The following is a 57,671-nucleotide window of genomic DNA, read 5'->3' as shown; positions in this document are numbered from 1 at the left end:
CAAGACAACTCAGTCACGCTCCCCTGAAGATTTGTATACCGTTCGCTGGGATGAAATAGTTTGCTGCGCCAGTCGAGGTTCTCTGAGATGTCCACTTCAAACCAATGACATAAGCCATTATCCAAACGGTAAAAGCGGGTATCTAAACCAGCACCAACATTAATGATCCAAGCGTGAGGAAAACGGGCCAAGAATTGAGTGACCTGTAGGTCAACCATGCTAGTCAATGTCGCATGGAGAAGCTGCTTCTGAGAAACATTTCCAGCCAGACACTCCGGAGCCATAGCACAGGACTGGCATGCACGAGCGGCGATGGGATCATAAACCAAGCCGTCTTGAGACAGACTTTCTTGGGATCTGTACCAAAGCGGTTCAACTAAATGTGATGGTATCAAATAACGGGATGGATTTTTGTTTTCCATGCTAGCCACTATCATCTTCTTCCTAACGGATAAGAAGATGATAATGAATATCAGTTACAATAGCAACCTAATGAGAATAGTTCTCGATAAATCACATCCAATCAGTATTACGAATAATCCCTACAGCAAGACCTTCTATCGTGAGTTGTTGGAATGTCAGATCCACTTCTATGGGAGCAAATTCATCGTTTTCTGCATGAAGGTAGACCTTTGAGCCCTGACGTTCAATACGTTTTACGGTGACATCATCTTCAACTCTGGCGACCACAACCTGACCATCTCGAACATCTTGAGTTTTATGCACCGCAAGAAGATCACCATCCATAATACCGATATTCTTCATACTCTCACCATGAACTCGCAACAGAAAGTCGGCGCTTGGCTTGAACATAGAAGGATCTACCTGATAGTGAGCCTCAACATGCTCTTGAGCCAAAATAGGCTCACCAGCAGCGACCTGACCAATCAGCGGTAATCCACCGTCCTCATCATTCGCCGACTCAGTAGTCGTACCTAAAATACGAATACCACGTGACGCTCCAGGGACAATTTCTATCACCTGTTTTCGGGCAAGAGCTTTTAAATGCTCCTCTGCCGCATTAGCAGATCGGAACCCTAATTCTTTGGCAATTTCCGCACGTGTCGGCGGCATGCCTGTTTCATCTATCTTTGCTCGAATAAGATCGAACACTTGTTGCTGGCGAGGAGTTAACGGCTTCATGATTCACCTGTCTTTTTATACAGTTAACTGTGAGTATATCCAGTATTTTTAGAAATGAAAAGTAACTGTACTATTTTTTAATCAATTAGAACCAAATAATGCTCACCCAGACAAAAATCACTAATCCCATCGTAATAAAGACCGCAGCCGAACCCATATCTTTCGCCTGTCCTGCCAACGTATGATGCTCAGAACCAATGCGATCAACCACTGCTTCCACAGCGCTATTAAGCAACTCAACAATCAAGAGTAACAATAAAGATGACACCATCAGTATTCTTTCAATCGTCGACACATCTAAGAAAAAAGCCATCGGGATAAAAATAATGCAGAGCAGAACCTCTTCACGAAAGGCCGCTTCGTTCTTTAAGGCGGACGATAGCCCTTGGTAAGAGTATTTTGCAGCTTTGATTAGTCGACCAATTCCCTGTGGGTTCTTTTTTTGCACTTATTTTTTCCTTTTTAAACACATCACGTAAGCCAGAGTATGATTGAGGGATAAACAATGATTAACAGGTTAGACCAGTATCTGTTATCCTCATATAATATCGAATAACACCGCTAATTTAGGCGATTTATATAACGGGTTAATATCATATGTCTTATCGAAGAGTAATTACGAGCACTGCTTTGCAATTCCCTTTATCTCTTCTCGTAAAAAGTAAAATCATTCCTTATGACTATCAAATTGATATCAATAGACCAATCATCTATGCAATGCCCTTCTTTTCCGATTTTGATCTAACGACTTTAAAAAAGAAGGTCATTGAATTAGGTATGCCGGATCCTACACTCCCGTTATTCATCAATGGATCAGAGTATCCAAGAACAGTATTTATCAATTCGAGTCCATCTTTTTTGAATAGCGAAAAGTTGGAACATAATGATTCCATTCCCTATTTAACGGATCTGCTCGAATTACACAACACTGAAGCTGACTTAGATGTGCAAGTTATCCCTGTTGCGATTCTTTGGGGCAGAAAACCGGGGAAAGAGCATAAAACACGTTCGTTTTTACAGCCGATGAGTAGTATAGAGAAACTTAAAGCCATCATTAAATTTGGTCGAGACTGCGTGATACGCCTCAGTCCACCTGTATCGTTAAAGCTTATGGCTCAACAACATGGAAGTGATACAGAAATAGGTCACAAATTAGCAAGAGTCGCCCGTATTCATTTTGCTCGCCAAAAACTGGCAGCGTCTGGACCCGCCTTGCCTAAACGAGAAAAGCTGATTCAAAGACTGGTGCAATCAAACGTTGTGAGAGAAACCATTCGGGAAGAAGCCAAAGCACGAAATTTAAGCTATGAGAAAGTACAAAAGGAAGCGATTGATATTGTTGATGAAATAGCGGCAAACTTTTCTTATTCTCTGGTGAAAAAAGGCGATAAATTGCTGGGTTGGTTGTGGAACCGAATCTATCAGGGTATCAATGTCAACCACATACAAAGAGTAAGGCAACTGGCACAAGAAGGCCATGAGATAGTCTACGTCCCATGTCACCGAAGCCACATTGACTACTTGTTATTATCCTACGTTCTATTCCATGAAGGCTTAGTTCCACCGCATATAGCTGCGGGAATAAATCTGAATTTTTTCCCTGTCGGATCACTATTTCGTCGTGGCGGCGCCTTTTTTATTCGTCGCTCATTTAAAGGGGATAAGCTTTATTCCACTATCTTTAAGGAGTACCTAGCAGACCTTTTTGCTAAGGGCTACTCCGTTGAGTTTTTTAGTGAAGGAGGACGCTCGCGCACTGGACGCTTGCTCCCGGCAAAAACGGGAATGCTCGCGATGACAGTTCAGGCCATGTTAAAAGGGCTACACCGTCCCGTCACACTTGTTCCTGTTTATATCGGTTATGAACATGTGCTGGAAGTGTCGACTTATGCCAAGGAATTACGAGGCAAGCAGAAGGAAAAAGAAAGTGCCAGAATGGTACTCAAGACACTGAAAAAACTTAAAAACTTTGGCCAGGGATACGTAAACTTTGGCGAACCTATAACGCTAAATAATTTTCTTAATCAACGTGTACCAGATTGGACCAAAGATATCAGTAAATATACGCCGTCTAACCCCGATTGGTTGCCCGAAACGGTCAATCAGTTAGCCAGCGCGACAATGAAGAAAATAAATGATGCTGTCGCCGTTAATGGTATGAACTTATGTGCGATGGCATTACTGTCATCAAATCAAAGAGCAATCGCTAAAGAGAGCCTAATCGAACAAGTCGAACACTATCTTAGCCTACTGCGTCACGTAGAGTATTCATCCAGCTGTACCATTCCTGAAGACTCAGCCGAACAACTTGTTACAGAAGCATTGAACCTGGATAAATTTATTGTTGAGGAAGACTCAATTGGACAAATTATCGCGCTGGATCGAAAACAGTCTGTATTTATGACCTATTATCGCAATAATATTATTCACCTATTTATTGTACCTGCACTCATAGCCCAGTACTTGATTACTCACTCATCAGCTAAGAAACAAAGTCTGATTAATCATATTGAGTTGCTATTTCCCTTTATTGAAAACGAACTATTTATCGGCTTCGATAAAGCAGAGCTCCCCAATAAAGTGACTGCGTATATTACTGAGTTTTTGCATCAAGAATTGATAATCGAGGATGGCTCTGAATTCCATATCAATCAGGATAAAATTCACTCGCTACTTTTGTTCGCCAAGATAGCGGCTGATACGATGCAAAGATACGCGATCGTTATTCACCTCCTATGTCTCAATACAACACTGTCATTAGAAGAACTCAATAAACAAGGACAGAGTGTAGCGCAACGATTAGGTCGCTTATACGGCATAAACTCACCGGAGTTCTTCGATAAGAATGTGTTTGCAGCACTAGTAAAAACAATCGAAGAAGAAGGATACTTAGGCAATCAGGAAAAAGCGAACAAGCTGAGGGTTAAATTGTTGGAAAGTTTATCCCCAGAAGTACAGCTTGCCATTAAAGAGAATCGTTTGACCGACTAAAACAATGAAGCCCTCTAGATGAGGGCTTCATTGTCATTACAGATAAGAGCTAAAAATACCTAGAGTGATAATCATGCCGACATAATTGTTATTGAGGAAGGCCTGAAAGCATTGCTCACGCTTACGATCACGAATCAGATGCTGTTGATATACAAATAATGCGCTCGCTATCAGAATACTCCAATAATAGAGAGCTCCCTGATGATAAATAGCACCTATGCCGATTAGCAGAGCCAAGGTCGCTAATTGCAACAGACCAATAATAAGTTTGTCAAAACGACCAAACAAAATCGCAGTCGATTTAATTCCAACTTTTAAGTCATCGTCTCTGTCGACCATCGCATATTGAGTGTCATAGGCGATAGTCCAGATTGCATTGATAAGAAAAACAATCCAAACGCCTGTAGGTAACTGATCAGACTGAGCGGCCCAAGCCATCGGAATCGACCAGCTAAATGCCAGCGCTAAGAATAACTGAGGTAGATTAGTAAAGCGTTTCATAAACGGGTATATGAAAGCGAGCACAATACCAATAAATGACAGTTGAATTGTTAAAGAATTCATCGTTAATACTAAGACAAAAGAAACGATAGATAACAGTAGAAACAGTCCAATGGCCTCTTTCGAACTCACAATACCAGAGGGCAAAGGTCTATTCTGAGTTCGCTTAACGAAACCATCCACTTTTCGATCAGCGAAATCATTTATAACACAACCAGCAGAACGCATTAAAAATACACCACAGATAAAAACAATCAAAACATCAATATCTGGGGTACCTTGTGCGGCTAAAATTAACGCCCACAAGGTTGGCCAAAGTAATAGCAGTGAACCAATGGGCTTATTCATCCTCATCAACTGCCAGTATGCTTTGGCTTTGATTACAGTCATTCAATCACTTCCTTAAGAATAAATTGGAGCATCAGACAAAAACAGCTCAGTCACGAGCAGAGGATTGTCTTCCATCCAGAGTCTCGAGCGGCGGACTAATAATTTTTTATTTTCAGTATCGATAATCTCCGACACTTTTAACTCATCTCGACCCACCTTTTCCGCACGAAAAATGGCTTCACCCAGAGGCAACTGTCCAATACTAGACAAATCACGAGAGGCACTAACTGCGGTTGACTTAGGTATTATAGAATACCCATACACCCACGGCTTACCATCGGCATTTAAAATGACTTGACGAATGAGATACTGATCATGACTAGGCAAAAGATTTTGCTCGTCAGGCTGTAGAGTATCCTTTTCTACCCAACGACTTTCAAGTAAATCCACGCTAAATGTACCGCAACGAGATTTGATCAATTCAGAGAGAGACCCTTGCTCGGTTAGCCACTGCTGCGCTATATCTGAAGTGAACAAAAATAGTGAGGGGTCGAGCCAATGAGTCTGTTTTATAATAGATAAGTTGAGCGAAAAAGTTCGATTCATACTAGTATTCAATTATCACGTATATGCGTACAATAAGTAGCTTATACTTTTTTATTATCTCTACGATATCTGTTAAGTGTGCACAACAAGGCGTCTTGTCAGTTCAATATCCATTGTATCAAGACACACAATAATTAGAATGTCATAGCCCTAAACAAAGATGATTATGCTAAAGCTAAAACGTTATTTCTCATTTGTTTTCATCATTTCTGCTATCAGCTTAGCCATGATAAGCAACGCGTCAGCCGAAGAACAGGAAGCAGCTAAGCTTGCTTACTTTACTTTGGAACCCGATCTGACCACCAATTTTTACACCAAAGGAAAAAACTTAGGTTATATCCAGGTGCGTATCGATATTATGGTTGCAGATAGTAAAGATCTCCCCACTATTGAGCATAATCAACCACTGATTCGAGATGCTGTCGTTGAACTACTTGGCCGTCAAACTGAAGATACTATCAAGTCGTTAGCTGGGCGAGAAGACCTAAGAAAAACACTAGTTAAACAAATCAACGATTTATTACTCCCTGAAACAGGAAGAGCAATTGTCGCTGATTTACTGTTTACCAAATATATGTATCAATAAATTCAATATACGTCGTTATGCTTTATCGCTACGCATAGCGACGTACATCCACTAAGGCATAGAGAATTCCAACAACCAACCCTGCTAAATGAGCACTATTCGCGATTGCCATAAACGGTTGAACGAATCCTAAAACCAACCAAACAAGCATAAACACTAAAATCGGCTTTTGCATCCCTAGCCCCAGTTGTGGCTTTTTCCAACCAATAATCCACAGATATCCGACCAACGCATAAACAACCCCAGATAACCCGCCGAAGTTAGCGCCTTCCACCCAGTATTGAGCTAATCCTGAACAGGCAGACGATAATAGGAATAAACCGATTAATTTACTCGAGCCAAGTTTTTTCTCAATGTCACCGCCAAGTTGCCACCACCACAACATGTTAAAAACGATATGAATGACGGAAAAGTGCAACAGTGCATGGCTTATCCAACGCCACAATTGCCATTGCTGAACTGAGGAAGCTGGAAAATGCAGTGCATCGAATATAACACGACCAAACCCAACGATTTGTAATAGGTAAATCGCAACACCAATTACGATAATCCCTAAAGTAAACCACCCTGCTTTACTTTTAATCAATGACATTAAACTAGGTGATGAGTAATGGAAAGATGCTCGACTCTTTGTATTAAGGGACCAGGAGGCCTCACGATACTTAGGATGATTCGGCTGCTGTAGAAATTGCTTCAATTCTGCTTCTACTTCAATCAAATGCTCATCTTCTGGTAACCAGAGAACATAACTCCCCTGCTCATCAAGCGTCATTTGTAACGTCACTTGACGAGAAGACATATAATCAATAAAAGCCTGCCCCATACGAGGGTTGTTCAGAGAGATGAGTTTGATCATAACATTATTTTTCTACGGGTAGATTAGCCTTATGCCATGCTTCAAAGCCACCATCGATACTATAAACATCTTCGAAGCCCTGATTCATTAAATACTGAGCAGCTCCCTGGCTGCTAATACCGTGGTAGCACATCACTAACACAGTTTCATCAAACTCAACATCATTCATGAAGTTTACAATCGTGTCGTTTGTTAAATGGTAAGCTCCTTGCGCGTGGCTTAAAGTATAAGCCTGCGGATCGCGTATATCGACTATCTTCGCTTCTCCTGACTCAATCAGTTTTTGCGCTCCATGCACATCAATATGTTTAAATTGGTCCATATATTTTTCTCGCTTAATCCCGCACTAAAATCGAGCAGCCATTGTAACCTATCCAATTGAGCATAAGTACAGACAGAATATGAGGTTATCACAAATCGCTCAATATAGCGTCAGTTGTGGGTAAGTTTGTGGATTGTGTTGATAAGGTATTTTTCAGAATAAAGATCCACTATATATTGTGATGATCCTTATTTTTCTGTGTGTAAAAGTTTTAATATCCCCAATCAAAAGTCACGTATAAACGCTTTATTTACGCAGGTTGGTGACAAGACGTAAATAATTTAGACACAGAGTTATCCACAGGGCAACATGGTATTTTTTGCTACATTTTGGATCACAAATAAAAAAGGCTGAGATCATAACATCTCAGCCTTTAACAATTGGATCATTTTGTTATCAGAGATGCGTTACATCTCTCCAACGGCATCCTTCAGTTTCTTCATGGCATTTTTCTCTAGCTGGCGAATACGCTCAGCAGAAACGCCATACTCATCAGCAAGATCTTGAAGCGTTGTTTTATCATCATCTAACCAGCGCGAACGAACGATATGCTGACTACGATCATCAAGACAAGACAGTGCATAGGTCAAACGTTGATTTGTGTGTTCTTCCCAGTTTTCTGCTTCCAGATTATCCGCCAAATCTGATGCTTTATCTTCCAGATACAGTACCGGTGCAGAGCTTGGAGCAGAATCATCATCATCCGACGTCAATTCAAATGTCGCATCCTGAGCCGCTAGTCGGGACTCCATTTCTCGAACTTCTGAAGGCTCAACACCTAACTCACGGGCAACTGTCTCGACTTCGCTATTATTAAACCAGCCTAAACGCTTTTTCGACTTACGTAAGTTAAAGAACAGTTTCCGCTGTGCTTTGGTCGTCGCAATTTTAACGATACGCCAGTTACGAAGTACGTATTCGTGGATTTCCGCTTTAATCCAGTGCACAGCGAAAGACACCAGTCTTACGCCCACTTCAGGATTAAAACGTTTGACTGCTTTCATCAGCCCGATGTTACCTTCCTGGACCAAGTCAGCCATTGGTAGACCGTAACCAGAATAACCTCGTGCGATATGAACAACAAATCGCAGATGAGACAAAATCAGGCTTTTTGCAGCCTCAATCTCACCTTTAAAATGCAGTCTCTCTGCCAGCCCTTTTTCTTCTTCAGCAGTTAGCATCGGATAACTGTTTACTGAACGAATATAGCTATCAAGACTGTCTTGAGTCACTAGAGCCATAGGATATGTTTGGTTAGCCATTCAATTCCTCATCACTTAAGATATGGACTTTTATTCTTTTCATGCTTGTAAATATTACTCAACAAGCAAAAATCGTTACCAACAGATATGGATAAACGATCTTTCAATCGTTGTCAAGCCAAACTGTTGTTTATATCAACTTAGGGTATGACCAATGTTTTTTACACAGGTTCAATTTCTTTTAGATGCCTTTGAGCTGACAGCTTTGCAGCAATACAGCCAATAAGAGTGCCAATCATCAGCAAAATTAACGATTCATCCCAACTAAGTCCAATGAGTCGGTACTGACTATCGTATAACGTTGCTAACTGGTTTACGGCGCCATTCATAAGTACAGTAAGCACAGCTGTAAGGATCCAAGCAATAAGTGAGCCAAGACAGCCAAACCACATACCTGAATAAAGGTATGGACGTAAAATAAAGCGATCCGTTGCCCCTATCAGTTTCATTGTCTGAATTTCATCTTTATTGGCAAGGACATTAAAACGCAGCGTATTACCAACAATAAGGAAAACAGCGGCAAACATCAAACAGGTCAAACTAAGTACGACAACACTAGCAAGATTCTTCAGCGCGTCCAGACGCGTCAACCAATCCTCATCGAGTCGAACATCGGTAACATCCTCGTCAGTTCCTATCGAACGAGCTAAGGCATGGATTGCTGTCTTGTCGGGATTAGCCGGTGAAACGACCAAAACACTTGGCAGAGAAACATCATCTAGAAGGCTGATAGCCTGATCAAATCCTGATGCCTGACTTAATTCATCCAGACCTTGCTGAGACGAAATGTAGTTAACGCTCTTCACCCCGTTCATTCTCTCAATGTTATCTTTCACTATCATGACGCGCGCTTCTGGCGTCCCTTCTTTTAGATAAACACTGATTTGAGAAGAACTCGCCACATTGTTAGCTGCGATGGCCACATTCTTACTTAATAAGTATAAACACGCTGGCATCGCGAGTGCCATGGAAATGACAGCAATGGTTAAAATGTTTCCCATCGGACGCTTCCACAAATCAAAGAATGACTGCTTAGCTTGCCGATAATGCACCATAATAAAGCGATCTTTCTGTGCTCCCTTTTTATCGCGCGACTTAGCCAAACGCTGGTTCTTCGATTTAATGGCCATAGTCTTCGACCTCACTCATAAACCCTTGATTTAGCTCTAAATGGCGATATTGGGGACGCGAGTTCACTAAATTAATATCGTGAGTAGCGAGTAATATTGTAACACCTGCGCGATTGAATTCTTCAAAGAGACGTAAAATACGATTGGATAAATCTGGGTCAAGGTTTCCTGTGGGTTCATCAGCCAGTAGAAGTATTGGCCGATTCACAACCGCTCTCGCAATTCCAACTCGTTGTTGTTCACCACCCGACAATTGGGTTGGTAAACATCGAGCTTTATCTAATAACCCAGTCTTATCCAAGGCAGCAGAGACTCGGCGTTTGATTTCGGTTTCAGAAATCGACTCGATTCTCATCGGAAGCGCGACGTTTTCGTAAACCGTACGATCCATAAGTAAACGATGATCCTGAAAGACGATACCGATGTTACGTCGCAAAAACGGGATGTCATGATTAGGAATACGAGTAATATCGTGTCCATTAAAGTGAATTTTACCGTCGGAAGGTCGTTCAATCGCGCATATCAGTTTGAGCAACGTACTTTTCCCTGCTCCGGAATGCCCGCCAACGAATGCCATCTCACCGCGTTTTAAGTGAAAGTCCACCTTTTGCAGTGCCTGGCGTCCACCTCGATAAGCTTTACTCACATGATGAAACCTTATCACTCGTAATACCTCTTTCCCTTTCTACAAATAAGCGCGAGAGATCATCTCGCGCCTAGTAATCAGATTTAAATTAATCTTCTCGACTGAACAATGCATCAATAAACTGTTGAGTTTCAAACGGTCGAAGATCATCAATCCCTTCACCAACACCAATGTAGCGTATTGGGATACCAAACTTATCGGCGATAGAGAAAATAACACCACCTTTCGCTGTACCATCAAGTTTAGTGAGTGTAATCCCAGTCACTGGAGCAACATCGCTAAACAATTTAGCTTGGCTAATCGCGTTCTGACCCGTTCCGGCATCCAGTGTTAGCATGATTTCATGCGGCGCTGAATCATCCACTTTTTTCATCACACGAACAATTTTACGCAGTTCTTCCATAAGATTACTTTTGTTCTGCAATCGGCCTGCTGTATCGGCAATAACAACATCAATACCTTTCGCTTTTGCAGATTCAATGGCATCGTAGATAACCGACGCACTATCAGCCCCTGTATGCTGAGCCACAACGGGAACATTATTTCGTTGTCCCCACACTTGTAACTGCTCTACAGCGGCTGCTCGGAACGTATCGCCTGCAGCTAACATCACTTTCTTTCCATCAGCTTGGAACTGCTTGGCTAGCTTACCAATCGTTGTAGTCTTACCAACACCATTCACTCCGACCATTAAAATAACGTAAGGTTTCTTTTCCGTATCAATAATTAATGGTGCTTCAACAGTTTGCAGAATATCGGCCATTTCTTCTTTCAATAAACCGTATAACGCTTCACCGTCTTTCATCGCTTTGCGAGACGCTTTTTCTGTCAAACTATTGATAATTTTGACAGTCGTATCCATACCAACATCAGCAATCAGAAGTTGCTCTTCTAATTCTTCAAATAGCTCATCATCGATTTTTTTACCCTTGAATAAGCCAAAGAAGCCAGAGCCAATATTCGACTTAGTTCGACTCAAACTGCGCTTTAGACGAGCAAAAAAGCTCTCTGTCGGCTTTTCTTGCTCTTTGATAACGACTGTCTCAGATTCAGCACCCTCGGAATCGTCTACTTCGACTTCACTCTTAGTCGCATTGTCATCTTCTTGCTTGGAATCGACTGATAATTGCTCAGTAATGTCTTCGTCAGACTCATTTGTTTCTTCTTGAACGCTTGAACTCTCTTCAACAGAGCTCGACACCTCATCTTGAGACTCTTCTAACAGTTCAGAAGTGTCTGCTTCTTGGTTATTATCTTCTTGCTTGGCTTGTTCATCATCAGCAAAACCAAGCCATGAAAGCAGACCGCGTTTCTTTTTTTCTGTCATCTGGGGATATCCTAGATTTATAAATTCAATAACATACGATCTTTTCTTGGAGAATTATCCCTCTAAAGAAAAGAAAAAATGACAAAGCAGTGAAAAGTTTTCACTCAGATTGGTAAACTCTGCCATCACCATTAACCATTATTTGTTATATTCACCGCACATCGTTGTGAGTCCGATATAGTAACATTTTATTTGCAGGCAAAAAATCATGGTAAAACGACGCCCTCAAAACTCGTCAAAAAAACAATCCAGTTCAGGGTTCGTTAGAATCATCAGTGGATTATGGAGAGGAAGAAAACTCCCTGTCCATGACGTTGAAGGACTTCGCCCAACGACAGATCGGGTCAAGGAAACCGTGTTTAACTGGCTTGCTCAAGAAATTCCCCATTCAGCCTGCTTAGATCTATTTTCCGGTTCCGGTTCTCTCGGATTCGAAGCCGCATCGAGACAAGCAGACAACGTTGTCATGATCGAATTGGACAAGAATGTCGCCAATCAGCTCAAGAGTAATGCTAACTCTTTAAAAGCCCAAAATATTATTGTGCATAATATAGACGCACTCTCATTCCTAGAACAAGCCCCAACACCGTTTGACGTTGTGTTTATCGATCCTCCATTTCGCAAAGGTCTGATAGAAGAGATAATCCGTAAGCTAGAATCCCGGGGCTGGTTGACAGAAAATGCGTCAATCTATATTGAAAGCGAAAAAGAATGGCCTACTGACTGTATTCCCTCGCACTGGAACTTACATAGAGAAAAGTTTGCTGGCCAAGTCGCTTTTCGTCTGTACTACCGAGATGCAGAATAAATCCTATCACTATAGAAAATCAGACGGAGCAAACGACGCTCCCTCTGTTCTTTAACCCTGCTCAACGACCGAAGACATCCCAGATTCCTTATTTGGATCTTTTTCCAAAGTCGCCCTTGTTTTAGGTAACGATTGAGGATAATTCGCCTGAATATAGCGAATCATCTCTTCGCGGACATAACAGCGTAAATCCCATGCAACTGGAGAGTTTCGGGCTGTCATCAGTAACCTGATTGTCATCGAATGGTCGGTACAATCTGTCACCTGAAAGGCTTTTGCCTGCCCATCCCACATATCGGTCTTGTCCAAAATCGTGTCAAAATGCTTACGAAGCGGATCCAGAGGCATGGTGTAGTCTGTGTAGAGAAATACCGAGCCCAGAATCTGCGCCGTAGAACGAGTCCAGTTCTGGAATGCATTTTCAGTAAAGTAGGTAATGGGTAATATCAACCTTCTCATATCCCAGATTCGTACTACAACATACGTGAGGTTGATTTCCTCAATCCAGCCCCACTCGCCTTCAACCACCACAGCATCATCAATTTTTATCGGCTGAGTAAACGCTATTTGAATCCCTGCAAACAAATTCGCTAAGGTTTTCTGCAATGCAAAACCGATAATAATACCAGCGACCCCAGCACCAGTTAGAATCGTAGTTCCATATTGTCTAACACTGTCAAAGGTTAGTAACACGATACCTACTGAAATAACCACGATAACAACCGTCGCTATTTTGTTGATATACATGATTTGAGTACGAGCTTTTCTGGCTTTGAGGTTATCCGCCATCGAAACATCATAACGACGAAACAACACATCCTGTACGACACGCATTAAACGTATCGCGATAAAAGCGATGGACGCGACGATGACAATCTGTAGTAGTTGCCGAATAAGATCGATTTTATCTGCTGAAAGAGTTAACCACCCAGCGGCAGCATGCATAATCATACATGGTACGAACAAGAATAAGCTTCGTTTTAAATGTCGCTGCAACGATTCGAATAAAAAGCGATCGCCATTACGAGCGTTATAATGCAAGAAACCTAGAACGATAAACCGAAAGATGATACCAATGATAAATGCGCCTGCGATAACGCTTAATGGCGCAATCAATGGATAATGAGAAAAATAGTATTCTGGCTGCAGTTTCATTCACTTTACTCCCACAGATTTTATAATGCTAACCTGCTATATAGTTCTTAATTCCATCTAAGAACATCTGAGTGGAAATCATCACTAAAAGTAATCCCATCAAACGCTCCACGGCTTTCAACCCTCGCTCTCCTAATATCTTAAGGAAGAAGTCATAAAACATAAGAATGACGAAAGTCGCTGACCACGCCAGTAGTACCGACATAGACAGTTCAATCAGATAATTAGGGTATTGAGACGAAAGTAATAAGAGAGTTGCAATTAATGACGGTCCCGCAATCATAGGAATCGCCATCGGTACGATAAAAGGTTCTTCACCTGCGGCTAACCCAGTAATGGAACCCGCACTCGGAAATATCATTTTAATGGCAATAATAAAGAGAATAAGTCCACCAGAAATACTCAATGTTTCCGGCTGAACATGAAGGAAGTTCATGATGCTCTTACCTGCGAAAAGGAACAACATCAATATAATGAGGGCGAAAAGTAGCTCCCTCACAAGCACCTTGCGTCTTCGTTTAGGATCAAGGTGCTTTAAGATCGATAGTACAATCGGTAAGTTACCGAGCGGGTCCATGATAAGAAACATCAGTGTCGCTGAAGATAAGATATCCAATCGAGTCTCCCGAATCGGCATAAAATCTGATACGAATTCCAGTATATCAATCAGATAGCGACATTGCGACTTTCAAATCCAACCGTGCACATTTATGACAGTAAACTAACCACTCGATTAGTGATTACAAAGCTCTTGTCGATTAACCGTCCAATGACCATCGACTACAGCAACTTTGTTATTTTCTTCAAAGAATGTAAGTAGGCTATCCACGTCAAATCCATTGAGCTTACACGTATGAAATGTCGCGTCGGAGCCAAACTTATTTTCAATCAGCGTTTTAAACTCACTTTTAGGCATGCTTTGCTTATCTAAAAGGTGTAATACTTTATGTGCATGAATTTCTTTCGTCATTTTGCCACCTATCTAAGGTTGTCTCTGGTATAGCAATAAAGTACGCAAAACCTAGAAGCGTGTTATTGATTTAACTCAGAAATTAAACAACACCAGATAAAGTAGTAGATGTATGGTTGGAATTAACCAGATCGTCCTGATAGAAAACAAAGTATTAGTTTCAAAATACCGTTTACTCAAGGCATAGAGTACGATTCCACCACAAAGAAGTAATGCCGCGATGCATGCGGTCAGAGAGGAAGCTGTACGTTCCGCAAGCCAGTATTCTAATGTAGCCCAAACAAACTGTAGCAAACTGAGAGTAATGAGGGCGGAGGGGAACAACCTTGAATCTATGTGCGGTAAAATCAGCAGCCCTCCGACGATCGCTACAGCAAAAAGGGAAATCGGTATGTACCAATGAATCTGATGGTCACCCATTCCCCAAAATGTAATCCCAAACAAACAGAGATAAAGGCTAGTTGCAACCACGGACCAACTATCATGACTATGTTTAATTGCTCCGATCACACTCAATAAAGAAATAGGCAGGCCAACTAAAAGGCATAAAGACCAATAAGAAGAGATTGGTGCCAGAGAAAGAAAGCAGATCAATAGCGCGACTTCGACGGCGACAATAAAATATAAAACGCTCGTGATACGTTGCACGCCTGAAAAAAAATTTTCGCTGTGCTCTAGCCCGCCAAGTCCCTGCTTACCAGTCATATTCCCTCCTAATCCGCTAATCCAGTCTAAATATTCGAATTAATAAGTCTATGGCTTTGTTAGCAAAGTTAGACATTGATGATAAAAACAACACACTAAAAGAAAAAAGCACACCCCAGGCATCAGGTATCAATCCCATACCAAAATCAATACATAAAAAGCCTTTAGCAAACGGTTGCCTAGATGATTTCCTTTATAATAAAACCAAAAAAAACAAACTAACTATTTGTTTAATAAAACTTAATAAATAAACTATGAATATTAAAACCCAAAAACTCTTATAGACAACCAACTAGCATTAAATAGCAATAAATAATGATATTTATCAAAATTTGACTCACATCATTTTCATCCAGTGATAAAAACCATGAATAAAGAGCCATACTTTCTCCTTTTTACGAAGAAATTACAGTACTTGATGGATATAACAAAAAATTGACAGTTATTTTTTTGACACATTTAATTAACATAAATAAGTTAATGATTTTAATATATTTTTTAATAAATAATATTACTTATGCAATAAACGAACAAATAAAAACCATACCATTTTACTACTTAACATCCGCGATTTAACGGTATTTAAAGATAAGAAGTTTGCCTATTTTATACAAAAATCTATCTATCTATTGATCAAAGCTTAAAAGTGATGGTATTCTTATTTCATACCGTAAAACTTTTTAAGGAGCAGTGTTATGATCACTTCATCTCAGAGACAAGGTTTGGTAATGATCGCAGTTATCGTTGGTTTAATGACACTGCCGATGTTTTACTAAGCACATGATATAAAATAAAAAAGGACGCATTAGCGTCCTTTTTTATTTTATATTTCCTACCTAAAAAGATGAGGTTCAAGAAATTCCCAGTTAATGTAATAGAAAAGTAACGATGCAATTGTCATTACACACATTAACAAAACTGCGATTCTCCAGATAAAGCGTCCACTTCTTGGTGTCAGTTTAGCCATGCAGTCTTCACAAGCTTGAGTAAAGGTTCGCTGATCTTCCAGCTCGAACGCATCATCTTGCACCGCATTATTCCGCACTGTAGCAATGTATCTCAGTTGTTTTACTACTTCATGAGGTAGCCTTTCCTCACAGCTAGATATAAGTTGATGCATACCTTGTCCCTCGGCCCGATACTGACTTTTCAACAGCAGCTCCAATTTCTTCGATCGCATAACAACAGTTTCAATGTCTGACATGACACACCTCTCTAGATGTCATGAAGTACCCAAGAATACCTACGGTACTAACCATGCAGTTTTTCTGGATCTGGCGAGCAACCAACTCAGTCCTAACGCACCACTTAAACTAAGTATAAGCCATAATGGGATAATCCAAATTGGATGTGCATGATATAGTTCAAAATTTTGCATTGGCCATAGAAAAATAGGGTGAAGTAAGTAAATTCCCAAACTATAACGACTAATCACCCCCACCGCTTGGTGCTGTTTTGATGACAGAGCATTGCCATATTGCTTAGCAATTAAAAATATCGCACTCGCCAGCAATACAGTATTGATGGTTTTATACGATAACCAACGACCAATAGCATAATCTTGCGCTACATAACTATCAGCCAACACATTAAACGCAGTGATAAAGGCCGCCATAAAACCCACTAGAGCAACTAGCATTACCTCTATCCGATTTAGTGGCTCTTTTGACGCGAGCAGATAACCCAGTGGCATGTACCCTGAATATAGCCAAAGCATATTAGTCCATGGACCATCGATATGGAGTAAGAACGCAACCGTTGTTAGTCCCCACACTGCTACATAACCAACTAGCCATTTTTCATTATGCTTAGCGAGCCACTGGAATGCGGGCGCTAATAAATAGAGAGGAATAAAATAATAAAAGAAGCCTAAATGGTAGTAGGATTCATGAAATGGCAAGTTCACCAGATGTTCTTGTGTCTCATCCCATTGAAAACCATCACGGTTCAATCCAGATAGAAAAGCATAAAACACAGACCAAACTACAAAAGGAATAATGACCTTGCCTACTCGTCGGCGAAAATAATATTTAATATCAAATTCTCTGCGATCCCCAACAAGTAGCGCACCTGATATTAAGAGAAACACAGGCACAGCCCAACGGCTGACACTATTAAGACCGACAGCAACACCCCACTGATCAAACGAGATATTGCCAATTTCGGCACGGTATGGTCCCAGAGTATGAATCGCTACAACAGCAAAAGCGGCAATACATCGTAATAAATCAAAATAAAAAATTCGTTGCATAATATCTCCTCAGACTACTCATCATTACGTGCCAAGAGGTGAGTGTCATAAGAACAGCGTCATAATTATGTAAAAGAGATGTAGAGTAACTAGTTTTAACCTGTTTTCATCAGGATGTCATTTGAACCTCTGTTAGACTTGTGTTGGAATGTATATATCAAGATAAGATCAAAAAAGAATTTTAATTTCATTAAGTCAGAGGATATGTATGAAAGATACGGTCACACTAAACAACGGTCTCGTTATCCCAACCATCGGCTACGGTACGTTTAAAATTGATGATAAAGAATCAGAAAATTTAGTAAAAATGGCAGTCAAGACTGGCTATCGCCACATCGACACCGCATCTTATTACAATAATGAATTGGGGATTGGTAAAGGTATCGCAGGAGCCAGTGCACCACGAGAAGATATATTCCTTGCTACCAAAATTTGGATGGACGATCTGGGCTATGACAAAACAATGAAGTCCTTCGAAGATTCAATGAAAAAGTTGGATCTTGAGTATCTCGATCTACTCCTTCTTCACTGGCCAAGACCACTTGCTTTAGAAAGCTGGAAAGCGCTCGAAGAGTTATACAATGCGGGTAAAGTGAAAGCCATCGGGGTATGTAACTACAATATTCGTCTGCTGCAAGAACTCTTAGATAACTGTTCTGTTAAACCAGTGATTAACCAGGTCGAGTGTCACCCAAAACTTCAGCAAACCGATCTGATAGAGTTCTGCCATAAAAATGATATCGCGGTAGAAGCCTGGTCACCGATTATGAAAGGACAGGTTCTGGATGTACCATTACTACAGAAACTCGGCGAAAAATATGGCAAGTCACCAGTACAAATCACACTTCGTTGGCATATACAGCGTGGAGTCATCGTGATCCCTAAAGCATCCAGTGAACAAAGAATGCTCGACAACAGAGATGTCTTCGATTTCAATTTAACTGACGAAGAAATGGCCCAGATCGCGACTCTGGACGAAGAGAAAAGATTAGGGTTTGACCCAGAATACATTTACGAAAATGGTTTTGACCCAGCCCGTGATTTAAAGAATAAGAAGTAACAACCTCTCCTTTGGATAACGCCTTTTCTTGCTCTCATAAAGGCGTTATCCATTGATTTTACCTATCAAAACTATCGATTTAATCCAATTCTCTTCAGATTTGATTGGCGTAATATTATCCCCGTTAGTTCGAAACAAATAACGGAGCAATTATTATGACTAAGAATATTATTGGTTTAGATAAATCAGACAGTCAGACGTTATCTGATTCACTGAATAACCTGTTGGCAAACTATCAGGTTTTCTATACAAATGTCCGCGGGTACCACTGGAACATTAAAGGTCCTCAATTCTTCGAATTACATACCAAATTTGAAGAAATCTACAATGAACTGCAAACCAATATCGATGATATTGCAGAACGTATTCTGACTCTGGGGGCAATGCCCGAACACAGCTTTTCTCATTACCTTGAGATTGCCGATATTAAAGAGCATACAAAAGCAACGGAAGCGAGAGAAACTGTCGGCGGCTTAGTCGATGGATTTAGTCAACTAATCGCCAAACAAAGAGAAATACTAGATATCGCGGGAGATGCTAATGATGAAGGTACCGCCGCGCTGATGAGCGATTATATTCGAGCCCAGGAGAAACACATTTGGATGTTTAATGCCTGGCTACAACGTTAACCTAAAGGTTTTAATAAAGCCTGCTTCTGCAGGCTTTATTTCATTTATTAGGTAACTTCATGTAAACGCGGTAACTTTATTGAAATCAACATAGTGAGCACAAGAAAGAGTAGTGATGCCCACAAGCAAGCTGCAAAACCGTACTGTTGGAATATCCAACCAGATAAGATGGTGCCAATCAATCGCCCCATGGCATTAGCCATATAATAGAATCCAACATCTAGTGACGCGCCGTCTTCTTTCGCGTAGCTCACAATCAAGTAAGAATGCAAAGAAGAGTTCACCGCGAAAGCAGCACCAAAAACGAGTAGACCTGAGACAATCACAATCTGCGGATGCCACTGATATTCGACTGCCACAGCGATCATCGCCATAATAACGACTAAAACGGCTGCCCATGCTGTTGCCGCAGCGCCATGAGGTACGTGTCCACTTTTTTTACCTGTGATTCTTGGAGCGAACCCTTGGACAACACCATAACCCACAACCCAGCAAGCCATAAAGCCGCCGACCCAGTAATAATCCCAACCAAATACGGTCCCAAGATAGATAGGAAGAGCGACGACAAACCAAATATCTCGGGCACCAAATAAGAACAGTCGAGCTGCAGCCAGAATATTTACCGAGGATGATTTAGAAAAAATATCGTTAAATTTAGGCTTTGTTTTCGCTTTCCCCAGTTCCTGATCCAGCCAATACAGACTGCTAATAAAAACGAGCACCAGTACTGCAGCCATCAAAAACATGGCATTTTGAAAGCCTATTGTCGAAAGCAGCAATCCACCGAGAAAGAAGCCAATTCCTTTGAGGGCATTTTTAGAGCCGGTTAACGCCGCAATCCATTTGTAGAGCGTATTTTGTTGATCACCAGATACCAGACCCTTAATCGAACTTTTGGCACTCATTTTATTCAGATCTTTCGCAATACCAGAAAGCGCCTGTGCCACCATAACCCAAACGACGGTTAACCACGATGCCGGTACAGCCATCATTAGCAGTGCCAACACCTGTATCGCCAGACCGATATTCATCGTACGATTTAGACCGAGACGAGCGCCAAGCCATCCACCAATCAGGTTCGTTACTACGCCAAAGAACTCATAGAATAAGAACAGTGACGCAATCGCTAACGTCCCATATCCCAGTTGATGAAAATACAAGACGACCAACATGCGTAACGCACCATCAGTCAGAGTAAAGTTCCAGTAATTGAATGTGACAATCATGTACTGGCGAATTGATCTATCCATTTAAAAAACCATCAAGTAAAGATTCAACCGATCGTTGTCATTAGTCCAGGATCAGCATGATCCCAGACTAATGAATAGATCATGCCTGAGCAATTCGCTCGATATACGCTTTTTGTTCTGGTTTAGTAAAAGCACCTGGCCTAAGCGATTGAACCTGCTGAATAATTTGACCGAGATCCCATCCCTTATCCAGTAAGACTCTTGCTGCCAGTAATCCGGTTCGACCCGAGCCTCCCATACAGTGTAATGCCACTTTACCTGTTTCTAACTCAGCCAATATAGCGTTTGAATACCTTGTCCATGCCTGTTCAAATTCAGCATCAGGTACCGCATCATCCTCTATGGGTAAATGAAGCCATTTCATCCCATGAGACTTTACGTGATCGGAGAAATCTGGCAGATTTTTCTCGGCAAATTCTTGATGAGTAATCGCCGAAATAATCATTGTTACTTTAGCTTCAGCAAGCTCACTGAGTGCTTGGTCCAAACTTACCCCTTTTGTACCCGGGCAAGGCATTAGAACCAAGCTAGAGTGCTCAACGTCAAGTTCCCAGGTTGGATGGCATGTCGTCGTTGTCATGATTAATTCCTTACGCTAGACCCACTTTTCTAACCAATTCAGCAGTACGTGTTGAGTACCCCATTTCGTTGTCATACCAAGCATAAATTTTTATCATTCGCTCGTTGATGACCATAGTCGAGAGTGCATCAACAATCGTAGAACGTTGATCACCTTTATAATCAATGGATACTAATGGCTTCTCTTCATAGCCAAGAATCCCCTTTAACCCATTTTCGGAAGCCGCTTTAAGTGCAGCATTCACTTCCTCTATAGTGGTCGACTTAGCAACGTCAAACACGATATCCGTCATTGAAGCATTGGCGAGCGGAACCCTGACAGCATGCCCATTAATTTTTCCTTGTAGCTCAGGGAAGATATCAATAATGGCAGAGGCACTGCCCGTCGTGGTCGGGATAAGACTCGTACCACAAGCTCGGGCGCGACGTAAATCTTTATGCGGGGCGTCCAAAATCGTTTGAGTATTGGTTAAATCATGAATCGTTGTAAACATAGACTGCTCAATACCAAACGTTTCATGAATAACTTTCACGACCGGAGCAATACAGTTTGTTGTACAGGAAGCAGCGGTAACAATCTGGTGTTTCTGCGGATCGAAAATAGCGTCATTCACCCCCATCACGATATTCGCAACAGAGCTATCTTTTACCGGTGCCGAAACTACAACCCGTTTAACACCTTGATCAAGATACTGTTGCAGTAACTCAACTTTACGATGTACACCTGTTGACTCTAAAACGACATCACACTGAGACCAGTCAACGTCACTAATATTTCGAGCCTGAGTGACTTTGATACTTTGTCCATCAATGTTCATCTCGTCACGACTTGAACTGATGTTTTTATTCCAACGCCCATGAACAGAATCAAACTCAATCAAATGGGCTAACGTTCCGGCATCACCTGCTACGTCATTAATTTGAATAAATTCAATGTCAGGCCAATCAAATGCTGCGCGAAAAACCAAACGACCGATACGGCCAAAACCATTAATACCTACTTTAATTGCCATGATATTTCTCCATCATTAACAGCAAGGGCGATCAGCCATCTGTTCTAATCTCTGTTTATCTTTTTCATACTCCTTAGCCAAACATTGGGAATGCACTAATCCGTCGATAAGATGCAGTGTCCACTTAGGCAAATCTTTCGCTAATGAGTAATAAATCCACTTGCCTTTTCTCTCATCGACTAACAGGCCAGATTGTCGCAGCAACGCAAGATGACGTGAGATTTTAGGCTGACTTTCTTCCAAAGCATCAGTTAACTCACAGACGCATAGCTGCTGCTCTCTAGTGATAAGCAACAAACAACGAACTCGAGTTTCATCGGCTAACAGCTTGAAGAATTTGTGGGGTAACATCACCGCACCTTAAACATATATGGATATGCGTATATATTAGAGGTAAACAAGAAGGTATCAATATGGTTGGTATATGTTTAATAAAAAGTTCATAAACATAATTAATGAGTTTTTAAACCAGTGCCGAACTATTCTTACTCCAACACTGTGCATCGTAAAGAAAATGAGTCACTTCTTCGGTGGAAAGAGCTAACTCTTTACACAGTAATTCGATTTGCTTCCAGTCAGCATTTTCGAATCTTTCCTGAATTTCCAGAATCTTACCTAACTTACCAGCATGTGTTTCCAGAGCCTGCTTAATCTCCTCTTCGAGCGGTAACTGCTCTATTACCTGACTCATCGGAGAATCCAATAGAGCATCGAGAACGGAAAATAACCCAATCAAAAATGCCTTATCACGATAATCATTCATTTTTCGATGATTCTTAATCAACAACTGGCAAAACTTAGCTCGCTGAATAGCAACATAATACAGCTCTTTTGGCTTATTCACGCTGACGTAAGACGCCACGGTTAGAGCAACAAACATCTTCAGTCGATCTTCGCCAAGATAAATTAGAGCCTGCTTAAAAGAACTGATCGTCACATGTGGGCGATTAGACATGGAATTTACAAAATGAAGTAACTTATAAGAGAGCGTGACATCCTGAGCAATAATGCTTTCTATCTGCGCAAAATCAACTTCGTCTCTGCTCACTTCCTTAAACAGAGCCAGTGCTGTCATTTGCTCTGGACCTATATACTTACTTTTAATCACCTCAGGCTTTTTGAAAAAGTATCCTTGAAAAAAAGCAAAACCGGCCTTCTTTGCCAGTTGGAATTCTTCCTCACTTTCTACTTTTTCAGCCAAGAAACGACTTTTACACCCTTTTTCGAGCTGCTCCTCAACAAACTGACATGCGGCTTCGATTCCCCAATCCATTACATCAATCTTAATAATATGGGCATACGGGATAAAACGTTCCCAGCCTTCGTCGTAAACAAAATCATCTAACGCGATTAAGTAGCCATTACGATAAAGCTCTCTAATTGCATCAAGTAGCTCTGTTGTGGGAGGACAGGTTTCCAGAACTTCGACCACAATGGATTGTTTTGGTAGGGAGAAAGGCAGACGACGAATGAGACTATTGTATGGAAAGTTAATAAAACAACGCGAGTAATCAAGGTTAGGATTCTGTCCAATCGACATGAAATTTTCGACGATTAAACGATAGGTAGCCCGATCCGAACTAATATTTGCCGGGAAAGCGTTTTCCTCACCATCCCGAAATAGCAGTTCATAGCCAAGCGTTATACGTTTCTTATTCAGAATCGGTTGTCTTGCTACGTACGTGTATTCCATACTTAGTCCTTTATAGCAAACTGACTATTTGAAAACCTAAGCCTTTTCATCATTGTAAAAACAGTTTTCTAAATAAACCATTCGTTTTTTAATAAGTTTTACCTTCATCATCAATCTGCTGTCGACTAATGCAAATAATCCCTTAAGCCACTCGATTAGGATCATTGAAATTTCAAATAACTGCTTTAACCTATAACTGTTGTTTAAAATAAGATCGATATGTGTATGAGCACCTTTTCTGCATCAGTTCCATTGTATACTCAAGAGTACAGTTTCAAGCAAGCTATCAATGATCAAATCCATGATTTCTGGCAAAAAAAAGAGTCAGGAACTCTAAGAACAAAAGATAAGAAGCATCTCTACTGGTGCAAATTTACTGATCCACGACACTCGAAATCTCTTCTTGTTTTAAATGGCCGAATTGAAAGCTGTATTAAGTATCAAGAACTGTTCTATGAGTTATACCAACAGGGCTACAACATTTACTCATACGATCACCGAGGTCAGGGACTGTCAGATCGTTTAACCGATAACCCTCAGATAGGTTATGTTGAGTGGTTCGATGATTATGTTGATGATCTCGATGCTGTCATTCATCACTTTGATTTAGCAGAAAACTCGAATACTTCTATTTTAGCTCATTCAATGGGATGTGCAGTCGCATTACGCTATCTTCAAACTCATTCTTGCATATTTAAATCTGCGGTATTGGCCAGTCCGATGTTGGGGTTTAATGTTCCACCACACCTACGTCTATTCGCTCTGCCATACACTCAACTAAAAGCAACGTTACCTGCCAAGCCACAATATGTAACAGGCTATGGTGATTATTTCTATAAGCCCTTTGAGAATAATCCACTGACTCACAGCGAGATTCGCTATCGCTGGTATCGAGAGCTGTATGAAGCCAACGAAGAGCTGAAACTCGGTGGACCGAGTTATCGCTGGGTATGGCAAAGTATGATGGCGGTAAAACAGTGTTATTTAATGTCTCGGCATATTACGCTACCCATCCTAATGCTCCAGGCAACTCAAGACGGTATTGTGAATAATGCAGCCCAAAACCGTTTTTTCCAAAAATTAAAGAAAACCAACAAACAGGCCCAATTTAAGGCAATTGAGGGCGCTCGTCATGAATTGTTTTATGAAATAGATACTTATCGTGATAAAGCTTTGCAAGTAACATTATCGTTTCTCAAACAATACCAAGACTAAATTTGTCGAGGAAAAGAGGAAAGTGACCTTACGTATTTTTACCCTCTTTTCCTTCCCTTATTTTACGTACAATATACGCTTAGATACTGAGTATAAATATAAACGACCAAGAGACCTCATATGACCTCACCACGACAAAAAGAATACAGCATCGTTGCATCTGACCTTGATGGTACGCTGCTCGGCCCTGACCATAAGCTTTCTGAGTACGCCAAAAACACTCTGAGAGAGTTACATCAGCAAGGGCTGACATTTGTATTCGCGACTGGGCGACACCACGTCGATGTAGCAGGTATTCGCGAGATGACTGATATTCCTGCGTATATGGTGACGTCAAACGGGGCCAGAGTTCATACTCCCGACAACGAACTCCTTTTTAGTAAAAACGTTCCTGCGGATCTGGTTCAAAAGATGATCGATATTCTTAAGAGTGAACCGGATGTTTTTATTCATATTTATCGCAATGATAGCTGGCTTCTCAGTCGTGTCGACGAAGAACTGCGTAACTATCATAATGACTCAGGCTTCACCTTTGAGGAGTTTGACGTAGATAACGCTCCGACCGATGGTGTATCTAAAGTGTTTTTTACGCACAAATTCCGCAATCATGAATTACTGGCAAATTATGAACAAAAACTAAATGAACAGTTTGCTGGTTTAGTTACGGTTGCCTTTTCTACACCATGGTGTCTGGAAGTTATGGGACCTGATATTTCGAAAGGACATGCCCTACAGGTTGTTGCCGAGTCTCTGGGTAAGTCACTTGATGATTGTATCGCGTTTGGCGATGGTATGAACGATGTTGAAATGTTATCCATGGCTGACAAAGGTCTGGTTATGGGCACAGCACATGAAAAAGTCTTCGCTGCCTTACCTGAGATCGAACGTATTGGTAGTAGCTCTGACGATGCCGTCCCCCACTATCTTCGCGAGCACTTGCTCAAATAAGTAAGAGTTGAACAGCCAGACGATATGTCTGGCTGTTTTTTTATTCTTACGCTGTCGCAGGTTGTTTATCGTCTGAGTCCTCTTCTGGCATTAAACTCGGGTCAAACAATTGTGCCTGACGAAGCGATTTAAAACCCGCGGCCATCAAGGTTCCAAGACCAAGCGCTCCTAAGCCAAAGACTGTCGCTGAAGCAACTGGCGCCAATAATTTTCCTAACGCTCCCATGCCAAGAGCTCCAACGGAATCGCCTGTTACATCTTGTGCCGTCCACAAGCTGCTTACTCGCCCCAGTAAATGATTCGGCGTATGACCTTGCACTAATGAATACTGGATTATCGACGTGACCGATCCCAGATAGCCATAAACAACTAACACCAAAAGCAGCAGTAGGTAATGGGAAGCCAACCCAATTGCTGTGATGCACATAAACGTCCCTAACGTACTGAGTATCATCACCCACCCCGGCTTTTGAGTCGTCTGTAGCCAGCCCGATGTCAATGCTCCAAGCATTGCTCCCAACGGCATAGCAGCATACATAAGGCCTGCATCAGCCGCTGTTCCGCCAAAGGTAACCAACGCAAGTGCCGGAAATATCACGCGTACTGCAGTCGCCAGAGTTTCCAATGTACCTAATGCCACAACACTGCCAACTAATCGATGGTTAAATAGAAATCCGACCCCTTGAGCCAGTGACTTTAATGGTGACTCGTCACGTTGATATTGGGCTTTCATACTTGGTAACTGGAAGAGCGGAATAAGCGTTGCTAGGGTTCCAAAGGCAGCCAGACCATAGTTCCAGCTCACCTCTCCCGCAGCAATAATGAATCCACCGACCGCGGGTGACAAGACCATTCCCATCCTTACCGTGAACATACTTAATGCCGCCGCTGAAGGTACATTTTCACGACCGACAATCACAGGCATACAAGCCATTAACGCCGTCATACCCAGAGCACCGAAGAAACCATCCCAGGCAGAAAGTAAGTACAACGCGGCTAAAGACGGTGTCGCTAAAACACTGTTCAGCGCTAACGCGGCAAACCCTAAACCACACGTACCGCGAGCAAAAATAATCAGCTTTTTCCTGTCATAGCGATCGGCTAGAACGCCTCCTAGCAATAAACCAATGAACATTCCAACGCCGTCCAGAGCCATAATTACCCCCACCTGAAGTGTGGAACCAGTCAGTAAGTGAACCTGTACTGGAACAGCGACGGTCATCATGCCTAAGCCGAGAACCGACACTAGACGGGCGATAAACACCATTCGAAAATCACGATTTTGTTTAAGTAGGGAGAAATCTACTAAAAATGAAGGTTTTTTCATAATCTCATCAATCTTGTATTTATGACGCTGACCGGTGGTTCATTTGAATTCCAGTCAGCTTCGTTTTAGTTAAGCGTTGAACAGGCAGACAACAATGCATTCAGACGAGGACCAACTTCCGTCAAAGAGGTCGGTGCCAAAATATCCTGATGGCGACAATGCATGTGATGCTCAGTGATTTCACCGACATAAGGTTGCCAGACTTGCTGAATATCGAACTCAGGCAGTGTTTTATCCGCGACAAAAAGGTGAACACTACCGGAATAAAACTGAGTTATCGCACTCATCATAACGCCAACAGCATCATCATAGTTCGCGTCAATATCGCGCAACATTTCCGCTTGTTCTTGCTCCATTTCACTATCCATTAGATAACCGTTATCAGCATCCATAAAGAGAGCTTTTTCCTGCTCAGCTTCTTCTAAATCTAATGGCGCATCCCAGTCCTGAACTTCAGTTGGATAGGTATCGAACAGAGCAACAAAAGAGACTTTTTCACCTAGTGCTTCTAGCTTTGCAGCCAGAGTATGCGCTACGTTTCCACCGAAGGAGTACCCCATCAGGTGATATGGACCCGATGGCTGAATTCGACGTAATTGCTCCAAATACTGATCGCACGCCGATTCCATATCCATACATTCAGCGATCGGTCCCCCTTCACGCGGCGACTGTAAGCCAATAATAGGAAAAGAGCCTTGGAGATATTTTTGCAATCCTGTGTACTGCCAAGAAAATCCGGATGCTGGATTGATACAGAATAAGGGGCTGCCCGTCCCTTTGCGGATCGGTAAGACCATGCCATGACCCGCTTTATTACCTGAGGAACGTTCACTACTGAGATTTTCAGCTAATCCCGCAACGGTTGGGGCAACCATGATATCGCCAACGCTGATGGACCGTTTGAGAGTTTGACGAATCTCTGCCGCTAAACGCATGCATAAAAGAGAGTGCCCCCCCAAGGCAAAGAAGTCGTCATCCGCAGATACAGATGTCCGTTCAAGAATAGAACAGAATAATTCTGCCAATTGATTTTCCAGCTCGCCCTCAGGTTTACGCCCCTGAACTGAACCAGAAACGGACGGTAGTGGTAATGCTTTACGATCAAGTTTTCCATTCGCACTCAATGGAAACTCGTCCAGAACCACTATTGCAATCGGAACCATATGTGCCGGTAAATGGGCTTTCATTGCATCTCTTAGGTGGGTACTATCTAAGTCAGGTGTTTCGCTCAAGACATAACCCACCAGTTGGCGATTATCAGCGCCAGCCATAGTGGTCGAGTCAACTAACGACTTAGCGCATACAATGGCCTGTTTGACTCCCGTCAGAGAACTCAGGCAATTCTCAATTTCACCCAGTTCAATCCGTTGCCCTCTAATCTTGAGCTGATCATCATTACGTCCAAGGTAATCAATTTTACCCGAGGACAACCAGCGAACCACATCACCTGTTCGGTACATACGTTGACCATTACCACTTGGGTCGGCAATAAACCGGTCTGCTGTCAGTGCACTGCGATTAAGATAACCAATGGCAAGCTGGTCTCCAGCAAGATATAGCTCACCTGGGACACCCACCGGAACATCGCGTAAAAAGCTATCTAGCACTCTCAACTGAGTGTTCCAAACGGGAAGGCCTATGGGAACCCCATTGCTTTCACTCTCAGTCAAAGCAGTTCCGAAGGCAGGACAATACGTCACATCAACCGCTGCTTCAGTTGGCCCATATAAGTTATGCAATGGCGCAGAAAGGTATTCAGAATAAAGCTGCGATAAATCCTTAGTTAGGGCTTCACCACTACAGAATACTCTCTTCAGACTCTGTGCTACTGCCTCACCAGCGCTCACCCGCCCCTTTATATGAGCCATAAATGCGGCAAGCATTGAGGGCACAAAATGCATGGTCGTGACCTGATAGTCTTCAATCAGAGTTAATAAGGCATCGGGATCTTTATGTGACTCAGGCGGTGCCATCATCAAGCGAGCCCCCTGAATTAATGGCCAGAAAAACTCCCAGACTGACACATCAAAACTGCACGGTGTTTTCTGTAAAACCACATCGCTTTCGCTCAGTTGATACTCATTCTGCATCCATAGCAGTCGGTTAACGATGGCTTGATGAGACACCAATACACCTTTTGGGTTACCAGTAGACCCAGAGGTATAAATGATGTACGCACCGTGTTGGGGTCTTAAGTTATTATCAATGTCAAAACGGGGCTTATCGACCGCAGAATAGAGTTCATCAAACACGATAACGTCTGCATGAGGCTCATAAAGCGTGCGATATTCTGACGTAGTTATAATGACCGAAGGTTTAGCATCCTCGACCATGTAGAGCAGGCGTTCCGTTGGATACATAACATCCAAAGGTAAGTATGCTGCCCCAACCTCTAACGTACTATTGAGAGCAATACTCAATTTGACACTTCTCGGTAAAGCAACTGCCACAATGTCCCCACAACGCACCCCATATTGATTCAACTGTTGGGCAAGCTGACTGACTTGCTGACGCATATCACGATAAGTGAGCTGGTGCTCTATATCGCACAGTGCAATCGCATTGGGCGTTTTCTTTGCCTGTGCTCTCATCAAACATCGAAGTGTCGTTTTATCAACGTTCGCCGCTGTATGATTCACGTGAAACAATAGCTTAGAATCATTTTCTGTTAGCAACTGATACTGGCAAAGCGGACGGTGAGGATGTTCAAGTACAGCGAGTAACAAGGCTTTAAGCTGCTCAGCCAAACGGTATGGATCATATTTCTGATGGCGATAAGCGACCAAGATCTCTAGCTGTTCACCAGGCACAACAAAAACCGTCAATGGAAAGTGCGTATAGCCGCGGTTATCGAGCCCAACCAAGCGTAAACCAGCATGCTGACACTCAAACCAATCGTCCGTATTCGGATAATTTTCTACCGATAGCATGGTATCGAACAACGTGTCTCCACCCGCAATCTGCTGAATTTCGCCTAAGCCAAGTACATCGTTCTCTAATAGCTGAATCTGTTCTTTCTGCACTTGGTTCAGTTGTTCGATTAACGAAAGGTGTGGCTTAAAAGCAAGCCGGACCGGAATACTGTTAGTGAATAATCCAATATGCTCGTCAATACCTTCGATATCAGTAAATCGACCAGATATCGGTGTACCAAAAATCACATCTTCTTTTCCGGTCATGAGACCGAGCATGACTCCCCATACACCTTGCATAAGCGAGTTCAACGTCAATCCTTCGCGGCGGCATAGTTCGGTAATATTTTCCGTTAACTGTCGATCCAGTTTTACAGGAACTTCCTTAATCGGTTGTAAGTTAGCTTCACCATCATAGGCCAAGGTTGGAACAGCACCTTCAAGTTGAGTGCGCCATAATTGGCGAGCCGATTCTTTATCTCTGGCTGTAAGTTGGTTCACAACCTCTGCATAACGAGTCTTCAACGTACCTGATGTCTGTCCTTCACGATAAGCAGCGAAGAAATCATTCATGAAGATAGGTGTTGACCATCCATCCACAATTAAGTGATGCATTGAGATGATGACAGAATGTTGATTTCCATGATGATGGACGACACAAGCATGAAGTAATGGCTCGTCTTTACTATTGATCTCAAATGACCGGGCGGTTTCACTTTTTGCAATTTCAGTCAGTTGCAAACTCTGCTCATCATCAGGTAAAGAGTTGAGATCAACCATATGAATTGGCCACAGAACTGGCAGTGAACCGGATAATCGCGGTAGTACCTGAACTGACTCACCAACAATATCACTATCAAAGCGAGCCCAGAGTTGGGGATGTTTGCGAATAACACAATCCAAAGCGGTCTGAAAACGCACAGCATCAAATTCACCGATAAACGTCATATGCGTTATGGAGTTGTAGTTATTACCCTCTTCCGCTAATTGGGATTGAAAAACCAAACCTTGCTGCAGTGGTAATGTTGGCAAAATGGTTTCAACCTCGCCGTAACGCTCTGAGAAACGCGAAATAGCATTAACTGAGAGAGTAGAAAAATAGTCCGTCTGAACTCGGTTTTTAGCCTCTCCCTCAGTTTCTTGAGAGATTGTTTCAGCAATCGCTTTTAAGGTGCCTTTTTCAAAAATATCTTTCGCTTTAAGCAGGTAACCCGATTTTCTTAACCGCGTCGTTATCGCCATAGCGGAGATGCTGTCTCCCCCAATCGCAAAAAAATCGTCTTCAACCACAATATTCTCTATACCTAGCTGCGTTTGTACCGCAGTGCATAGGGCTACTTCATATTGAGTTACTGGCTGAGAGCCCGTAGGTGTAGCATCTTTCTGACGTTCAATAGTAGGCAGCGATTTTCTATCAATCTTGCCATTTACGTTCAGTGGAAATGAATCGAGAATGAGCAAAGCAGATGGCACCATATAGTCTGGAACAATCTTGCCTAACTTCTGCAACAATTCAGTTTCTGTCGTGTCATTGCTGTTCGGTGCTAATGTACAGTAAGCCGCAAGACGGTAGGATGACTGATGTTTTTCTGTGACAACTACAGCATTATCTACCTCAGGTAGTGAGTGAAATGCACGCTCTACATCCCCTAACTCAATCCGATAGCCTCGGACTTTTACCTGGTCATCACTGCGTCCAACATAAGCAAGCTGTCCAGTCTCATACCAACGCACTAAATCACCAGTACGATACATCCGCTCTCCGGGGATAAATGGATTAGCTACAAAACGCTCAGCTGTCATAGCTCGCTGGTTTAGATAACCTTGTGCGCATCCCGCGCCACTGATATACAGCTCACCAATAACACCAACAGCAACATGCTTGAGTTGTTCATCAAGGACATATACCTGTGTATTCGTAATCGGTCTGCCTATCACAGGAGTATCATCATCGGTAAATGAAGCGCTCAATGCATCGACGGTATATTCCGTTGGACCATAGAAATTCTGTACATGTAAATCCGGATATTGACGTACCCGCACCCATAATGAAGATGGAATGGCTTCACTGCCTACCATGACAGAAGTAGGTGTATGTGACTGTTCCATCAGCCCGGCATCGAGCATCTGAGTAAACAATGACGGAGATAAGTCTAGGGCATCGATTCGATCTTCATTTACACGTTGATTCAGCTCAAACGCATCCCGTCTCACTTCGTCATCATAAATAACCAAGGTATTACCCCATACCATCCACAATATCTGCTCCCAGGCGGCATCAAATACAAATGCGGTGGTATGAGCGGCGCGAACAGGAGATGAAGAGCGAGCGAGTAAAGCAGAAAAACTATGGTGTTTATGATGTTCAGCCAGATTGGCCAGGGCTCCATGCGCAATCATAACGCCTTTGGGTTTACCAGTTGACCCCGAGGTAAACAGAATATAGGCGGTTGAAGATGCGTCTGGGAAAGGCTCGTCTCCCCATACAGAGTCACTGCAGGACAACTCGTGAATATCCCACTGCGGTGTCTGAATATCGATCTTGTGTTGATTCTCAACTAAGCAGGCTTTGGGCAAAGACTGCTCTTCAATCGCGCGAATACGCTCTTGAGGGTAATTGACATCGAGAGGGAGATAAACAGCGCCAACACGCATTACCGCTAGCATGGCGATAATGACGTTCTCACTTCGTTCGAGAGCCACGCAAAGTGTATCTCCGGCAGCGACCCCCTGCTTTTTCAAACCAGCTGCGAGTAACAACACCTTTTGATTGAGCTGTTTAAACGTCAGAGTCCTATTTTGGCAAACCAGTGCAGTTCGATCTGGATAGCTTTGTACTTGCTCGGTAAAGATATTAAGTATTGATGAAAACTGTGGAGATTGTGTCGGCCCGATAGCACAGGTTGTTAGCGATTTTGCTTCCTTATCGTTCAGGTTAATCTCTCGTAACGAGCGTTGGGGTTGCTCTAGCCACTGCTGAGTAAAATCAACAAAGCGTTGTGCGTAGAGATTCAATTGCTGTTCAGTATAAAGATTCGCGTTCGCTGATAGCTCTAAGCGACACTGGTTATTTCTTATGACTGGAGCGAATTCAATATCATCAATAGGCCCTGTCGCAATAACATAAGTCTGAGCAGATGAACCGCCAAAGTTCAGTGAATCGTCAAATAGTTTGAGATTGAGAATCGGGCCGTATAAAGCACTATTGACCTTACCGATATCGCGCTTAATCTGCTCAACTTCGTACTGTTGATGCCGTTTAACACTTCTCAGCTCTTTTTTTAGTGCCCGGACAATCTCAGGCAAGTTCATATCATCGCTAATAGCAAGAGATACTGGCAAAACATTAACGACCGGACCACAAGCATTTAAAGCCAGGTAGCCAAGACGACGCATAAACGGAAAACCAAGGGTGACGTGATTGCTATTTGTTTGTTGAGCGAGGAACGCAAAGACAAGCGCCATTGCGGTTTCTGACGGTAACAGGTTCTCTGCAATTGGCTTAAGCAAATGATCGGTTAAAGAGACAGAATGACGAATGACACGATTGTGCTTTTCCATACTCTCTCGATAACTCAGGCGTAGTGGCGCAGAAATTGACTTTGAGTACTCCAGCCAAAAAAGCTTATCCTGCTCATATTTATCAGAAGCTTGGTAAGCTTGGTGTTCATCAATCACTTTGGTAAAAGAGATAAAAGGAGATGGATCTAAAGGTCTCTCATTCACTAAAGCGTGATAGATAGTTTCGATACGTTGAGTAATCGCCGTAAAGCTAAAACCGTCAACCGCAATATGGTGATAGCGCTGATACCAATACCAGCGAGGCTGTTCTTGATTCCCCACCTGAATTAAACAATGCCGGAAAAGCGCTGTATCGGGTTGGGTTATATCAATCGAGCTAGCACATTCTTTTTGCATCCACTCGAGCGCAGAGTGGATAGGCTCAGCAGCCTGAGAGAAGTCATACAGCTCAACAAACTGACTCGCCACATTTGAATCTGACAGTGTTTGAAACCATTGACCTTGGCTTTCCAAGTACTGGCTATGCAGGGTATCCGTTTCAGAAACACCCAACTCAATAGCTCTGATTAAAACATCAATATCTATCTCTGCTCGAATATCAATGTAGTGAGCAACGTTAAACTCGTTCTTCACTTCGGATAGTTGGTCTGCAAACAAGATACCGAGTTGCGGCCCAACTAAAGGGTATATGTTACCGCTGACAGACTGAGACATTCTTTCCTTCCTTTTTACTTTGTCGTCGCAACTCAGGCTCGGATATCAAGCCAGTTCTTCTCTATATAATCCGAACACTCTACTTTTGGCGCTGGACCAAATGACACCGTCCACCCTGCAGGGATGGGCCGAAAATCGGGCCATAAGCTGTGTTGATTTTTGATATTAACTAAAACAAAAAACTGATAGCGTTCATCGTCAAACGGGTTGATATATTGATCTTTCATAGCAAGGTCTTTATTTAATTATCTTTATGGGATAGTACGTACTTACAAACGCGTAAGCGTTACCACTTGATTAGTAGTAAAACGGAAGAAGGTTTGACATTCCGTCAGGCCGCATAGCGCTGTCACATGTCGAGAAAACGTAAATTGCGCAGTACCCTGCACGTCGTCGATCTCGGTTAGAATCGCATCTTTAAATTCAAGGTAGTGCTGTACCAATGGATACAGTGCTTTAAATAAGCTCTCTTTAGCAGAAAACAGCAGCGTTGCCATCGATTGTTCGTTCCATTGACTTGGGCAGAAAATAACGGTTTCGCTTTGAGTTGCGATCAGTGGCAGAACTTCTGCTGTGACGGAGGGTTCAAGGATCGTTTCAACATCAATACCAAGAGAACCATAGGAATCACTTTTACCAACCACACAAACAGCCGTATTGTGATTATGCGAGATAGAGCCAACAACGCCAGCAGGCCAAAGTGGTGATCTATTCCGCCCGATAGGTATAGCAGTGTCGTTCGCAAACCCCAAGTCAGACAACGCATCTTTGGCCACATACCGACCGGCAATAAATTCAGCCTGTCGCTTCTTAACTGCTGACTCCAACCGATTTAGCCTAAGAATGCCAAGAGTTTGCTGGTCAGGGACAAAGGCTTCCACATCGAATGAGCGCGTGTACAACGTCATCCTTCCGAGCTGAGCACACTGTAGCTGACCAACAAATACCATTACATTCCCCGATTTAAGCAGCCAACTGAGGCTCGATTAACTGCCACCAGCGGTCGACAGACGGCATTGATGCAAATTCGACAAAGGAGGTATTTAAACCCGCTTTTTGCCAGTGACCCAATAGCGTCATCGCACGCACAGAATCCAAGCCTAAATCCAACAGATTGTCATCGTCGTAGATTTCGTCTTCTTCCACCTCAATCAATTGAGCTACCAGCGTTTTTAAATGCGCTTTACTAGTTGGTAAGGTCACAACATTGCTTTGCCCTTGAAGACTCTGCATGATTTCAGCCTGAGAAGTCACATACCCGCATCTTTTAGCTACATACTGAAGCGCCTCAACGTGCTCTTCACGCGAAAAGTCTCCCAAACCGTCAGCAACGAAGAATGCCTGTACGTCATACATAAAGGCATCAGCCGCAGTAAGCATGCATCCGATATGAGCGTACACACCAACAATAATGAGTTGATCACGCTGCTGTTCTTGCATTGACTCCAACAAAGGTGAACGCTTGAACGCACTGTAGCGCCACTTCGTCAATACCGTATCATCAGCGTCTGGAGCCACTTCAGGTACAATACGCGTGATTTCCTGATTTTCTTTTAATCCCGTCCCCCAAAAGTCCGTAAGTAATGCGCGATCCTGAGGAGTTTGATCACCAGGCTGAGCCGTATACACAACGGGTATCCCTTGCGCCTTACATGCCGCTTTAATTTCAGAGACCGTTTTTATTAAGTGCGTTTTTAACGCATCATCAGCATAGAAATCGAGAAAGTATTGCTGCATATCATGAATCAGTAACACCGCCCGGTTTGCATCAAGATTCCAGTTCACTTTGTTTGTTACTCCATCCAGAATATTATCCAGAGAGTATGAGTGAAGCTTTGGTATAGCCATGTTATCTTCCTTAAACGGATGCTGTTGTTTTTGAAAATAAAGTTCGTAATTTCTTCTTATCGATTTTTCCTACCGGTGTTTTAGGTAGCTCGTCGATAAATTGGATCTGATCCGGAATCTTATATTCGGCCAGGCCCTGTTGACGTAAGAAACGCTTGAATTCAATGGGACGAATAGATTGTTCAGAGGCCGTCACAATGACGGCACAACTACGCTCACCTAAGTAGTCATCGGGGATCGCAATCAGAGCTGCATCATGTACTACATCATGGCGTAATAGTTGATTCTCGATCTCTTCCGCAGCAATTTTTTCACCACCACGATTGATTTGGTCTTTATCTCTTCCGGTGACGATAATGTTGCCCTGTTCGGTTCGACGCACAATATCTCCAGTTCGATAAAACCCTTCTTCCGTAAATGAGCGAGCATTGTGTTGGGGAGCATTGTAGTAGCCACGAATAGTGTAAGGACCTTGAGTGATTAGAAATCCTTCTTCGCCCTGGTTAACATCCTCTCCGAGCTCATTGACAACACGCACCTGATCCAGTTTTGAAATAGGACGACCCTGCGTCTGAGTGATCACCTCTATGGGATCATCCAAACGAGTATAATTGACGAGTCCTTCAGCCATACCAAACACTTGCTGAAGCTGACAATTAAACACATTTGGCAACTTTTTCGCTGCAGTTTCACTAAATTTAGCGCCACCAACCTGTATCACTTTCAAACTGGAAAGATCGTGTTCATGAGAATGAGCGAAGTCCATCCATAGCAATGCTAATGGTGGGACCAGGGGTACAAAGTTCGCCTTGTGCTGTTCAATTAAACGAAAGGCTGTTTGCGGTTGGGTATCCTGAGCAATGATTACGCATCCACCGGCCCAAAAGACTCCCAGAGCACCAGGCGAGCTAAATGGATAATTGTGAGCGACAGGCAAGACGCACAGAAAACGAGTTTCCTCATCTATTTGACAGATTTCATTACTACCCATAACACTGTAAGCGTAGTCGTCATGAGTTCTTGGGATGAGCTTAGGTGTACCCGTCGTGCCACCAGATAACTGGAAAAAGGCAATTTCAGATGGATTAGCATGCTGACTGGAGTCAACATCGTCCAAACAATCGGATAACGCAGTAAAACGAGAATCACTGTATTGTGGATCGCCTTTCACAATAACATGTTCAACGCTGGAATTATTTTCCAGTATCTCACTCGCTAACGCTTGATAGTTAAAGGCTGAGCTAGTTCCATCGATAATATAAGCTTTAGCCTGTGCATGCTGACAGAAATAGGCAATCTCGGAATAGCGATGCGCTGGCAGTGCCATAATGGGTCGAATGCCTTTTTGCACCAGAGCAAAGAAACACAAATAAAATTCTGCCACGTTGGTCATCTGCAGAACTACGTTATCTCCGGCTCTTAGACCCAATCTGGAGAATCCGGCAGCAAAGCGATGAATCGTTTCCACCATCTCGTTATAGGTATAACGCTGTTCTCCACAGATAATGGCCGTATTGTCGGGCTTGGATAGTGCCATCTCAAACAGGTAATCACATAAGGTTTTTCCCTGCCAATAACCTTGTTCACGATATTGTTGAGCCAGCGCATCTGGCCAGTGAGTGAGTTCATTTTGCATAGATGGCACCTCACGCAACCAAAATATCGTTTAGTTCAATCCCAGCAGCAGAAAGAATTGTGCTCATCTTAGCGCCCGTTTCGTCCAGTTCGCTTTGTGGCTGAGACTGACTCACAATTCCCGCCCCAGCAAAGACCTTCATCGAGCGTTTCTGGACTTCAGCACAACGTATCGTAACTACCCACTCACCATTTCCACGGGAATCGCACCAACCCACCATTCCAGTAAAGTAGCCACGATCGTACTTCTCAATATCCCGAATCGCTTTGTAGGCTGTCTGACGTGGATACCCACAAACGGCTGGTGTCGGATGGAGCTCTGACGCTAACTGCAACACACTGATCTCAGGATTATTCATCTGACCTTCCAATACCGTACTTAAATGCAGCATCGTTTTGGTTTTGATCACTGATGGAACCATTGGTGTATATAGACTGTGACAGTATTTATTGAGTACTCGCTCTACTTCTTCGACAACAAAACCATGTTCATAAAGGTCTTTTCCTGAATTTAGAAGTTGTTCAGATCGAACCGAATTAACAGCAACATCATCAGAAGAAGGGAGAGATCCAGCTAAAGGGTTAGAGATGACATTACTACCTTTTCTGGCGACTAATAATTCAGGACTCGCGCCCATCATCTTATTGCCATTTTCTAAGCTCGCCGCAAATGTGTAACCCGTCGAGTTAATTGCCAGCATATTCTTGAGCAGGCGAAGTTGATCGATATCTTCATCTGTACCGACTTCAATCGCGCGGGATAGTACGACTTTCGATAATTCAGTGCTTGAGAACAACCCGATGGCGTCAAGTACACCCTGCTTATAACGCTCACCAGTAGGAGAAGAAACGAGTTTTCCCGGAGCACTAGTGGAAGAATCAACTTTCTGTTCAGCTCTGGTACTACTGGAAACATAAAGTTGATTTGGAATTAAAAATCGTGATGGATTCTCTTCGCTAAATGGCACGATGCCGAATAAGATAGGATTATCCTGTTCATTTTTCTTTGCTTTCTGCAACATAGATGTTGCTTTCTCGGCAAGTTGGCTGAAAGGGATAACCCCAGTGAATTCATCCTCAATCCCCGCCCCCAGCATCGTGGCTGATGGCGATGAGAAAAAGAATGGTGCCGATTCAAGCTTTTGATTTAAAACCACATTAGAAAGTTGGATGTAGCCAATCACTTCTCGTTTCATCACAGATTCCTCTTAACTTTTAACCTGTTCCTGGACGTTATATCCAATCGGTCGCTAAGATTACATCCTAACAAATACAAATGCGAACAATTATTATTGTTATTTGTGTTAATGTTATATCAGAAGGAATAAGGATCACAAATTATTCTCCTGTTTATACAAAAACAATGGTGCATTTCATGACGATAGATCTATCTAATCAACAAATCCTTTTAACTGGCGCATCTCAAGGGATCGGTCTGGCAACCCTAAAGCAACTACTAGGTTGTGGAGCTTCAGTAATAGCAACTGATCGAGACATATCTCTCCTTAAAGACGCAACCCATGAGTTACAGCTTACCTCCCCAGAAAAGCTACGACTCAAAGAGTTAGACCTGATGCGTTGCGACCATATTGTTTCCGAAGTTCCTGATTGGATTGAAGAGGTAGGCAAGATTGACCAATTGGTACACTGCGCTGGCATTCTGCATTTAAATCCTATTTTAACCGCCCCAACATCCACCATAACCGATACCTTCTCCGTCAATGTATTTGGTGCGACGACTTTGCTGCAACAACTAGGTCAGCATATGAAAGCCCAAAGGAAAGGAAATATTGTGGTCATTGGCTCTAATGCTGCCAACACGCCACGAGCGAACATGGGTGCCTACGCGGCATCAAAAGCGGCGCTGCATATGCTCGTAAAGTGCTTTGGTATGGAATTATCTGAGTTTGGTATCCGCTGCAATATTGTCAGTCCTGGCTCCACGCGTACCTCAATGCAAATGCAGTTATGGAACGAACATTATGGAGAGCAACAGGTTATCGAAGGCAATGCAGAACAATATCGGCTTGGTATTCCTCTTAAAAAAATTGCAGAACCTGAAGATATTGTACAAACCATTCTGTTTCTTATGTCAGATGCTGCAAATCATATCACTTTGCATGATCTGCGAGTTGATGGTGGCGCCACTTTAGATAACTAACTGAAAGAATTAATAATCGCGTCGGTAAATATAGCCGACGCCTCTAATAACCATACAGATTCCACCTCTTTTCTCATGAATTTTTCTTTACCTCTACTCGCCCATCTGTATAATTCCGATCAAATACAAATGATATTAATAATAATTATCAGTTAGGTTTACAAATAAATGAAAGGAATCTCAGGTTTAACCATGGCTATGATAACGCTGGCACAATCAATCGCAGCTAATGCTTCTGTTTTTACGAAAGAGATCAATACTGACCACAGCGAGACTGTGGAACTTTCAGTATCTGCTCCAGAGTATTACCGTGGCATCATATCCAGTGATAAGCCACTGCAAAGCCTTGTTATAACAAATGCCAATGGAAAAATTGAGAAGACCCTAATTTCATCCGGTGAGACAGAAGCCGAGGTATTCTGGTTTGTACCCGATCGTGGTGAATACACCTTCCATATCCAGCCTGAATTGGATAAGCAGACCCACATCAAATTCGATTTACATACATTACCGCTAAAGAACAGTCAGTTTGTTTCTCCTAAGCAGGAGTTAACTAGCCCCCTACTAATTGAAACAAAACAAAAAATCGAGCAAGGGCTGCCGTTAGCGGAAGAGCATTTCTGGGAAGTGATTCAGAAAAAAGGAACCCCTCTATTAGAAAAATCAGAGGATGGAAATGTCTTACTTACTTTTCTCTATCACGGTAAAGCAAATAACGTCAGAATATTAGGGGCGCCCTATGATGGTCACATCCATCTTTCGTTAATCGAGGGCAGTACCATCTGGTACAAAACTTACGAAGTCCCGGAAGACACTCGCTTTTCCTATCGTGTGGCACCCAATGTGCCGCAAATTGATCAAGATGACTGGACCGAACAACGCCGAGCTGTACTCGCAACGACACAACCCGACCCCTTGAACCATTCAGAATTATTTAGCCAGCATGATGACCTTTTTGGTGCGGCTTCAACTGTTACATTAGATAAAGCGCCCAGTGATCACTACACACGTTCTCTTGGAAATCCCAAAGGTCTGGTAACCGACTATCGCTATACGAGTACAACACTGAATAACACTCGCAAGATCAGTATTTACCAACCAAGTCATCATTATCACGTAAGTGCAGGAGCACCTCTTCTCATCGTATTTGATGGTGATGATTACCTAACCAAGGTTCCCACACCAACGATTCTGGATAATTTAATCGCAGCCGGAAAAGTACCGCCAATGAGAGCGGTGTTTATTAATACTCCGACACCGAGTTTAAGAGCCAAAGAACTCACGCCAAATAACGCTTACTCCCATTTTCTAGCAACGGAATTTAAACCCTGGTTATGCAAAGCTCATAACATTTGCCCAAATGCGGAAAATACCATTCTCACAGGATCAAGCTTCGGTGGTCTTTCCTCAATGTATATCGCATTCAAACATCCCGATCAGTTTGGCAAAGTTCTCAGTCAATCAGGCTCATTTTGGTGGTCTCCCGATGCCCAGAAAAAACCCGGTGCACAACTGCATAACTGGGTGGCTGACCAATTTGAAGCGGCGCCACATAAGGCCATCGATATTTATATGAATGCGGGCCTATTCGAAACCAAACCCGCATTCTCCAATATTCTCGAAACCAATCGACATCTTTATAACATATTAAAAAACAAAGGATATCACGTTGATTTCGCAGAAGTTGCTAGCGGACATGACTACTTCAGTTGGCGCGTCATGCTGGCAAATGGACTCATAACTTTGTTTAACCAAAATAAAAAATAACCTCTATTAAGGGATAAGTATGAAATTGCTAAATTTGAGCTGCGCAGTGGCACTCGCTCTTGCTGCAAATTCAGCTATTGCGGCTGATGATGCGGATACTACATCGAAATCAGATACTTCAGATGTCGTTGTTGTAACCGCGACAACCAATGAAACTTCGTTAAAAGATGCTCCCGCATCTGTGAGCGTTGTCACCAACGAAGAAATTAACCGCATTCCGGCGACCGATGTTGCAACCGTACTGCAAGGTGTCGCTGGGGTTTATGTTTCGAAAGATATGTCTAGTGAGCCTAGAATTGTAATTCGCGGCTTAAAGAATGACGCTTCTAGCCATGATAACTATACGCTGTTATTAGTTAATGGTAAGCGCATCAACTCTTCAGAAACCTTGATCCGTGGTGCTGGCTTCGACTTTTCCAGTATCCCTATGAGCGCCATTGATCATATTGAAGTTATTCGCGGTCCGATGTCAGCACTTTATGGTAGTGATGCCATCGGTGGTGTCGTTAACGTTATTCTGAAAAAACCAACTGAAGATACTCAGGTGAACGCCAGTGTGAGTTATTCTCAGCCAGAAGAAGGCGATGGTACTTTGAAAAAAGCCAACGCTTTCCTGAGCGGTGCAGCTGTACCGGGTAAACTGCTTTACACCACATCGATCGAAGCTAGCCAACAAGATAAATGGTTCCCTGACAATATTCAGAACGACAACAATTTTACGGGTAATGCTCAACAAAAACGCCAGGGTATCAATACCCAGCTAACATGGTTAGCTAACGAAGATAATACGGTTAATTTTGGCTTAGGGTATCTTAAAGACGATCGCACATTCCCGGATTCAGACAAATACGATACCTCGGATGACGATATCTATAACAGTAAGAAGTTTAATGCCTCGCTGGGTCATGAAGGAACATGGGATTGGGGTACAGACACTGTCGACTATCTATATGAGAATTCGAAAGTTTATGTCGATAACTCTAACTCTCTGCTTACTATTGCCAACGCCGAGCAGCAGAATCATAACTTAGATGCTCGAGTAGCCGTGACCGCGATAGATCAACAGACCATTACTACAGGTATGAATCTTGAGTACACATCTATTTCAATCGATCGTGATTATGACGGAACACCATCTGTAACTAAAACAGGCTACTATCTGCAAGATCAAATCGGTATTACCGATGACCTGACGGCAACCTTAAGTGGACGTTTAAATCACCACAGTCAATTTGGCAGCAAGTTTACCCCTCGTGCATATTTGGTCTACAGCGCAACCGACAACCTAACACTGAAGGGGGGTTATGCTGAAGGGTTTAAAGCACCAACCATTTATCAATCTTCCGAACAGTTCGGTATAGTAAGTTGTGGTGGCACATGTACTTTAACTGGTAATCCAGATCTAAAACCAGAAGAATCAAAAAGCTATGAATTTTCTGCTGCTTATAACGCTCAATCATGGAACGTTCAAGCAACCGTATTCTTCAACCAAGTTGAAAACATGATCGACCGTGATACATCAACTCGTTCAAGCGGTTACATCACTTATAAAAATATTACTGACGACGTCGAAACTCGAGGTGTTGAGCTAGAAGGTTCATTCGATATTACCGATAGCTTATATCTAAAATCTAATGCTACTTATACACGCGCTATCAATACCGAAGATAATAGTGAACTTGAAAATAACCCACGTTGGCTAATCAATACAACCTTAAACTGGGTTGCTACAGATGATTTATCTCTCTATACAGGTGTTAATTATACTGGTAAACAGTATGGTATGAGCTATGCGGAGAATTACAACAACATCTGGTACGATCCGTACACAATCGTCGATGTTGGCGGTAGCTACCGCATCAACAATCAATTTACAGTTAAGGCTGGTGTAAACAATGTTCTCGATAAAAATCTTGAAGATGATGACCAAGACTATTCGGAAAATATTGTTGGAAGAACCTATTTCCTAACACTTGATTACGCAATGTAATTCAGCGGTTTGAAAGCCCGGTATCAAACCGGGCTTTTTTATAGATATTCTTTACTTAGGATTGCGTCCCACTCAGTCTCAGATACCGGCATGATAGAAAGTCGGTTCCCTCTTTTAACTAAGGGTAAATCCTGTAGCTCTGGCATACTTTTCATTACAGATAATGGAATAACTCGGTCTAGTTTACGGACAAACTCAACATCAACCATGACCCAACGGGGATTATCCTGGCTGGATTTTGCATCATAGTATTCACTACTTTCATCAAAAGCGAAGTGATCCGGATAAGCTTCCTTTAACACTTTAGCAATACCAGCAACCCCGACCTTTTTACATGAAGAGTGATAAATAAAGACAAGATCGCCTTCTTTCACCTCATCACGCAACATATTACGCGCCTGATAATTTCTAACGCCTTCCCAACACGATTGTCCTTGAGTACGAAGAGTATTAATCGAAAAAGTATCGGGCTCTGTTTTAAACAACCAATATGCCATAATGAATCACACAGTTATTAATCCTGAATGCGTCAGATATAACATGAAGAGATCGAAATTTCTAATACCTCTGTTGGCAGTAGCTTTACTGCAAGGCTGTACATCCAGCCCCAGTAAAACGAGTTCAGAGCAACCGCTGAGTAAGATTGAGCCCACAATCCTACGAGGAACCGCAACAATTGGAGCACAAACCCGACTATTTACACCATGTGGTAGTCAGGCCCAATTTCAGCTGCAGATTTCTGACGAGCAATATAAAAGCGCATTGAGTCAGACTCAGAAAAGTTATGAACCAGTCTATGCCGAGGTCATTGGTTATCTTACGATTCCTAGTCAGACTGGCTATAACGCCGATTACCGGGCAAAACTCCATGTGCTGCGCTTCAACACTATAGACAGTAATCAAGTCGGACAATGTTCCAGTACAACAGATAACACCATGGCGTTAGGCACAGAGCCAAATTGGAAAGCTGCAATCAGTCATAACCAATTGTTGATCCAAACGGGTAACGCCCCCGTAAAAGCATTTGATCTGACCAACAAGCAAATATCAGCAGAACAGCGGAACTATCAATTCAGCAATGGTCAGTTGAAAATGAAGGCCATCGAGTGCCAGCCCAAAAACTCAGATACGCTTTATGGCTGGTTAGCATCACTGACTCTAGATAGTGATACCTATCAGGGCTGTGCTAAGTTGAGTAATTATGATGCATCATCTCAGTATATCGGGACGTATTCAGCGCAATCGACTACCAGCGACCTTTCCACATCGTTAACACTCAACAGAGACCACTCAGCGGAGACTCGCTACAGCTACTCTAATGGCGAACCGTCCCTTGTCGAGCAAGGTTTCTGGCAGAAACTCAGCGATGACAAAATACAAGTGATCATGACTTTGCACCAACAGCAGTATTTAGTTACAGAGCGAGTATTCACGGTCCGAGGCAAAACGTTATTTACCGATAAAGAAAAAGTAGGCAACAAGCTCTACCCAATCTCTCAGGGCGGTTTATCCTTATTTAAGGAAAGTCATTAATGACCGTTAACAGTGCCTGCCCACAATGTGGGCTCAAATATCAGTGTATTTGTAACGCAATCCCTGAAATACGAAGCGAACTACAACTCTCTTTGCTTACTCATGAAAGAGAGATTTTACGCGAAACCAATACCGGACGGTTTGTAGCCCGTTCAATCGAGAATGCGGATATTCATATCTGGCAACGAAAAAGTATCGAACCTGCCCTGCAGGCGCATTTAGATAACGATAGCTTATTACCTTTCTTGCTTTACCCTGGTGAGCACAGCATCACGGTGAATCAAGCTTTTAACCAGTCGCGCCAAGCAGAGAAAGAGCCTTATTTTATCTTACTAGATAGCACCTGGCAGGAGGCGCAAAAGATGCTCAATAAAACACCTTGGCTGCAGGAATTGCCTCGCGTACAGCTTTCTCCCAAACGGGAATCACAATTTACTCTGCGGCGTAATCAAAAAGCAAACGCACTGTGCACCATGGAAGTAGTGGCTGAAATGCTAAAGGAAGTTAACCAAAAAGAAGATGCCGATGCATTGACCCACTTTCTATCTGAATTTACCCAGTCATTGCTGGCAGATAAAAGTGGTCATAAGAGAAAAGAAGATTAATTAACGTAGCAATACCAGTAGTTCCTCCAAACGTTGGATCTCGATATCTGGTAATACCTTGAGCTTAGAGAAAGTCCTCGCGTTGTACCGCTGATCGTTAAACCAACAAGCACTTAAACCATAGTTGATGGCACCCAGAACGTCCGTTCTTCCATGATCGCCAACATGTAAAATAGAGGATGGATTTAAACCAAGCGTATTAACTGCCGTAGTAAACATATCAGGATACGGTTTTGCTCGGCCATCCGGACCCGCTCTTAATGTCGCCTGAAAATAAGTATCGAGGCCTATGACTGAAGGATTGGCATTACCGTTAGATATCGCAATCAAAGGCAGATGATCCGCTAATTTCGATAACACTTGATGCGTCTCTTCAGGAACATCAATGAGATTGCGTAATCGGAGGGTTTCAGCAATCGCTGAATCCGCAGCTTCTACCGCTTGCTCGCGCCCGTATCCTAACGACATTAACCCTGTTTCAACCTGTTTATGGCGCCAAAGAGTGACATCATGAATTAAATCAGGAAACTTGATAGCCACTTCTTTTTTCACTGCAAGCCACCAGCCTTCAGGCTGATTATTGGTCACGGGATGGTTCTGTCCCATCCACTGCCGAAATTGCTGCTCTAAATACTGAATAACGGGACGATTGTTATACAGGGTGTCATCAAGGTCGAAGGTCATCGCCTTAATCTCAGGCAACCGACGGAAAAAATGCATATTAGTTAGTCCTTATGTTTTTTCTTCGCTCTTGGGTGAGCCTGATCATACACCTGAGCTAGGTGCTGAAAATCGAGGTGGGTGTAGATTTGTGTAGTCGAGATATTTTCATGCCCAAGTAACTCTTGCACTGCACGAAGATTATTACTCGATTCAAGCACATGTGTTGCAAAAGAATGGCGTAGCTTGTGCGGGCTAATATGACTATTCACTGCTTGTTTTTGCCCCCATTCAGCCATCCGTTTCTGCACATTACGATGAGAGATACGTATTCCACGCTGAGAAACAAAGAGAGCAGACTCATCACCATTGGCAAATTGTCCACGGACTTTCATCCATCGGGCAACCCACTCACGAGCCATACCAGAAAAAGGGACTTTGCGCTCTTTGTCGCCTTTACCAATTACGCGAATTTCACCGCGACTAACACTGATATCCTTAACATTGATACTGACTAACTCGGCTAAACGCAAACCAGCGCCATACATTAGTTCCATCATGGCTCTATCGCGGATAGCGAGCGGATCATCGTCCTTTACTTCAAGTAACTGTGCGACTTCATCAACATCAAGGTTTTTGGGCAATGGACGTTGTTTCTTAGGCGCAGACACTCCTTTTGCTGGGTTCGCTGCCAAAATGCCTCTAAGGATAAGAAAATCAAAAAAGCTACGAAGAGAAGAAAGATGAGTAGCAATACTGCTCGCTTTCATCCCTTTACGCATCATTTTTCCCGTCAGCTGTCTAACCCAAGCAGCATCCACTTTTTCCCAGGATAATACTTTGAGATCAACAAGTTGTTCTGCCATCGCTTCGAGGTGCTGCTTGTAGTTACGTTGGGTATATAAACTCAACCCTTTTTCACTACGAAGGTACTCATAAAAAGCCACTAACGGGTTACTTAAACTGGAGGGTAGCTCTTCGTGAACCTGACTCATATTACACACCTCGCCAGGGAAGTGTATTAATTAAATGAGTTAACACAACGGATAAGTGGCGCAAAAACAGCGTATCCATACAAGGCTGAAAATGACCACCATCTTCACTAGAGAAAGCCAAAATACCATGACCAATATCGGTTGATAATGGTAACACAGCATAAGAGCCAAACTCAGGTGCACGTGCGGCTTCACCAAACAAAGCATCTCGATCAACACGCTTTAATCTGCCAAGAAAAGCTTGTTTACCATTAAAATGGTTAGTTGCGATACGTTGCCAATTAACAGGGTCTATTTGATAGGAAATTTCAGGTGCACCAAGAAAACGAACATAACTGCGAAGCCCTAACTCCGTCGCCGTACTAGCAATCGCTTTTATGACATCGACAACACAAGCTTTTTGTAATATCGAGTCCTGCAACGACATAAAAGCATGAAACGTTCTGTCATTAGCCGCAGCCAGAGACATTAGAGTCGTAATTTCTTCTTCTAACTCTTCAATTCTTTGTCGCTGGCGGTTCAGCTGCAGATGCACAAGAGATACTGCACCTTCATCTCTTGGTAAAGCGAGTTTATCGACCATTTCAGGTCGATGTTGGAAAAAATCGGGATGTTCTCGCAGATATTGTTCAATCATATCTGGAGTTAGCATTATGGTTTCTGTTTGTGACACGAGATTCCTAATCTAACAAGAAAGTTGACCATCATAAATATGAGCCGCAGGACCAGTCATGAACAGTGGCTTACCCGGTCCGTTCCAACGAATTTTTAATTCACCACCGGGCAAATGGACCTTGACGGATTCGTTTAACAGCCCTTGAGTAATGCCTACTGCGACAGCACCGCAAGCACCGCTACCACAGGCCTGCGTCTCTCCAGCTCCACGCTCATAGACTCTGAGACGAACTTCATCACGACTAACAATTTGCATGAAGCCAGCATTCACACGTTCAGGGAAGCGTTCATGAGACTCAAGTAAAGGCCCCAATGTTTCTACATCAGCCGTATCTACATCATCAACAACGGTTACCACGTGCGGGTTGCCCATACTCACTGCCCCACAGAACAGCGTAGCATCACCGGCACGCATGATGTACGTTTTTTCAAACTGCTTAGCCTTAAATGGAATTTTGCTTGGTTCAAATTCAGGCACACCCATGTTGACCGTTATAAAGTCATTCTCTTCAACGTTGAGTACCATCTTGCCTTTCTTAGTGCTCACATTGATGCTGTATTTATTGGTCAATCCTTTCATTCTGACAAAGCGCGCGAAACAACGGGCACCATTGCCACACTGCTCGACTTCACTGCCATCAGCATTGAAGATACGATAGTGAAAATCAGTTTCAGGATCATAGGGAGCTTCGACCACAAGTAGCTGGTCAAAGCCAACACCAGTATGTCGATCCGACATACGTCGGATCAACTCAGGTGAAAAAAAGATGTTTTGGGTAATACAGTCAACGACCATGAAATCGTTACCCAAACCATGCATTTTAGAAAAGTGAAAATGCATATACGTAATTACTCCGGAAGCACGCTCTCTAACGCCCACAGACTGGACAATTCTTCTCTCTTACGAACAACATAATGCTTGTCACCGTCAACCATGATTTCTGCAGCACGAGTGCGAGAGTTATAGTTCGACGACATTGAGAAACCGTACGCTCCGGCAGAACGAACCGCCAATAAATCGCCTTCTTCCAAAACCAACTCACGATCTTTACCTAACCAGTCACCAGTTTCACAAATAGGACCAACTAAATCATACGTTTTAGCATCACCTTTACGTGGAGAAACAGGAATAATAGCCTGCCACGCCTGATATAACGCCGGACGCATTAAGTCATTCATTGCTGCATCAATGATAGCAAAGTTCTTATATTGAGTGTGTTTTAGGAACTCAACTTTAGTAAGAAGTACACCCGCATTAGCAGCAATAGCTCGACCAGGTTCAAACACCAATTCCAGATCCTGATGATTCTCGAGACGCGACATCAACGCTTTCGCATACTCGGCAGGTTGTGGTGGTGTTTCACCGTTATACGTTACGCCTAAGCCACCGCCGACATCAAGATGCTTAACCTGAATACCGATCGCTTTTAGCTTATCAATCAATACTAAAAGGCGATCAACAGCATCAATAAACGGAGTAATTTCGGTGAGCTGAGAACCAATATGACAATCAATTCCCTTAACATTTAAGTGCTCTAATGAATTAGCAAGTTCGTATACTTCAGGCGCACGTTCATAAGAAATACCGAATTTATTGTCGCGTAATCCAGTTGAAATATAAGGGTGTGTTTTAGCATCAACATCTGGATTAATACGCAGTGAGATAGGCGCCTTAACCCCTAATTTACCTGCCACCTTATTGATGCGCTCTAATTCAGGCTCGGACTCAACATTAAAACACTTAATATTAAGTTCCAACGCACGCTGAATTTCAGAGTCCGTTTTCGCAACACCAGAAAAAACCACTTTCGCTGGATCGCCACCAGCGGCGATAACACGCTCTAATTCACCAACAGAGACGATATCAAAGCCGGAACCGAGTCTGGCTAATGTGTTTAGCACACCAATGTTAGAGTTTGCTTTAACGGCATAACAAATTAAGTGCGGGTGATCTGCAACAGCTTGGTCAAACGCTTTCCAGTGACGCTCTAAAGTGGCACGTGAATAAACGTAAAGAGGCGTTCCGTGCTGCTCAGCAAGTTGGCTTAAATTGACGTTCTCTGCCCAAAGCTGGCCATCGTCCTGATAATTAAAATAATCCAAAATATTTATCCTTTAAAAAATCATCAATTGTTATGGTTGTGTTTGTTCGCTTTGTGGCGAGTCTTTGGGCATATACAATGGGCCTGTCTGGCCACACCCAGATAAAGCTAGCATGCTTAGCATAAAAAGTGCAGTGATAACCTTTTTCATTTTCATATACGTGATTATTAAATCAATGCCCCCTATAATCGCATCACACTCAGGAAAAGCAATAGGACTTTCAGATGAACGATACCGAATTTCATCAACTTGTGGATATTCAATTTAGTACACTAGAGGAATTGATCGATGATTCCGGCGCGGATATTGACTACGAAGTGACGGGCAATGTCATGACTTTGGAATTTGAAGATCGCAGTCAGATTGTCATTAACCGTCAAGAGCCAATGCATGAAATCTGGCTAGCATCAAAATCAGGAGGATTTCATTTCCAGCTTAAAGATGAAAAATGGATTTGCTCTAAAACAGAAAAAGAGTTTTTGCAGTTAGTTAAAGACGAATGCCAAAAACACGCAGACGAAGAGATTGAGTGGGAATAAACAGCACAAGTTTTACAACTATGCGTTAACAACCTCACCAGGACGAGGGCTTGATGATGAGTCGCTTCGGTAAGGAGCGACGTAGCTTGAACCGTCCTCAGCCTTCACGATTTGATAGTACTGTGGCAGATTGAAGTTAATAAATTTAGACGCGACAGTATTATCGTGTTTAACCGAGGTATAGAACGTATTTACGTTAGCAATCATCTCATCTTTGCTGCCACGGAACTGATGATAGACTTCAACACGATTAGATTCGTCCAATACGTAAATATTAAATCCTTTCTCACCATCTTCGAAGAAGAACTGGATCAGACCTTCGCTCGCAAAACCGTCAATAACATCAGGTAAATGGTAGTCTTGCTCTTTATCTAACATCAACAATGGAGAGCCAGTCAGTTTATTCGTCGAAATACTACGATAGAAGTCGACCGAGTTCTCTAGCTTTTGCACTGACACACCGCGGCGCTCAAAAAAGAGACCATACATCTGATCTGCAATCCGTAGAGCTTTAAATCGGCGTCGACGCTGCTGTTCAACAGGTTTAAGACGTAAGTCGATGCACTCAGCAAGTAGCTGGTACACGGCATTTCTCATCACACCACGTAGGTTCTGACTGTAGCAAAATACGTCAACTGACTCAGGGGGGATCGCATCTTGGTGCATCTTACACAGAACGGTTTTCAATGCCTCCAGCATGGCTGTCTCACCACGAAAGTGAAGCGTTCGAACTTCTTGCCAAGAGTTCCTATACACCAAATCGACACTTCCTATCAGGCAACGTGACTCTTCACCAAAACTCAGCATATCAACATTTTTCAGATCCACTTTAAGCGTCCGGCTTTCCAGCTCCATTGTGGGATCATTTTCAAAATTGATAAACATTGCTAACTGGCGAATTTCACAAGGACTACCCAATGCCTGCATTGTCGGACGGCTTTTGTGCATCGAAAACGTATTTCTCAAGTCACTAACCATCTGATAAAACTTATCGATATCCAGGTGAGCATCACGAACTATTGCATGCAGACGAGTCGATTCAGTGATCAAGCCATTAAAAAATGCCCACGCAACGATTTTACTTAAGTACTCGTTCTGCTCAAGATACTTTTGCCTGAACATTTTGCTTGGCTCGATAGGTGCTTTGAAAAGATACCAGCCGGCAGGATTACTGCGGCCTTTACGAACCTCAATAAAAGTCAGATCAGGTTCATGCAAATCAGGAGAGATTTGTGGATTGAGTAAGGTAACTTTACCAGGAAGAACTTCAAACGCAGCATACAGTTTACGCGCTAAGATCGAGATATCTTGAGGGCTGATTGAAGAGGTTATATCGTTACGACGAGCGAACTGAATTAAGTTACGGTAGCTCTGCATCAATGCATCCAGAAGACGCGTATGCATCACTTTAACCTGTTCCACTTTCCAGTTACGGCGATTGTCGAGACTTTCAATCGTATCGGTATCCCATTGCCATTTTGACAAGAGATCACCCAACGCTTCTCGACGCCATGCCACTGAACCTGGCCCAGGTTGACGCGACAATTTTTCGTGTGTTTTTAGATAGAAACAGCGCCTAACCAGATCAAGTCTCTCAGTATCTCCGATGCGCTCTAGATACAGAGTCACCTTTTCCAGCATCAGATAATACGCATCCATACTATAGAGATCGGGTTCATGCGTAAAAAAGCGGCGTTTTGTATCAATACTTAACAGCTGTGTATGAGGATATTCCCACGAATAAGCTTCAAGCAGAATCGCTTTTAATACCGACTTATAAGGAGAGTCGATACTTTTATACAGTTGCCATAGACTCGCGCCAAAGTATTCTTCAGCCGGAATATGATTCAAACGGCCGAAGTCAATCCAGTCACTGCAATCAATATAATCTTTACTGCACAGCTCCGTAACGTATTCGTCGTAGCAGCCTTCCATTTCAGGAGGAACAATTTGCCATAACAAGCGTTTACCCGCTAAGCGTACTGCAGAACGATAGAATTCATCGAGTAACAAAAGATGTTGTGACGAACCACAGTTATCACCTGTCATCTCTTCCGATAAGTTATGGCGAAAACGTTCTTCGTCCATCAAGAAGAAATTAGCTTCAACACCTTGTGTTTTAGCCCAGTCCGTTATCAATGCACACTTATTGTTCAGTCTTTCTCTGTCCAATTCAGACATTGAAGAACAGATACATACCCAAATATCCAGATCACTAGAAGTACTTTGCCCAATAGACGATGTACTACCCATAGTATAAAGAGCCTGAATCTGAGGCTGTGCAGAAGACGTAAGATGATGACCTAAGGTCAACTCCATATCATCAATAAACTGCTGCTGAACTTCCTCAGGCTCAAATCCCCAAACACCACACGGCGCTTCGGCATCAAAATAACCAGGAATTAATGGGTGATTAAAATGGAACAGACTGGGAATAAGACGGAATACACGCTGACTTTGCAAATCCATAACAGCAAGCGCACGATCAGTCCGTTGCCTGTTTAGGTTGTCTAGTCTCTGAATTAAAATTTGCGTGTATGCTTGCAAGGGATATTCCTTGATTGAAATGTAACTGTAAGAATTGATTACAGTTTACTCGAAATAACCATCAAAACGTGATCAGTTTAACATTTTTTAAGCACCATCGTAAAGCAAATTCCAAGTTACAATTCACTCATTTGGGGCAACTCATCACACCTTTTGTTAAAGGGCCTATAGTTTCTTATTTCACTGCCCTGATTAATAATGGCTCATTTCATAAACAAGATCCATATCACACTATTTTAGTCGATAACTCACATTTTGCATGGAATCAAATTTGTTATTTCGAATAACTTCTGTCGTAAGCGGTTTGAATGGTAGGATATAGTCAAATTCATCAAGAAATTATTATCACATGACACAGACAGCCCCAATCAAAATTGCAACCCGTAAAAGCCCTCTTGCGCTTTGGCAAGCAGAATTTGTAAAAGCAAAATTACAAGAAGCTCATCCAGGCCTTGAGGTAGAGCTTGTCACCATGGTGACCAAGGGTGATATTATTCTTGATACTCCACTAGCGAAAGTCGGCGGTAAAGGGCTGTTTGTTAAAGAGCTTGAACAGGCTATGCTCGACGGTAGAGCCGATCTCGCGGTCCATTCAATGAAAGATGTTCCGGTTGAATTCCCTTCTGGTCTTGGGCTGGTCACTATATGTGAGCGAGAAGATCCAACTGATGCTTTCGTTTCCAATCTATACAACAATGTCGATGAGCTACCAGAAGGCGCGACAGTAGGCACTTGTAGTCTACGTCGACAATGCCAGCTGAAAGCAAGACGTCCAGACCTGATTATTAAAGATCTGCGTGGTAATGTTGGAACCCGACTAGGTAAGCTGGATGCAGGTGAATTTGATGCAATCATACTGGCTTCAGCAGGCTTAAAGAGATTAGGTCTTGTAGAACGTATCAAATCACGCCTTACTCCTGAAGAATCTCTGCCTGCAGTTGGTCAAGGAGCTGTCGGCATTGAATGTCGACTTGATGATGAAAGACTGATTGAACTCCTTAAGCCACTCAACCATCAGGATACGGTCGATCGCGTTCTATGCGAAAGAGCAATGAATAATACGCTTGAAGGTGGCTGTCAGGTTCCTATCGGCAGTTACTCTGAGTTAGAGGGTGACACACTTTGGCTACGAGCTTTAGTTGGTCAACCCGACGGGGCAAAGGTTGTACAGGGAGAGATTCGGGGACCTCGTACAGAAGCCGAAACACTCGGAAAAGCATTGGCAGAAGAATTACTTTCTAAAGGTGCGAAAGAAATTCTAACTGCGCTCTATGAATAAAGGTATGACGTGACTGTTCTTGTTACTCGACCAAATCCACAAGGAGAGGAGCTCTGCTCTCTCCTTCAAAATCAGGGAATAGCGACTAGCTATCTTCCGCTGATTGAGTTTCAAGCTCAAGAAAGCCCTAATTTAGGTCACGTCCTTCCTCAAGCAGATATCATCATCGCAGTTAGCCAACCAGCAGCGCTCTATACACAACAATGGTTAAATGAAAACGCCTGCAACTGGCCGCAAACGTCTCGATATCTTGCCATTGGTCAAAAAACCGCACGACTTTTAAGAAAATTATCGCAACAACAGGTAGACTATCCAGCACACGGAGATAGTGAGAACCTGTTGTCACATCCGTTACTTAACGATGTTAATCAACAGAATATCGTCATATTGAGAGGAAACGGTGGCCGAGAATACTTGGCAGATCAATTAATCAAACGTGGCGCTAAGGTAGAATATTGCGAAGTCTATCGTCGAGCATTTATTCCATTTGAAGCGAGTGTTATGGTACCTCAGTGGCAAGATCAGGATGTTGACCACATTGTTTTTACCAGTGAAGAACAACTACGCTTTTTCGTTAATAAGATACCCGGGCAGCTCCATGCCTGGATGGTAGGCTTGTCTGTCTTCGTTCCAAGTGAACGAATAGCGCAAGTGGCAAAAGGAATTGGATTTCAGAATACCATTGTTGTCGGTAGCGCCAACAATTTCGATTTAATGGCTGCCATTCAGCCGAAAGTGATAGGAATACTTAATGACAACCAACAACACAACGCCAGAGACAAATAATAAGGATCAGAAACATCCCCAAGAGGATGCGACTAAAAATCAGACCTCGACAACAACGGAGCAATCACCGCTTGCTGCTGAATATCAGCAATTACAGAAGCAATCTAAGAAAGGTGTAAAACTCGCGAGCCTGGCCATCGTTATTTCTATTATCCTTAGTGGCGGCATCGTCGCTTATACTCAGCAGCATTATCAGTCTCAAATCTCATCTCTGCAGAGTGAACTTCAGCAAACTCAACAACAGTTAAAACAGCAACTGGATGCTTCATTAAAACAAGCGCAAAGTATCGCTGATAACGCGGTAAATAAAACAGAAACAGAAGTCGCTCAACAGCATAAGAGTATCGAAAGCCTTCAGTTGGCTTTAGCCGAAGTCAAAGGAAGAAGACCTAATGACTGGCTGTTAGCTGAATCGGATTACCTGGTAAAATTGGCGGGTAGAAAACTGTTCCTCGAGCACGATCCTGAAAGCGCAACTCAACTCATGGAAAGTGCCGATCAACGTATCGCTGCCCTCAATGACCCTAGTTTAGTTCCTCTTCGAAAATTGATGGCTGAAGACATCACAACACTTAAAGCGATTCCTCTAATCGATAAAGATGGACTGGTACTTCGTTTAACCAGTCTTTCTCAGCAAGTTGACCAACTACCACTCGCTAACGCAATTCTGCCAGAAGCCGTAGAGCAGAAAAAAGAAGAAGTCACTGGTGATGTCAATAATTGGCGTACCAATTTACTGACTTCCGCTAAAAACTTTGCCGATAAGTTCATTACTTTCCGCACCCGTGATGGTAATGCTATTCCTCTACTGTCACCAGAACAGCACTTCTTCCTCAGAGAAAACCTGAAAATGAAGATAGAGACAGCGATCAAAGCGGTCTATGATGAGCAACAGGAAATTTATACAACCTCCTTAGAAACGGCCAATAAGTGGTCAACATCGTATTTGAACCAAAGTGACAATGGTGTTGCTGAATTTAATAAGGCACTGCTTTCACTAAGCAAGCAAAATATTGAAGTGACATACCCTGTAAAATTGAAATCTCAGACTCAACTTACCGATGTAATCAGTCAACGTTTACGTCGTCAGGTAACCAGCTTAATCAAGGAGGATAAAGAATGATTCGAATAGTCTTTCTATTTATCGTTCTTGGATTAGGTTTATACGCCGGAACAGAGTATGCAGGCGAACAAGGGTATGTCCTTATTTCTGTTGCCAACAAAACAATAGAAATGAGTGTCACAACACTGGTCATATTCGTTGTGCTAGCGTTAGCCGCCTTGTTTATCGTTGAATTCATTATTAAGCGCCTGCTAAGAGCAAGCTCAGATACATGGAATTGGTTTAGTATTCGTAAGCTTAAGCGCTCTCGCCGCCTGACAAATGAAGGTATCCTGAAATTGATGGAAGGCGATTGGAAACAAGCCGAGCAAAAAGTCACTCGTTGGGCAAAGCACCACGATACCCCCGTCTTATGCTACTTAGTTGCGGCTCAAGCTGCACTTGAGCAAGGAGACAATAATAAGCGCGATAAGTATCTGGCATTGGCCGCTGAACAGAACGATGCACATTTAGCAGTCGAGTTAACAAGAGCAAAACAATATGTTCAGTCTGAAGACTATGTTCTGGCCGAGCAGTCACTGAGCGGCGTAGCTCACAGCTACCCACAAAATCCAATTCTGCTATCACTGCTTAAAGTGATCTACGTGAAACTGGGGAAATGGGAGGCTCTTTTAGGTTTAATTGAAGATCTGAAAAAAACAAAATCTGCCTCAGAATATGAACTGCAAAATTTGACCGACCAAGCTTACTGTGGCCTGCTATCCGAAATGTCTGAGCAAAGAGGTACTGAGGGTCTGATTGATCGCTGGAATGAACTACCCAAAGCAGCTCGTGCTTCTAGTGTCATTCGTGGACACTTGGTTCGTTTACTACTGGCTCGTAACGCCGATGATGAAGCTTATCGCCTGATTAAAGAGCACATCAAAAAACACCCAAATTCTGAACTCTATGGGTTGTTGCCAGAACTGAATCTTGCCAGTGATAAATCGACCATTCATTTGTTGGAAAATTCACTACGTAAAGACGCCAATAAT

55 protein-coding genes (2 of these 55 cut by a window edge) are annotated in these 57,671 nt (G+C 42.7%); 18 read left to right on the top strand and 37 right to left on the bottom strand.

Going from position 1 to position 57,671, the window contains the following annotated elements; genetic code table 11:
• The 3 genes from EES38_RS19405 to EES38_RS19395 form a co-directional block, all read right to left on the bottom strand.
• Positions 1–437, bottom strand: the 5' portion of a protein-coding gene (locus EES38_RS19405; RefSeq protein WP_124938875.1) for a class I SAM-dependent methyltransferase. It extends 382 nt beyond the left edge of the window; 437 of the gene's 819 nt are visible here — the first part of the coding sequence; its start codon is at positions 435–437; its stop codon lies beyond the left edge, outside the window.
• 76 nt (positions 438–513) lie between these two features.
• On the bottom strand, positions 514–1,143 hold the full coding sequence (gene lexA, locus EES38_RS19400; RefSeq protein WP_124938874.1) for a transcriptional repressor LexA: 630 nt from the start codon (positions 1,141–1,143) through the stop codon (positions 514–516).
• Between the two features lie 85 nt (positions 1,144–1,228).
• Positions 1,229–1,591 carry a diacylglycerol kinase gene (locus EES38_RS19395; protein WP_124938873.1) on the bottom strand — a complete coding sequence of 121 codons (363 nt, stop codon included), beginning with the start codon at positions 1,589–1,591 and terminating at the stop codon, positions 1,229–1,231.
• A gap of 149 nt (positions 1,592–1,740) precedes the next feature.
• On the opposite strand from EES38_RS19395, the gene plsB reads away from it, so the two are divergent.
• Positions 1,741–4,134 carry a glycerol-3-phosphate 1-O-acyltransferase PlsB gene (gene plsB / locus EES38_RS19390; protein ID WP_124938872.1) on the top strand — a complete coding sequence of 798 codons (2,394 nt, stop codon included), beginning with the start codon at positions 1,741–1,743 and terminating at the stop codon, positions 4,132–4,134.
• Between the two features lie 36 nt (positions 4,135–4,170).
• Here plsB and ubiA read toward each other — a convergent pair whose 3' ends face one another.
• Complete coding sequence (gene ubiA, locus EES38_RS19385; RefSeq protein WP_124938871.1) at positions 4,171–5,025, bottom strand: 4-hydroxybenzoate octaprenyltransferase; 855 nt, start codon at positions 5,023–5,025, stop codon at positions 4,171–4,173.
• Positions 5,026–5,037: 12 nt separating this feature from the next.
• Positions 5,038–5,571 (bottom strand): chorismate--pyruvate lyase family protein, encoded by a 534-nt coding sequence (locus EES38_RS19380; protein WP_124938870.1) that lies wholly within the window; start codon positions 5,569–5,571, stop codon positions 5,038–5,040.
• Positions 5,572–5,737: 166 nt separating this feature from the next.
• Here EES38_RS19380 and EES38_RS19375 point away from each other — a divergent pair, with 166 nt between their 5' ends.
• On the top strand, positions 5,738–6,157 hold the full coding sequence (locus tag EES38_RS19375; protein ID WP_124938869.1) for a flagellar basal body-associated protein FliL: 420 nt from the start codon (positions 5,738–5,740) through the stop codon (positions 6,155–6,157).
• 28 nt (positions 6,158–6,185) lie between these two features.
• Here the strand turns inward: EES38_RS19375 and glpG are convergent, their stop codons facing one another.
• The 6 genes from glpG to ftsY form a co-directional block, all read right to left on the bottom strand.
• Positions 6,186–7,013 carry a rhomboid family intramembrane serine protease GlpG gene (gene glpG, locus EES38_RS19370; protein WP_124938868.1) on the bottom strand — a complete coding sequence of 276 codons (828 nt, stop codon included), beginning with the start codon at positions 7,011–7,013 and terminating at the stop codon, positions 6,186–6,188.
• 4 nt (positions 7,014–7,017) lie between these two features.
• Complete coding sequence (glpE, locus tag EES38_RS19365; protein ID WP_124938867.1) at positions 7,018–7,335, bottom strand: thiosulfate sulfurtransferase GlpE; 318 nt, start codon at positions 7,333–7,335, stop codon at positions 7,018–7,020.
• A 407-nt stretch (positions 7,336–7,742) separates the two neighbouring features.
• Positions 7,743–8,597, bottom strand: coding sequence for an RNA polymerase sigma factor RpoH (gene rpoH, locus EES38_RS19360; RefSeq protein WP_124938866.1), 855 nt, complete (start codon positions 8,595–8,597; stop codon positions 7,743–7,745).
• A gap of 161 nt (positions 8,598–8,758) precedes the next feature.
• On the bottom strand, positions 8,759–9,727 hold the full coding sequence (gene ftsX, locus EES38_RS19355) for a permease-like cell division protein FtsX (RefSeq protein WP_124938865.1): 969 nt from the start codon (positions 9,725–9,727) through the stop codon (positions 8,759–8,761).
• Positions 9,717–10,391 (bottom strand): cell division ATP-binding protein FtsE, encoded by a 675-nt coding sequence (ftsE, locus tag EES38_RS19350; RefSeq protein WP_124938864.1) that lies wholly within the window; start codon positions 10,389–10,391, stop codon positions 9,717–9,719. The genes ftsX and ftsE overlap by 11 nt, the downstream gene beginning before the upstream one ends.
• 70 nt (positions 10,392–10,461) lie before the next feature.
• The gene (ftsY, locus tag EES38_RS19345; protein WP_124938863.1) at positions 10,462–11,700 is read right to left on the bottom strand and encodes a signal recognition particle-docking protein FtsY; all 1,239 of its coding nucleotides are present in this window, start codon (positions 11,698–11,700) and stop codon (positions 10,462–10,464) included.
• Positions 11,701–11,908: 208 nt separating this feature from the next.
• Between ftsY and rsmD the strand changes: the two genes are divergently transcribed.
• A complete protein-coding gene (gene rsmD, locus EES38_RS19340) occupies positions 11,909–12,508 on the top strand; it encodes a 16S rRNA (guanine(966)-N(2))-methyltransferase RsmD (protein WP_124938862.1) in 600 nt (199 codons plus the stop codon).
• Between the two features lie 51 nt (positions 12,509–12,559).
• On the opposite strand, the gene EES38_RS19335 is transcribed toward rsmD, so the two are convergent.
• The 4 genes from EES38_RS19335 to EES38_RS19320 form a co-directional block, all read right to left on the bottom strand.
• Positions 12,560–13,663 (bottom strand): mechanosensitive ion channel family protein, encoded by a 1,104-nt coding sequence (locus EES38_RS19335; protein ID WP_124938861.1) that lies wholly within the window; start codon positions 13,661–13,663, stop codon positions 12,560–12,562.
• Between the two features lie 28 nt (positions 13,664–13,691).
• On the bottom strand, positions 13,692–14,279 hold the full coding sequence (locus EES38_RS19330) for a YhgN family NAAT transporter (protein WP_124938860.1): 588 nt from the start codon (positions 14,277–14,279) through the stop codon (positions 13,692–13,694).
• A gap of 117 nt (positions 14,280–14,396) precedes the next feature.
• Positions 14,397–14,633 carry a YecH family metal-binding protein gene (locus EES38_RS19325; RefSeq protein ID WP_124938859.1) on the bottom strand — a complete coding sequence of 79 codons (237 nt, stop codon included), beginning with the start codon at positions 14,631–14,633 and terminating at the stop codon, positions 14,397–14,399.
• Between the two features lie 75 nt (positions 14,634–14,708).
• On the bottom strand, positions 14,709–15,338 hold the full coding sequence (locus tag EES38_RS19320; RefSeq protein ID WP_124938858.1) for a hypothetical protein: 630 nt from the start codon (positions 15,336–15,338) through the stop codon (positions 14,709–14,711).
• A gap of 50 nt (positions 15,339–15,388) precedes the next feature.
• Here EES38_RS19320 and EES38_RS19315 point away from each other — a divergent pair, with 50 nt between their 5' ends.
• Positions 15,389–15,589, top strand: a complete 201-nt coding sequence (locus EES38_RS19315) for a hypothetical protein (protein ID WP_124938857.1) — start codon at positions 15,389–15,391, stop codon at positions 15,587–15,589.
• A 581-nt stretch (positions 15,590–16,170) separates the two neighbouring features.
• Here the strand turns inward: EES38_RS19315 and EES38_RS19305 are convergent.
• Together EES38_RS19305 and EES38_RS19300 are read right to left on the bottom strand one after the other, a co-directional pair.
• The gene (locus EES38_RS19305; RefSeq protein WP_124938856.1) at positions 16,171–16,542 is read right to left on the bottom strand and encodes a DUF4145 domain-containing protein; all 372 of its coding nucleotides are present in this window, start codon (positions 16,540–16,542) and stop codon (positions 16,171–16,173) included.
• 39 nt (positions 16,543–16,581) lie between these two features.
• Positions 16,582–17,592 carry an acyltransferase gene (locus EES38_RS19300; protein ID WP_124938855.1) on the bottom strand — a complete coding sequence of 337 codons (1,011 nt, stop codon included), beginning with the start codon at positions 17,590–17,592 and terminating at the stop codon, positions 16,582–16,584.
• 205 nt (positions 17,593–17,797) lie between these two features.
• Here EES38_RS19300 and EES38_RS19295 point away from each other — a divergent pair, with 205 nt between their 5' ends.
• Both EES38_RS19295 and EES38_RS19290 read left to right on the top strand, forming a co-directional pair.
• On the top strand, positions 17,798–18,649 hold the full coding sequence (locus tag EES38_RS19295) for an aldo/keto reductase (RefSeq protein WP_124938854.1): 852 nt from the start codon (positions 17,798–17,800) through the stop codon (positions 18,647–18,649).
• A 155-nt stretch (positions 18,650–18,804) separates the two neighbouring features.
• Positions 18,805–19,278: a Dps family protein gene (locus tag EES38_RS19290; protein ID WP_124938853.1), complete on the top strand. Its 474-nt coding sequence runs from the start codon at positions 18,805–18,807 to the stop codon at positions 19,276–19,278.
• A 47-nt stretch (positions 19,279–19,325) separates the two neighbouring features.
• Here the strand turns inward: EES38_RS19290 and arsJ are convergent, their stop codons facing one another.
• The 5 genes from arsJ to EES38_RS19265 all read right to left on the bottom strand — a co-directional run bounded on the left by arsJ (position 19,326) and on the right by EES38_RS19265 (position 23,813).
• Entirely contained in the window at positions 19,326–20,528 is a 1,203-nt protein-coding gene (arsJ, locus tag EES38_RS19285; RefSeq protein ID WP_124938852.1) for an organoarsenical effux MFS transporter ArsJ, read from the bottom strand.
• 79 nt (positions 20,529–20,607) lie between these two features.
• Positions 20,608–21,108 (bottom strand): cyclin-dependent kinase inhibitor 3 family protein, encoded by a 501-nt coding sequence (locus EES38_RS19280; RefSeq protein ID WP_124938851.1) that lies wholly within the window; start codon positions 21,106–21,108, stop codon positions 20,608–20,610.
• Positions 21,109–21,118: 10 nt separating this feature from the next.
• Complete coding sequence (locus EES38_RS19275) at positions 21,119–22,120, bottom strand: ArsJ-associated glyceraldehyde-3-phosphate dehydrogenase (RefSeq protein ID WP_124938850.1); 1,002 nt, start codon at positions 22,118–22,120, stop codon at positions 21,119–21,121.
• Between the two features lie 15 nt (positions 22,121–22,135).
• Positions 22,136–22,471: a metalloregulator ArsR/SmtB family transcription factor gene (locus EES38_RS19270; RefSeq protein ID WP_124938849.1), complete on the bottom strand. Its 336-nt coding sequence runs from the start codon at positions 22,469–22,471 to the stop codon at positions 22,136–22,138.
• Positions 22,472–22,583: 112 nt separating this feature from the next.
• Positions 22,584–23,813, bottom strand: a complete 1,230-nt coding sequence (locus EES38_RS19265; RefSeq protein WP_124938848.1) for an EAL and HDOD domain-containing protein — start codon at positions 23,811–23,813, stop codon at positions 22,584–22,586.
• A 225-nt stretch (positions 23,814–24,038) separates the two neighbouring features.
• On the opposite strand from EES38_RS19265, the gene EES38_RS19260 reads away from it, so the two are divergent.
• Positions 24,039–25,028 carry an alpha/beta fold hydrolase gene (locus tag EES38_RS19260; protein WP_124938847.1) on the top strand — a complete coding sequence of 330 codons (990 nt, stop codon included), beginning with the start codon at positions 24,039–24,041 and terminating at the stop codon, positions 25,026–25,028.
• A 120-nt stretch (positions 25,029–25,148) separates the two neighbouring features.
• Positions 25,149–25,976 carry a Cof-type HAD-IIB family hydrolase gene (locus EES38_RS19255; protein WP_124938846.1) on the top strand — a complete coding sequence of 276 codons (828 nt, stop codon included), beginning with the start codon at positions 25,149–25,151 and terminating at the stop codon, positions 25,974–25,976.
• A 46-nt stretch (positions 25,977–26,022) separates the two neighbouring features.
• On the opposite strand, the gene entS is transcribed toward EES38_RS19255, so the two are convergent.
• From entS to EES38_RS19220, 7 genes are all read right to left on the bottom strand, one after another.
• Positions 26,023–27,303, bottom strand: coding sequence for an enterobactin transporter EntS (entS, locus tag EES38_RS19250; RefSeq protein ID WP_124938845.1), 1,281 nt, complete (start codon positions 27,301–27,303; stop codon positions 26,023–26,025).
• Positions 27,304–27,368: 65 nt separating this feature from the next.
• Complete coding sequence (locus EES38_RS19245; protein WP_124938844.1) at positions 27,369–34,451, bottom strand: non-ribosomal peptide synthetase; 7,083 nt, start codon at positions 34,449–34,451, stop codon at positions 27,369–27,371.
• Positions 34,452–34,483: 32 nt separating this feature from the next.
• Positions 34,484–34,678: an MbtH family protein gene (locus EES38_RS19240; protein ID WP_124938843.1), complete on the bottom strand. Its 195-nt coding sequence runs from the start codon at positions 34,676–34,678 to the stop codon at positions 34,484–34,486.
• A 42-nt stretch (positions 34,679–34,720) separates the two neighbouring features.
• Entirely contained in the window at positions 34,721–35,401 is a 681-nt protein-coding gene (locus EES38_RS19235; protein ID WP_124938842.1) for a 4'-phosphopantetheinyl transferase family protein, read from the bottom strand.
• Between the two features lie 13 nt (positions 35,402–35,414).
• Complete coding sequence (locus tag EES38_RS19230; protein ID WP_124938841.1) at positions 35,415–36,299, bottom strand: isochorismatase family protein; 885 nt, start codon at positions 36,297–36,299, stop codon at positions 35,415–35,417.
• A gap of 10 nt (positions 36,300–36,309) precedes the next feature.
• Positions 36,310–37,935: a (2,3-dihydroxybenzoyl)adenylate synthase gene (locus EES38_RS19225; RefSeq protein ID WP_124938840.1), complete on the bottom strand. Its 1,626-nt coding sequence runs from the start codon at positions 37,933–37,935 to the stop codon at positions 36,310–36,312.
• A 10-nt stretch (positions 37,936–37,945) separates the two neighbouring features.
• Positions 37,946–39,130 carry an isochorismate synthase gene (locus EES38_RS19220; protein ID WP_124938839.1) on the bottom strand — a complete coding sequence of 395 codons (1,185 nt, stop codon included), beginning with the start codon at positions 39,128–39,130 and terminating at the stop codon, positions 37,946–37,948.
• A 179-nt stretch (positions 39,131–39,309) separates the two neighbouring features.
• Between EES38_RS19220 and EES38_RS19215 the strand changes: the two genes are divergently transcribed.
• From EES38_RS19215 to EES38_RS19205, 3 genes are all read left to right on the top strand, one after another.
• A complete protein-coding gene (locus tag EES38_RS19215) occupies positions 39,310–40,095 on the top strand; it encodes a 2,3-dihydro-2,3-dihydroxybenzoate dehydrogenase (protein WP_124938838.1) in 786 nt (261 codons plus the stop codon).
• A 168-nt stretch (positions 40,096–40,263) separates the two neighbouring features.
• Positions 40,264–41,862, top strand: coding sequence for an alpha/beta hydrolase (locus tag EES38_RS19210; protein ID WP_124938837.1), 1,599 nt, complete (start codon positions 40,264–40,266; stop codon positions 41,860–41,862).
• A gap of 19 nt (positions 41,863–41,881) precedes the next feature.
• Entirely contained in the window at positions 41,882–43,852 is a 1,971-nt protein-coding gene (locus tag EES38_RS19205; protein ID WP_124938836.1) for a TonB-dependent receptor domain-containing protein, read from the top strand.
• A gap of 38 nt (positions 43,853–43,890) precedes the next feature.
• On the opposite strand, the gene EES38_RS19200 is transcribed toward EES38_RS19205, so the two are convergent.
• Complete coding sequence (locus EES38_RS19200) at positions 43,891–44,349, bottom strand: EVE domain-containing protein (protein WP_124938835.1); 459 nt, start codon at positions 44,347–44,349, stop codon at positions 43,891–43,893.
• Positions 44,350–44,392: 43 nt separating this feature from the next.
• Here EES38_RS19200 and EES38_RS19195 point away from each other — a divergent pair, with 43 nt between their 5' ends.
• Positions 44,393–45,385 carry a COG3650 family protein gene (locus tag EES38_RS19195; RefSeq protein WP_124938834.1) on the top strand — a complete coding sequence of 331 codons (993 nt, stop codon included), beginning with the start codon at positions 44,393–44,395 and terminating at the stop codon, positions 45,383–45,385.
• Positions 45,385–45,990 carry a tRNA-uridine aminocarboxypropyltransferase gene (locus EES38_RS19190; protein WP_124938833.1) on the top strand — a complete coding sequence of 202 codons (606 nt, stop codon included), beginning with the start codon at positions 45,385–45,387 and terminating at the stop codon, positions 45,988–45,990. Before EES38_RS19195 ends, EES38_RS19190 begins: the two co-directional genes overlap by 1 nt.
• Here EES38_RS19190 and yigB read toward each other — a convergent pair whose 3' ends face one another.
• From yigB to lptM, 6 genes are read right to left on the bottom strand one after another with little or no spacing between them, the layout of a single operon-like run.
• Positions 45,991–46,710, bottom strand: a complete 720-nt coding sequence (gene yigB, locus EES38_RS19185; RefSeq protein ID WP_124938832.1) for a 5-amino-6-(5-phospho-D-ribitylamino)uracil phosphatase YigB — start codon at positions 46,708–46,710, stop codon at positions 45,991–45,993.
• Positions 46,711–46,715: 5 nt separating this feature from the next.
• A complete protein-coding gene (xerC, locus tag EES38_RS19180; protein ID WP_124938831.1) occupies positions 46,716–47,645 on the bottom strand; it encodes a tyrosine recombinase XerC in 930 nt (309 codons plus the stop codon).
• 1 nt (position 47,646) lies between these two features.
• Complete coding sequence (locus tag EES38_RS19175; RefSeq protein ID WP_166434306.1) at positions 47,647–48,318, bottom strand: DUF484 family protein; 672 nt, start codon at positions 48,316–48,318, stop codon at positions 47,647–47,649.
• 12 nt (positions 48,319–48,330) lie between these two features.
• Entirely contained in the window at positions 48,331–49,161 is an 831-nt protein-coding gene (gene dapF / locus EES38_RS19170) for a diaminopimelate epimerase (protein WP_124938830.1), read from the bottom strand.
• 8 nt (positions 49,162–49,169) lie between these two features.
• Positions 49,170–50,423: a diaminopimelate decarboxylase gene (gene lysA, locus EES38_RS19165; protein ID WP_124938829.1), complete on the bottom strand. Its 1,254-nt coding sequence runs from the start codon at positions 50,421–50,423 to the stop codon at positions 49,170–49,172.
• Positions 50,424–50,453: 30 nt separating this feature from the next.
• Positions 50,454–50,573: an LPS translocon maturation chaperone LptM gene (gene lptM / locus EES38_RS22955; protein ID WP_439333278.1), complete on the bottom strand. Its 120-nt coding sequence runs from the start codon at positions 50,571–50,573 to the stop codon at positions 50,454–50,456.
• A gap of 74 nt (positions 50,574–50,647) precedes the next feature.
• On the opposite strand from lptM, the gene cyaY reads away from it, so the two are divergent.
• A complete protein-coding gene (gene cyaY / locus EES38_RS19155; RefSeq protein WP_124938828.1) occupies positions 50,648–50,962 on the top strand; it encodes an iron donor protein CyaY in 315 nt (104 codons plus the stop codon).
• An 18-nt stretch (positions 50,963–50,980) separates the two neighbouring features.
• On the opposite strand, the gene EES38_RS19150 is transcribed toward cyaY, so the two are convergent.
• Complete coding sequence (locus EES38_RS19150) at positions 50,981–53,509, bottom strand: class I adenylate cyclase (RefSeq protein ID WP_124938827.1); 2,529 nt, start codon at positions 53,507–53,509, stop codon at positions 50,981–50,983.
• A gap of 349 nt (positions 53,510–53,858) precedes the next feature.
• On the opposite strand from EES38_RS19150, the gene hemC reads away from it, so the two are divergent.
• The 4 genes in view from hemC to EES38_RS19130 are tightly spaced (at most 9 nt apart) and all read left to right on the top strand, a layout consistent with a single transcriptional unit that may run on beyond the window.
• Entirely contained in the window at positions 53,859–54,788 is a 930-nt protein-coding gene (gene hemC / locus EES38_RS19145) for a hydroxymethylbilane synthase (protein ID WP_124938826.1), read from the top strand.
• A 9-nt stretch (positions 54,789–54,797) separates the two neighbouring features.
• On the top strand, positions 54,798–55,574 hold the full coding sequence (locus EES38_RS19140; protein WP_124938825.1) for a uroporphyrinogen-III synthase: 777 nt from the start codon (positions 54,798–54,800) through the stop codon (positions 55,572–55,574).
• The gene (locus tag EES38_RS19135; protein WP_124938824.1) at positions 55,540–56,697 is read left to right on the top strand and encodes a uroporphyrinogen-III C-methyltransferase; all 1,158 of its coding nucleotides are present in this window, start codon (positions 55,540–55,542) and stop codon (positions 56,695–56,697) included. The genes EES38_RS19140 and EES38_RS19135 overlap by 35 nt, the downstream gene beginning before the upstream one ends.
• On the top strand, positions 56,694–57,671 hold the 5' portion of the coding sequence (locus tag EES38_RS19130) for a heme biosynthesis protein HemY (protein ID WP_124938823.1). The gene runs 204 nt beyond the window's last position; 978 of the gene's 1,182 nt are visible here — the first part of the coding sequence; the start codon lies at positions 56,694–56,696; the stop codon falls past the right edge of the window. The genes EES38_RS19135 and EES38_RS19130 overlap by 4 nt, the downstream gene beginning before the upstream one ends.

Source organism: Vibrio viridaestus (genome assembly GCF_003856525.1).
Taxonomy (GTDB): domain Bacteria; phylum Pseudomonadota; class Gammaproteobacteria; order Enterobacterales; family Vibrionaceae; genus Vibrio; species Vibrio viridaestus.
This window is presented reverse-complemented; position numbering and strand designations above follow the sequence as displayed.

Bases quoted from the DNA above. Each gene is read 5' to 3' on its own strand.
- glpE (WP_124938867.1), bottom strand. From the start codon at position 7,335: ATGGACCAATTTAAACATATTGATGTGCATGGAGCGCAAAAACTGATT.
- EES38_RS19270 (WP_124938849.1), bottom strand. From the start codon at position 22,471: ATGTTACCCCACAAATTCTTCAAGCTGTTAGCCGATGAAACTCGAGTT.
- EES38_RS19260 (WP_124938847.1), top strand. From the start codon at position 24,039: ATGAGCACCTTTTCTGCATCAGTTCCATTGTATACTCAAGAGTACAGT.
- lptM (WP_439333278.1), bottom strand. From the start codon at position 50,573: ATGAAAAAGGTTATCACTGCACTTTTTATGCTAAGCATGCTAGCTTTA.
- ubiA (WP_124938871.1), bottom strand. From the start codon at position 5,025: ATGACTGTAATCAAAGCCAAAGCATACTGGCAGTTGATGAGGATGAAT.
- EES38_RS19290 (WP_124938853.1), top strand. From the start codon at position 18,805: ATGACTAAGAATATTATTGGTTTAGATAAATCAGACAGTCAGACGTTA.
- entS (WP_124938845.1), bottom strand. From the start codon at position 27,303: ATGAAAAAACCTTCATTTTTAGTAGATTTCTCCCTACTTAAACAAAAT.
- EES38_RS19135 (WP_124938824.1), top strand. From the start codon at position 55,540: ATGACAACCAACAACACAACGCCAGAGACAAATAATAAGGATCAGAAA.
- EES38_RS19325 (WP_124938859.1), bottom strand. From the start codon at position 14,633: ATGACGAAAGAAATTCATGCACATAAAGTATTACACCTTTTAGATAAG.
- rsmD (WP_124938862.1), top strand. From the start codon at position 11,909: ATGGTAAAACGACGCCCTCAAAACTCGTCAAAAAAACAATCCAGTTCA.
- hemC (WP_124938826.1), top strand. From the start codon at position 53,859: ATGACACAGACAGCCCCAATCAAAATTGCAACCCGTAAAAGCCCTCTT.
- rpoH (WP_124938866.1), bottom strand. From the start codon at position 8,597: ATGGCTAACCAAACATATCCTATGGCTCTAGTGACTCAAGACAGTCTT.
- EES38_RS19205 (WP_124938836.1), top strand. From the start codon at position 41,882: ATGAAATTGCTAAATTTGAGCTGCGCAGTGGCACTCGCTCTTGCTGCA.
- EES38_RS19255 (WP_124938846.1), top strand. From the start codon at position 25,149: ATGACCTCACCACGACAAAAAGAATACAGCATCGTTGCATCTGACCTT.
- EES38_RS19335 (WP_124938861.1), bottom strand. From the start codon at position 13,663: ATGAAACTGCAGCCAGAATACTATTTTTCTCATTATCCATTGATTGCG.
- yigB (WP_124938832.1), bottom strand. From the start codon at position 46,710: ATGCATTTTTTCCGTCGGTTGCCTGAGATTAAGGCGATGACCTTCGAC.
- EES38_RS19305 (WP_124938856.1), bottom strand. From the start codon at position 16,542: ATGTCAGACATTGAAACTGTTGTTATGCGATCGAAGAAATTGGAGCTG.
- EES38_RS19320 (WP_124938858.1), bottom strand. From the start codon at position 15,338: ATGACTGGTAAGCAGGGACTTGGCGGGCTAGAGCACAGCGAAAATTTT.
- EES38_RS19295 (WP_124938854.1), top strand. From the start codon at position 17,798: ATGAAAGATACGGTCACACTAAACAACGGTCTCGTTATCCCAACCATC.
- plsB (WP_124938872.1), top strand. From the start codon at position 1,741: ATGTCTTATCGAAGAGTAATTACGAGCACTGCTTTGCAATTCCCTTTA.
- EES38_RS19200 (WP_124938835.1), bottom strand. From the start codon at position 44,349: ATGGCATATTGGTTGTTTAAAACAGAGCCCGATACTTTTTCGATTAAT.
- EES38_RS19245 (WP_124938844.1), bottom strand. From the start codon at position 34,451: ATGTCTCAGTCTGTCAGCGGTAACATATACCCTTTAGTTGGGCCGCAA.
- cyaY (WP_124938828.1), top strand. From the start codon at position 50,648: ATGAACGATACCGAATTTCATCAACTTGTGGATATTCAATTTAGTACA.
- ftsX (WP_124938865.1), bottom strand. From the start codon at position 9,727: ATGGCCATTAAATCGAAGAACCAGCGTTTGGCTAAGTCGCGCGATAAA.
- ftsY (WP_124938863.1), bottom strand. From the start codon at position 11,700: ATGACAGAAAAAAAGAAACGCGGTCTGCTTTCATGGCTTGGTTTTGCT.
- xerC (WP_124938831.1), bottom strand. From the start codon at position 47,645: ATGAGTCAGGTTCACGAAGAGCTACCCTCCAGTTTAAGTAACCCGTTA.
- EES38_RS19315 (WP_124938857.1), top strand. From the start codon at position 15,389: ATGGCTTTGTTAGCAAAGTTAGACATTGATGATAAAAACAACACACTA.
- EES38_RS19235 (WP_124938842.1), bottom strand. From the start codon at position 35,401: ATGGTATTTGTTGGTCAGCTACAGTGTGCTCAGCTCGGAAGGATGACG.
- EES38_RS19275 (WP_124938850.1), bottom strand. From the start codon at position 22,120: ATGGCAATTAAAGTAGGTATTAATGGTTTTGGCCGTATCGGTCGTTTG.
- EES38_RS19195 (WP_124938834.1), top strand. From the start codon at position 44,393: ATGAAGAGATCGAAATTTCTAATACCTCTGTTGGCAGTAGCTTTACTG.
- dapF (WP_124938830.1), bottom strand. From the start codon at position 49,161: ATGCATTTTCACTTTTCTAAAATGCATGGTTTGGGTAACGATTTCATG.
- EES38_RS19240 (WP_124938843.1), bottom strand. From the start codon at position 34,678: ATGAAAGATCAATATATCAACCCGTTTGACGATGAACGCTATCAGTTT.
- EES38_RS19215 (WP_124938838.1), top strand. From the start codon at position 39,310: ATGACGATAGATCTATCTAATCAACAAATCCTTTTAACTGGCGCATCT.
- EES38_RS19280 (WP_124938851.1), bottom strand. From the start codon at position 21,108: ATGACAACGACGACATGCCATCCAACCTGGGAACTTGACGTTGAGCAC.
- EES38_RS19210 (WP_124938837.1), top strand. From the start codon at position 40,264: ATGAAAGGAATCTCAGGTTTAACCATGGCTATGATAACGCTGGCACAA.
- lexA (WP_124938874.1), bottom strand. From the start codon at position 1,143: ATGAAGCCGTTAACTCCTCGCCAGCAACAAGTGTTCGATCTTATTCGA.
- EES38_RS19190 (WP_124938833.1), top strand. From the start codon at position 45,385: ATGACCGTTAACAGTGCCTGCCCACAATGTGGGCTCAAATATCAGTGT.
- EES38_RS19265 (WP_124938848.1), bottom strand. From the start codon at position 23,813: ATGGAATACACGTACGTAGCAAGACAACCGATTCTGAATAAGAAACGT.
- EES38_RS19220 (WP_124938839.1), bottom strand. From the start codon at position 39,130: ATGAAACGAGAAGTGATTGGCTACATCCAACTTTCTAATGTGGTTTTA.
- arsJ (WP_124938852.1), bottom strand. From the start codon at position 20,528: ATGGATAGATCAATTCGCCAGTACATGATTGTCACATTCAATTACTGG.
- EES38_RS19230 (WP_124938841.1), bottom strand. From the start codon at position 36,299: ATGGCTATACCAAAGCTTCACTCATACTCTCTGGATAATATTCTGGAT.
- glpG (WP_124938868.1), bottom strand. From the start codon at position 7,013: ATGATCAAACTCATCTCTCTGAACAACCCTCGTATGGGGCAGGCTTTT.
- EES38_RS19225 (WP_124938840.1), bottom strand. From the start codon at position 37,935: ATGCAAAATGAACTCACTCACTGGCCAGATGCGCTGGCTCAACAATAT.
- EES38_RS19380 (WP_124938870.1), bottom strand. From the start codon at position 5,571: ATGAATCGAACTTTTTCGCTCAACTTATCTATTATAAAACAGACTCAT.
- EES38_RS19375 (WP_124938869.1), top strand. From the start codon at position 5,738: ATGCTAAAGCTAAAACGTTATTTCTCATTTGTTTTCATCATTTCTGCT.